46 protein-coding genes, 1 pseudogene and 1 riboswitch (1 of these 48 cut by a window edge) are annotated in these 54,993 nt (G+C 50.3%); of the genes and pseudogenes, 22 read left to right on the top strand and 25 right to left on the bottom strand.

Annotated features, from left to right (window positions below; translation table 11 throughout):
• From K6123_RS17975 to K6123_RS17890, 18 genes and pseudogenes are all read right to left on the bottom strand, one after another.
• A pseudogene (locus tag K6123_RS17975) lies at positions 1-184 on the bottom strand (UDP-glucose 6-dehydrogenase); the annotation flags it as partial.
• A 204-nt stretch (positions 185-388) separates the two neighbouring features.
• Positions 389-1,813, bottom strand: a complete 1,425-nt coding sequence (locus K6123_RS17970) for a phosphomannomutase (RefSeq protein WP_221800290.1) — start codon at positions 1,811-1,813, stop codon at positions 389-391.
• A gap of 178 nt (positions 1,814-1,991) precedes the next feature.
• On the bottom strand, positions 1,992-3,431 hold the full coding sequence (locus K6123_RS17965) for a mannose-1-phosphate guanylyltransferase/mannose-6-phosphate isomerase (protein WP_221800288.1): 1,440 nt from the start codon (positions 3,429-3,431) through the stop codon (positions 1,992-1,994).
• Positions 3,428-3,907 carry a GDP-mannose mannosyl hydrolase gene (locus K6123_RS17960; protein ID WP_221800286.1) on the bottom strand — a complete coding sequence of 160 codons (480 nt, stop codon included), beginning with the start codon at positions 3,905-3,907 and terminating at the stop codon, positions 3,428-3,430. The genes K6123_RS17965 and K6123_RS17960 overlap by 4 nt, the downstream gene beginning before the upstream one ends.
• Position 3,908: 1 nt before the next feature.
• On the bottom strand, positions 3,909-4,871 hold the full coding sequence (gene fcl, locus K6123_RS17955; RefSeq protein ID WP_221800284.1) for a GDP-L-fucose synthase: 963 nt from the start codon (positions 4,869-4,871) through the stop codon (positions 3,909-3,911).
• 11 nt (positions 4,872-4,882) lie between these two features.
• Positions 4,883-6,010 carry a GDP-mannose 4,6-dehydratase gene (gmd, locus tag K6123_RS17950; RefSeq protein WP_221800282.1) on the bottom strand — a complete coding sequence of 376 codons (1,128 nt, stop codon included), beginning with the start codon at positions 6,008-6,010 and terminating at the stop codon, positions 4,883-4,885.
• 17 nt (positions 6,011-6,027) lie between these two features.
• The gene (locus tag K6123_RS17945) at positions 6,028-6,780 is read right to left on the bottom strand and encodes a WecB/TagA/CpsF family glycosyltransferase (protein ID WP_221800280.1); all 753 of its coding nucleotides are present in this window, start codon (positions 6,778-6,780) and stop codon (positions 6,028-6,030) included.
• Positions 6,770-7,942, bottom strand: a complete 1,173-nt coding sequence (locus tag K6123_RS17940) for a glycosyltransferase family 4 protein (protein ID WP_221800278.1) — start codon at positions 7,940-7,942, stop codon at positions 6,770-6,772. Before K6123_RS17940 ends, K6123_RS17945 begins: the two co-directional genes overlap by 11 nt.
• Positions 7,920-9,059 (bottom strand): hypothetical protein, encoded by a 1,140-nt coding sequence (locus K6123_RS17935; protein WP_221800276.1) that lies wholly within the window; start codon positions 9,057-9,059, stop codon positions 7,920-7,922. The genes K6123_RS17940 and K6123_RS17935 overlap by 23 nt, the downstream gene beginning before the upstream one ends.
• Positions 9,056-10,240: a hypothetical protein gene (locus K6123_RS17930; RefSeq protein ID WP_221800274.1), complete on the bottom strand. Its 1,185-nt coding sequence runs from the start codon at positions 10,238-10,240 to the stop codon at positions 9,056-9,058. Before K6123_RS17930 ends, K6123_RS17935 begins: the two co-directional genes overlap by 4 nt.
• 7 nt (positions 10,241-10,247) lie before the next feature.
• On the bottom strand, positions 10,248-11,555 hold the full coding sequence (locus tag K6123_RS17925) for a DUF2264 domain-containing protein (RefSeq protein ID WP_221800272.1): 1,308 nt from the start codon (positions 11,553-11,555) through the stop codon (positions 10,248-10,250).
• Positions 11,545-12,225: a sulfotransferase family protein gene (locus tag K6123_RS17920; RefSeq protein ID WP_221800270.1), complete on the bottom strand. Its 681-nt coding sequence runs from the start codon at positions 12,223-12,225 to the stop codon at positions 11,545-11,547. Before K6123_RS17920 ends, K6123_RS17925 begins: the two co-directional genes overlap by 11 nt.
• Complete coding sequence (locus tag K6123_RS17915) at positions 12,209-13,051, bottom strand: glycosyltransferase (protein ID WP_221800268.1); 843 nt, start codon at positions 13,049-13,051, stop codon at positions 12,209-12,211. The genes K6123_RS17920 and K6123_RS17915 overlap by 17 nt, the downstream gene beginning before the upstream one ends.
• Positions 13,048-14,466, bottom strand: coding sequence for a sulfate adenylyltransferase subunit CysN (cysN, locus tag K6123_RS17910; protein ID WP_221800265.1), 1,419 nt, complete (start codon positions 14,464-14,466; stop codon positions 13,048-13,050). Before cysN ends, K6123_RS17915 begins: the two co-directional genes overlap by 4 nt.
• Positions 14,467-14,776: 310 nt before the next feature.
• Positions 14,777-15,691, bottom strand: a complete 915-nt coding sequence (gene cysD / locus K6123_RS17905; protein ID WP_246624876.1) for a sulfate adenylyltransferase subunit CysD — start codon at positions 15,689-15,691, stop codon at positions 14,777-14,779.
• 637 nt (positions 15,692-16,328) lie between these two features.
• Positions 16,329-17,138 carry a 3'(2'),5'-bisphosphate nucleotidase CysQ gene (cysQ, locus tag K6123_RS17900; RefSeq protein ID WP_221800264.1) on the bottom strand — a complete coding sequence of 270 codons (810 nt, stop codon included), beginning with the start codon at positions 17,136-17,138 and terminating at the stop codon, positions 16,329-16,331.
• On the bottom strand, positions 17,122-17,754 hold the full coding sequence (cysC, locus tag K6123_RS17895) for an adenylyl-sulfate kinase (protein ID WP_221800261.1): 633 nt from the start codon (positions 17,752-17,754) through the stop codon (positions 17,122-17,124). Before cysC ends, cysQ begins: the two co-directional genes overlap by 17 nt.
• Positions 17,755-17,768: 14 nt before the next feature.
• Positions 17,769-19,532 (bottom strand): SLC13 family permease, encoded by a 1,764-nt coding sequence (locus tag K6123_RS17890; protein WP_246624875.1) that lies wholly within the window; start codon positions 19,530-19,532, stop codon positions 17,769-17,771.
• Positions 19,533-20,219: 687 nt separating this feature from the next.
• On the opposite strand from K6123_RS17890, the gene K6123_RS17885 reads away from it, so the two are divergent.
• The 3 genes from K6123_RS17885 (at position 20,220) to K6123_RS17875 (ending at position 23,015) form a co-directional block, all read left to right on the top strand.
• A complete protein-coding gene (locus tag K6123_RS17885) occupies positions 20,220-20,861 on the top strand; it encodes a hypothetical protein (RefSeq protein ID WP_221800257.1) in 642 nt (213 codons plus the stop codon).
• A gap of 150 nt (positions 20,862-21,011) precedes the next feature.
• Positions 21,012-22,343: an O-antigen ligase family protein gene (locus tag K6123_RS17880; protein WP_221800255.1), complete on the top strand. Its 1,332-nt coding sequence runs from the start codon at positions 21,012-21,014 to the stop codon at positions 22,341-22,343.
• A gap of 9 nt (positions 22,344-22,352) precedes the next feature.
• Entirely contained in the window at positions 22,353-23,015 is a 663-nt protein-coding gene (locus K6123_RS17875; protein ID WP_221800253.1) for a metallophosphoesterase, read from the top strand.
• Between the two features lie 181 nt (positions 23,016-23,196).
• On the opposite strand, the gene K6123_RS17870 is transcribed toward K6123_RS17875, so the two are convergent.
• The 5 genes from K6123_RS17870 to K6123_RS17850 form a co-directional block, all read right to left on the bottom strand.
• Positions 23,197-23,667: a transposase gene (locus K6123_RS17870; protein WP_221800251.1), complete on the bottom strand. Its 471-nt coding sequence runs from the start codon at positions 23,665-23,667 to the stop codon at positions 23,197-23,199.
• A gap of 414 nt (positions 23,668-24,081) precedes the next feature.
• Positions 24,082-26,070, bottom strand: a complete 1,989-nt coding sequence (locus K6123_RS17865) for a bifunctional diguanylate cyclase/phosphodiesterase (protein WP_221800249.1) — start codon at positions 26,068-26,070, stop codon at positions 24,082-24,084.
• 24 nt (positions 26,071-26,094) lie between these two features.
• Complete coding sequence (locus tag K6123_RS17860; protein WP_221800247.1) at positions 26,095-26,793, bottom strand: transglutaminase-like cysteine peptidase; 699 nt, start codon at positions 26,791-26,793, stop codon at positions 26,095-26,097.
• A gap of 276 nt (positions 26,794-27,069) precedes the next feature.
• On the bottom strand, positions 27,070-28,467 hold the full coding sequence (locus K6123_RS17855) for an AmpG family muropeptide MFS transporter (RefSeq protein ID WP_343224014.1): 1,398 nt from the start codon (positions 28,465-28,467) through the stop codon (positions 27,070-27,072).
• Complete coding sequence (locus tag K6123_RS17850; protein ID WP_221800245.1) at positions 28,467-28,952, bottom strand: YajQ family cyclic di-GMP-binding protein; 486 nt, start codon at positions 28,950-28,952, stop codon at positions 28,467-28,469. The genes K6123_RS17855 and K6123_RS17850 overlap by 1 nt, the downstream gene beginning before the upstream one ends.
• Positions 28,953-29,157: 205 nt before the next feature.
• Here K6123_RS17850 and K6123_RS17845 point away from each other — a divergent pair, with 205 nt between their 5' ends.
• The 12 genes from K6123_RS17845 (at position 29,158) to yacG (ending at position 43,790) form a co-directional block, all read left to right on the top strand.
• Positions 29,158-30,162, top strand: a complete 1,005-nt coding sequence (locus K6123_RS17845) for a hypothetical protein (protein ID WP_221800243.1) — start codon at positions 29,158-29,160, stop codon at positions 30,160-30,162.
• Between the two features lie 192 nt (positions 30,163-30,354).
• Positions 30,355-31,293, top strand: a complete 939-nt coding sequence (locus tag K6123_RS17840) for a ketopantoate reductase family protein (RefSeq protein ID WP_221800240.1) — start codon at positions 30,355-30,357, stop codon at positions 31,291-31,293.
• 6 nt (positions 31,294-31,299) lie between these two features.
• Positions 31,300-33,264, top strand: a complete 1,965-nt coding sequence (locus K6123_RS17835; protein WP_221800238.1) for an ATP-binding protein — start codon at positions 31,300-31,302, stop codon at positions 33,262-33,264.
• 92 nt (positions 33,265-33,356) lie between these two features.
• A riboswitch (cobalamin riboswitch) is annotated at positions 33,357-33,586 on the top strand.
• Positions 33,587-33,766: 180 nt separating this feature from the next.
• Positions 33,767-35,890: a TonB-dependent receptor gene (locus tag K6123_RS17830; RefSeq protein ID WP_221800236.1), complete on the top strand. Its 2,124-nt coding sequence runs from the start codon at positions 33,767-33,769 to the stop codon at positions 35,888-35,890.
• Between the two features lie 26 nt (positions 35,891-35,916).
• Positions 35,917-37,197 (top strand): hypothetical protein, encoded by a 1,281-nt coding sequence (locus K6123_RS17825; RefSeq protein ID WP_221800234.1) that lies wholly within the window; start codon positions 35,917-35,919, stop codon positions 37,195-37,197.
• A gap of 735 nt (positions 37,198-37,932) precedes the next feature.
• Positions 37,933-38,400, top strand: coding sequence for a pilin (locus tag K6123_RS17820; RefSeq protein WP_221800232.1), 468 nt, complete (start codon positions 37,933-37,935; stop codon positions 38,398-38,400).
• Between the two features lie 98 nt (positions 38,401-38,498).
• Complete coding sequence (locus K6123_RS17815; RefSeq protein WP_221800230.1) at positions 38,499-38,954, top strand: pilin; 456 nt, start codon at positions 38,499-38,501, stop codon at positions 38,952-38,954.
• 84 nt (positions 38,955-39,038) lie between these two features.
• The gene (gene pilB / locus K6123_RS17810) at positions 39,039-40,730 is read left to right on the top strand and encodes a type IV-A pilus assembly ATPase PilB (protein ID WP_221800229.1); all 1,692 of its coding nucleotides are present in this window, start codon (positions 39,039-39,041) and stop codon (positions 40,728-40,730) included.
• Between the two features lie 34 nt (positions 40,731-40,764).
• Positions 40,765-41,991, top strand: a complete 1,227-nt coding sequence (locus tag K6123_RS17805) for a type II secretion system F family protein (protein ID WP_221800226.1) — start codon at positions 40,765-40,767, stop codon at positions 41,989-41,991.
• A 14-nt stretch (positions 41,992-42,005) separates the two neighbouring features.
• The gene (locus K6123_RS17800; RefSeq protein ID WP_281423953.1) at positions 42,006-42,893 is read left to right on the top strand and encodes a prepilin peptidase; all 888 of its coding nucleotides are present in this window, start codon (positions 42,006-42,008) and stop codon (positions 42,891-42,893) included.
• A 5-nt stretch (positions 42,894-42,898) separates the two neighbouring features.
• Positions 42,899-43,504, top strand: coding sequence for a dephospho-CoA kinase (gene coaE / locus K6123_RS17795; protein WP_221800224.1), 606 nt, complete (start codon positions 42,899-42,901; stop codon positions 43,502-43,504).
• Positions 43,505-43,553: 49 nt separating this feature from the next.
• A complete protein-coding gene (yacG, locus tag K6123_RS17790) occupies positions 43,554-43,790 on the top strand; it encodes a DNA gyrase inhibitor YacG (protein ID WP_221800223.1) in 237 nt (78 codons plus the stop codon).
• 69 nt (positions 43,791-43,859) lie between these two features.
• Here the strand turns inward: yacG and K6123_RS17785 are convergent, their stop codons facing one another.
• On the bottom strand, positions 43,860-44,312 hold the full coding sequence (locus tag K6123_RS17785) for a copper chaperone PCu(A)C (RefSeq protein ID WP_221800221.1): 453 nt from the start codon (positions 44,310-44,312) through the stop codon (positions 43,860-43,862).
• Positions 44,313-44,626: 314 nt separating this feature from the next.
• On the opposite strand from K6123_RS17785, the gene prmA reads away from it, so the two are divergent.
• The 7 genes from prmA (at position 44,627) to K6123_RS17750 (ending at position 54,096) form a co-directional block, all read left to right on the top strand.
• On the top strand, positions 44,627-45,520 hold the full coding sequence (gene prmA / locus K6123_RS17780; protein ID WP_221800219.1) for a 50S ribosomal protein L11 methyltransferase: 894 nt from the start codon (positions 44,627-44,629) through the stop codon (positions 45,518-45,520).
• 50 nt (positions 45,521-45,570) lie between these two features.
• Positions 45,571-47,082 (top strand): DUF3426 domain-containing protein, encoded by a 1,512-nt coding sequence (locus K6123_RS17775; RefSeq protein WP_221800318.1) that lies wholly within the window; start codon positions 45,571-45,573, stop codon positions 47,080-47,082.
• Positions 47,083-47,274: 192 nt separating this feature from the next.
• A complete protein-coding gene (gene dusB / locus K6123_RS17770; RefSeq protein WP_425517715.1) occupies positions 47,275-48,213 on the top strand; it encodes a tRNA dihydrouridine synthase DusB in 939 nt (312 codons plus the stop codon).
• Positions 48,210-48,524 (top strand): DNA-binding transcriptional regulator Fis, encoded by a 315-nt coding sequence (gene fis / locus K6123_RS17765; protein ID WP_221800216.1) that lies wholly within the window; start codon positions 48,210-48,212, stop codon positions 48,522-48,524. The genes dusB and fis overlap by 4 nt, the downstream gene beginning before the upstream one ends.
• Positions 48,525-48,595: 71 nt before the next feature.
• Positions 48,596-50,227 (top strand): bifunctional phosphoribosylaminoimidazolecarboxamide formyltransferase/IMP cyclohydrolase, encoded by a 1,632-nt coding sequence (purH, locus tag K6123_RS17760; RefSeq protein ID WP_221800215.1) that lies wholly within the window; start codon positions 48,596-48,598, stop codon positions 50,225-50,227.
• An 87-nt stretch (positions 50,228-50,314) separates the two neighbouring features.
• Positions 50,315-51,604, top strand: a complete 1,290-nt coding sequence (gene purD / locus K6123_RS17755) for a phosphoribosylamine--glycine ligase (protein ID WP_221800213.1) — start codon at positions 50,315-50,317, stop codon at positions 51,602-51,604.
• Positions 51,605-51,753: 149 nt separating this feature from the next.
• Entirely contained in the window at positions 51,754-54,096 is a 2,343-nt protein-coding gene (locus tag K6123_RS17750; RefSeq protein WP_221800211.1) for a hybrid sensor histidine kinase/response regulator, read from the top strand.
• 56 nt (positions 54,097-54,152) lie between these two features.
• Here the strand turns inward: K6123_RS17750 and K6123_RS17745 are convergent, their stop codons facing one another.
• Positions 54,153-54,993: the 3' portion of an AAA family ATPase gene (locus K6123_RS17745; protein WP_221800209.1), read on the bottom strand. Its footprint extends 629 nt past the window's final position; only the last 841 of its 1,470 coding nucleotides appear in the window; the start codon falls outside the window, past its right edge; it ends in the stop codon at positions 54,153-54,155.

The following is a 54,993-nucleotide window of genomic DNA, read 5'->3' as shown; positions in this document are numbered from 1 at the left end:
TGAAGTTGAGCGTCTTGTTGTTGAGAAAATCCTCGATCTCAACATCAACAATCGGAGACTGCCGATTATTCAGCATCTCAACCTTTTCCGGGACAATATCCAGCGCAACCACTTCATTGTGCTGGGACAACAACATGGCGTTTGACAGGCCCACGTAGCCAGTCCCTGCTATGGCAATTTTCATGCTTATTCCTCTGTCACCTGTGAAGCTGGCAACAATCTATGTAATGATCCAACTCAGTATGTTTCAGAGTGTATCAAGACTTTCTGACAAGTCGAAGACGTGCGAGCAATGCTCCGTTTGGCACCAAGAGGAAGAGCGAAAGCAGCAAAAGGGAAGTAAAACAACTCCCCCGAGATAAAGCAGCGTACAACTACCGCCTGACACCTAAACTCGATAATCAGCCAAGTGCCTCAAACTATTTTGAACCAGGCTAATCGCTTTTTCCGCAGTTACGGATTCAGCGTAACAGCGAAACTCTGGCGCATTACCAGAAGGGCGCAAATGCACTACATCGCCGTTTTCCAACGTCAGCCGCAGCCCATCTGTTTGATTAGTTACCGCAATCGCTGATTCCAGTTTCAGTGCTGTCGCAACCGCTGCCAGGTCGTTTTTCCAACCAGCAAGCAAAGCCTGGCTACGATCAGTTGGGAACTCTTGCAAGCGATCACTGGCAGTAAAACGCTGGGGTAATCCCGCAACCAGATCGGACAAACCAATATTATTCTTTACAGCTTCAGCAAGAACAGCCAGAGCAGGTAAAACCGCATCCCTGGTTGGCAAAGCTTTCAGAAGGCTTCCATTCAGTGATATATCCGATTGCAGCAGGAAACCACCGTTAGCTTCAAACCCGGCAACAGCGCCAAAACGCCCCTGTAATTGCTGCATCCCTTCAATCACGTAAGGAGAACCAATACGAGTGCGCATTACCTCGGTAAAGGCCCCACTCTTTTCGATCGCTGTATTACAGCTCACTGGCACAGCCAAAGCCTGTATGCCCAGAGCCTTGGCGCACAAAAGACCAAGCACATCACCACGTAACCAATTGCCTTTTTCATCAGCAATCAGCGGACGATCGCCATCACCGTCGGTAGAGATAATGGCGTCAAAACCGAATTCCGCTGCCCAGGTTTTGGCAAGTTGCTGATCTTCTGGAGAAACCGCTTCGGTGTCGATAGGCACAAAGGTTTCAGTCCTACCCAAGGAAACAACTTCAGCACCCAGTGCTGTTAATATTTCCAGATTGATTTCGCGTCCGGCTGCAGAGTGTTCGTACACCCCTACTTTCTTGCCAGACAACAAATCGTCCGGAAACAGGCTGGTTGCACGCTGAATATACAAGTCACGAGCCGCGGCTGACTCTTCAAGAGCAACCGGCCCAACAACAGGTACTTCGACATCAGACGCCAGAATTGCGAGCTCATCAGCCTTTTCAATTTCGCCATCTGGACGATAAAACTTGATGCCATTGCGATCGAAAGGAATGTGACTACCTGTGATCATGATCGATGGAACTCCATCCTGCATGGCTTTCAGAGCCAAGGCGGGAGTAGGAATCACGCCGTAATAGTCGACCTCCAGACCAGCTGAATGCAACGCCGCAGCACAGGCACTCGCCATAGCCGGACTACTTGGACGGCGGTCAATCGCAATTGCCACCCGGTTGAATTCGAAAGAGTCCTTCATCACAGCAACAAACGCCAGTGTAAAGGCGGTACAGGATGCGGGCGTAAACTGCTCTACCAGTCCACGAGCACCACTGGTGCCAAATTTGATACCACTGGATGCCAGAATTTCACTACTGGTAGCCATTATCTATCCTCTCTGATGCGAGCCAGACATCACTGGCTGCGAAATTTATTAGCAACAGGCCGGAAACCAAACGACCTGATCAGCAAGATGCCAGGTGGAACCCACCTCTGGCTTGCCCCGTTAGCCAACTCCTACTACCCGTTATTCAACGGGTAGTAGGAGATATGAATAATCGAGATTATGCCCTGCCATATAAATCTTTAAATCGAACAATATCGTCTTCACCAAGATATGAGCCCGACTGAACCTCAATCATTTCAAGTTCAATCACACCTGGGTTCTCCAGAGCATGTACCTGACCAATAGGGATATAGGTAGATTCATTCTCGGTAACCAGGTAAGTCTCTTCCCCATTGGTAACCCGAGCTGTTCCAGACACAACAATCCAGTGCTCAGCGCGGTGATGATGCATCTGAACTGAAAGCTTGGCACCAGGTTTGACGGTAATGCGCTTCACCTGATAACGACCGCCATTATCAATAGAATCGTATTTACCCCATGGACGATAAACCTCACGATGGTTTTCGTGCTCGGTGCGACCATCAGCCTTGATACGGTTAACAATATTCTTGACGTCCTGAACCTTGTCTTTTAAAGCAACCAGTAAGGCATCGGGAGTATCAACCACGATGACATCATCAAGGCCCAATGTTGTTACCAGACGACTATCGCTATAGACAAAACTGTTACGGGTATCTTCCAGAATGGTGTCGCCAGCTCCGAGCGTCGCATTGCCGTTTTCACACTTGTCGGCAATTTCCCACAAGGCAGACCAGCTTCCGACATCGCTCCAACCGGCATCCAGAGGCGCAACAACAACCTGAGATTCTGAAGAAGCTTGAACAGAAAGTGGCTCCATTATTGCGTAGTCAATTGACTCATCTGGACAGGCAGCAAAGGCATCAGCATCCACACGGACAAAGTCCATATCCGCAGTTGTATTTGCTACAGCCTTCTCGCAGGCTTCGTAGATATCTGGCCGGAAAGACTTCAAAGCCTCCAAATAACGATCAGCCCGGACCATAAACATCCCGCTGTTCCAGAGGTAATTACCAGCTTCAAGGTATTGCTGCGCAGTTGCCGTATCCGGCTTTTCAACAAACTCTTCAACGGCCTGACAGCCTTCGCCAACAGCAGCACCGGAGCGGATATATCCATAACCCGTTGCGGGTTCTGTTGGTACAATACCCAGCGTACCAACCTTACCGGCTTCAACTGAAGGCATGAGTGTTTCAATAACCTGCTGAAATTCCTTGGTATTTTTAATCACATGGTCCGCCGCAAGAATCAGCATGACCGGGCTAGTTTCACCTTCAACAACCGACTTCATAATCTGCATTGCAGCCAAAGCAATAGCGGGTGCAGTATTGCGGCCAACCGGCTCAAGAATGATTGATGCAGACTGACCAGCTACCCGTAACTGCTCAGCAACCAGGAAGCGATGGTCTTCATTACAGATAACAACAGTATCCTCCACAGACATTCCGTCCAGGCGGGCAGCAGTTTGCTGCAGCATGGTCAGCTGACCACTTAATTTGAGGAACTGCTTTGGGAAAGCCTTGCGGGACAAAGGCCAAAGACGAGTACCGGATCCACCGGCCATAATTACAGGGATCATATTCTGAATCCTTTATCCTGCTGAAAATACCATTTACTATGAAGATGAACAGAGTCGCTGCCCAAAAGCTCATCCTCATACAGCCACTGGTATTCGTTATGCTGTTCTTTTGGCAGAATCAATGGCTCGGAAACCATTAATTCAAACCCGTTAACCACATAATGAGTGTCTGGTTGCTCACCGAATACCGAGTCATTATAAAAATGTTCAAAGAGCCCGATATACCTGGCTCTCGAAGCAGAAAACACCGTACCCAGTTCATTTTTGGTCAGCCGCTCAAATGCAGCAGCCAAGGATTCATTTTTCCGTATGCGCCCTCCAGGAACAAACCAGAATCCTTCCGCCGGTCGATTCAACCGCTTCCCCAGCAATATCTGATTGTGCATATTACGCACAACCAGATCGATAGAAACCAGCGGTGTAGTATCAACAATTCCCCTGAAAGTGGCGTTATCAAGCCAGGGAGATGCCGACATATTACCCCCTGAAATTATCCTGATTTGCCAGAAACCACTCGTAGGTTGAAGCCAGCCCCTGTTTCAGACTAATAGAATAATTCCATCCCAGGTTTTTCAGGGTAGTTACATCCATTAGCTTGCGCGGAGCGCCATCGGGTTTGGAAGCATCAAAAGTAACAACCCCCTTGTAACCCACAACTTCCGCCATTGTCAGCGCCAGCTCAGCAATGGTGCAATCGACTCCAGTGCCAACATTAATATGTGACAACATGGACTCAGTACAGGAATCGTAAATATCCTGCGCCACATTCATAACGAATATCGACGCTGCAGCCATATCATCCACATGCAGGAATTCACGCATCGGCTTGCCAGAGCCCCACACAGCGACTTCTGGCGTCTCAGCCAGCTTGGCCTCATGAAAACGACGCATCAGGGCAGGAATAACATGAGAGTTCTGCGGGTGGAAATTATCGTTTTCACCATAAAGATTGGTTGGCATCACGCTGCGATAATTACGACCGTACTGGCGGTTATAACTTTCGCACAACTTGATACCAGCGATTTTGGCGATTGCATACGGCTCGTTGGTTGGTTCCAACGTGCCAGTTAACAAAGCAGACTCCTTCATCGGCTGGTCGGCCAACTTGGGATAAATGCAGGAAGAGCCGAGGAACAACAATTCATTTACTCCCGCCAAATGGGCAGAGTGAATAATGTTGCATTCAATCATCAGATTTTCGTAAATAAACTCTGCCGGATAGGTATTGTTAGCAACAATACCACCCACCTTGGCAGCAGCCAGATAAACCTGGTCAATTTTTTGTTCTTTGAAGAAATCCTGAACAGCAGCCTGATCCTGCAGGTTTAATTCGGTGCGGTCTCGGGTAATAATTTCCACAGGCTCGGCGGCAGCTTCCAGCTGCCGCACAATAGCCGAACCGACCATACCTTTATGTCCTGCTACAAAAATACGTTTCATAGCAGCCCTCGTTAACCTTCCAAAGAGACGTTGACGTTGTAACCATGCTGTTTCAGCAAGGCATGCTGCTTGGCCTTTTGCAGATCATTCTGAACCATCTCGGCACACATTTCTTCAACCGTAATTTCTGGAACCCAGCCCAGTTTCTCCTTCGCGTTAGCTGGATCACCCAACAGGGTTTCAACCTCGGCAGGACGGAAGTATTTAGGATCAACCTTGACAATCACATCACCGATCTTGACTCCAGGACAGGCCGACTCATCAGAGATAGCAACCACAGAAGCTTTCTCATCCACGCCTTCGCCTTCAAACTGCAACGTGATTCCCAACTCCTTGGCAGACAGGGAAACGAATTCACGTACTGAGATTTGCTTACCGGTTGCAATAACAAAGTCTTCCGGCTTGTCTTGCTGCAGCATCATCCACTGCATACGGACGTAATCCTTGGCATGGCCCCAGTCACGCAGCGAGTCCATATTCCCAAGATACAGGCACTTCTCCAACCCTTGAGAGATATTCGCCAATGCCCGCGTAATTTTGCGGGTAACAAAGGTTTCGCCACGACGTGGAGATTCATGGTTGAAAAGAATGCCATTACAGGCATACATACCATAGGATTCACGGTAGTTAACGGTAATCCAGTAGGCGTACATTTTCGCTACTGCGTATGGTGAACGAGGATAGAAAGGAGTGGTTTCTTTCTGTGGAATTTCCTGTACCAGACCAAACAGCTCTGACGTGGAGGCCTGATAGAAACGGGTTTTCTTTTCCAGCCCCAGGAAGCGAATGGCTTCCAGCAAACGCAAGGTGCCTATCGCGTCCACGTCAGCAGTATACTCCGGAGCCTCAAACGAAACCGCAACATGAGACTGCGCTCCCAGATTGTAGACTTCATCAGGCTGCACTTCACGTAGGATACGGGTCAGGTTCGAGGTATCAGTCAGATCGCCGTAATGCATAAAGAAGTTAACATTTTCTTCATGGCGATCCTGATAAATGTGATCGACACGTTCCGTGTTGAACAGAGATGCACGACGCTTGATACCATGTACTTCATAACCCTTGTCCAGCAGAAACTCTGCCAGGTATGAGCCGTCCTGGCCGGTAACACCGGTAATCAATGCAACTTTCTTCGACATATTCTCTATTTCCCTAGTCAATCATTAAACTTCACTCCCAGCACAACTTGCCGGAAGAAGTGATACAAAAACCGTGGATTCTGCTTTAAATAGCGCTTCCACAAACGTTTCGGTTCAGAAAGAAGCCTGAATAGCCATTCCAAGCCTATCTCTTGCATCCACCTAGGAGCATGCTTTTTAGAACCAGCTATGAAGTCATACGCAGCACCTACTCCCAACATAACACAGTTAAGCCTGCTCTTGTGACCAGCCATCCAGCGCTCTTGTTTTGGACATCCTATACCAACAAATAAGACATCTACATCTGCAGCATTGATATCAGCACATACTCTTGCATCCTCATCCGCTGTCAATGGGCGAAAAGGAGGAGAATAGGCATATACGAGCATTAAATCAGGATACTCGGATGCTAATCTGGAGGTTACTACGTCTAGTAGTTCCTGTGAGCTTCCCCCATAAAAGCCAATCTTCATTTTTTTTTCACCAGACAACTTACAAATAGCCGACATTATATCCTGTCCGCGAACCTGCTTTGCAGACTTTTCGCCTAAAATTTTCTGAGCCCAATAGATAGGACGTCCATCTGGAATCACTAAGTCTGCATTATTGACAATCGATTCAAACTCGGAGCTATCGAACACCTCCATACACATATGAACATTTGAAACACAAATGTAGCCTGGTTTCTTTTTTTTCCCGATTCCAATCCCCTCCAATACAGCTTCAACAGAAGTTACATCGGTCCTCATTTTTAAAACATCAACTTTCATAATGCTCTCTCGACCTAGTAATAGCAACTTTATAAATACTCTCTAAACTTTCTAAGTTTTGACTAGTAGTATATTGGCACCTGTACTCTTCCAAGGCGGATTTAGAAAGCTCATCTCTAAGCTCAATATTACTTAAAACCTCAGATACTTCCGAAATAAAACTATCCCTATCTTCTGGCTTATAATGTAATCCAGTAACTCCATTCTTAATTACCCCCGACATATTTCCTCGTTGGGGCACCACAACAGGTAATCCACAAGAAAGAGCTTCAACGATTACCATAGGAAAACCCTCATACCAAGTAGACGCCATCACCAAACATGACGCGGATTTCATATAATCAGTAACCTCATCTCTTGACCGTTCTCCCAAATATTCGATGTTTTTTTCTTTACCAGAAACTAACATTTCCAAAGGTCCACACCCGATTATCTTCAAGTTTAGTCTGGGATTCTCTCTAAATGCACTAACAATAAATGGAATTCCTTTCTCTTCACTCAATCTTCCAACATACAAAGCATAGGATTGCCTTTCTGGGAAGTCGCCCCCCGGACCAATAGAAAAGTTCGGTTTTATATAAATCTTTTCTTCTGGCCATCCAGCCTGAACGTATTTTATTTTATTAAATTCTGTAAGCGCAATGAATACATCTACTCTCTTCTCCCAAGTTCCCAGAGTTCTATGAAAGGAAATCATCAAAGCGAGAAAAAAAGTGCCAATAGCTGAGCCCTGATATACCCTACGTTTAACTGCCCACCAAGGACCATCATAAATACTCGACTCATTTACCATTCCATCAAGTGAAAGCAATGCCGTGGGACAAATTGCTCTAAAATTATGCAACGTATGAACAACTGGTACAGAGAAAGAACTACAGGCATAAAAAACCGCAGGTGATATCAAAGGGAAATAGTTATGCACATGTACGACATCGGGCTGAAAAAATTTAATCACTCTTCTGATACGAAAGAATTCAGATGGTGAGAAAACACATGAAAAAGCAGTCAATATCCTAGAAAAAAGACCCTTTACTCTCTCATTATCGACAACATAAGTTTCAACATCGTGCCCAGCAGATCGAAGCAATTCAACTTCATTTTCAAAAACAGAATCCTCCCCGCCTCTAATTTTATATTTATTATGAACAACTAAAATTCTCATCTGATTTCCTTGTTGCCAAAATCAAAAGGGACCAACACAAAAACAATGGAATTGCCATATAGGGTAATTCAATTGCATTATGAGACATCATATGTAGAAATATAACAAAAAACACACCAACCGAAACACCATCAAGGCGACGAAATGCAATCCAGAGAGGCTTAAAAAGCAAATAGAACATCAAAAAAACCCCAACACCACCAATATGATAAAAAACATTCAAAAAAGAATTATGGGTTGGTGTAGTATAAGATCTGTAAACATCATCATATTTTTGATTTGAAATCTGCCCAATAATATCCCAGTAATGGGTTAAATCTGGATTAATATATTCAATACCAAAACCTTCCCCAAAAAAACCATATCCATTAGAAAAAACCAATTCAAACACATCAGACCAATAATTATAACGCCAAGATGCATTAGCATCAGTCAACGCATCACTCCCCAAGAGAGTAGGTATAACCAAAACCGCTCCAGCTAATAAAAAGGGAGTAACAATGACAAAAAGAGATGGTTTTTTAAAAAGATAAAACGATCCGACAAATGCAAGAGATGCGACTAAATGACCCGCGTGCCCACTAATCGCTCCCGCTACTAGTACAGAGAAGAGAGGAAAAACACCAACACCGCCAGAATAATAATAGCAAGCAGATACAAGAACTGCTATTAGCACGACTCCATCTCTATTACCTTGAACTAAGAATAATGAGAAAGCGCTAGCCAATAAAGAAACCCAAACCCACCGTTTAAATCCTTCTGTCCCCCATGCACTTAGCGCTTTAGAAATCGCATAACAAAACACAGGAAGCATAAATACATAGATAACAAATATAAACTGCCGAACAGCAAAATAGATGGGGTGAGAAAAAAAAATCGAATAAACAAAATAAATCAAAGATAAAAAAAGCAAAAAAACAATCGATTTCAAATAAACGAACCCAATATAAATATCTTTAAACTTAAAAAACACGATCAGCATAGAGAAAACAATATACAACTCCGAAAAAGTAAATATTGAAAAAGAGATTCTATAAAAACCCGTACCAAAAATAACGGCGAGGATAGAATACAAAACCCCAAAAAAGGCTATTACGACACCAATTGAGTGAATCATACCTTGGCCCTTCCTGCCAAAATAACTCCTCTATAATAAGCAAAGCATCTACCAATCCATAAAAAAGTAGTTACGACCGCAACCCCACCCCAACCTATATTATAAAAGTGAGCCAAAATAAAAGTCACCCCCATATAGGAAAGACTAACCAAAGACACCAAATAAACATATCCGACTTGATAAACAGCCTGGTAAATCTGAGCGACAAAACCATACAAAGCACGCCCAAGAGCCAAAACACCGATAAACACCAAAATATCAAAATCGGGAAGTGTAGTATCGGAATAAAAAACACAAATAACAACTAACACCAAATAGTAAGCAACCAACAAGAAAACAGCCAAAAGCATCAGCATTAAAACATCCTTTTCAAAAAAACATAAGCTACCAGTCTTTTTAATCAAAGACACTCTTTTCCCTCCAAAATAATTAGAAATTATAATAATAGGAGAGTATATCAATGAAGACCAAAAAAAGTATTCAGAAAAATCCACACCTTCTGCATTCATAAATATCAGCTTATCAAAATTCGAAAAAAATGTCGCAGATAAAACACCGACATAAGCTCCGCTCCAATTAGTCAAACTGACTTCGTTTAGATCACCAATTCTAAAATCAATATTTAGAGAGGAGACCCAGATCATCAAAATCGTCAGCACACCAAACAAGGCGAACACACTATTCAGCCAAGAATCGCCATCGACCGAATATAATACAAAAAATAAAAGAATTAACATCTTCCAATAGTTAGCAACGAAAACAGCAAAATACATCTTTCCGATACATCTAAAAATTGAAAAGCCTAGCATCATCAGCCCAGCCAACACTGATACACTAAAAACCAAATAAAATTCGATGTTAGAGCGAACCCAAAATTGATCCCATAAAACGATAGAGCCACCACCAACCAAAAGAGATAAGGGTAGAATTTTAAAAAGGTTAGAACTGACTAAAAGCTTGCCTTCTGTTTGAACTGATGAAAATCGAGTAATGACCCAATCCATACCAAGTGGAACGACTGCATATGCAAGAGAGAACAAAACGATTACCTTTGCATATAAAATATACCCTTCACCACTAAGACTATACTTCGCCAATATATTAGAAAAAAATAAAGCGGCAGCACCAAATATTGAAACCAACATGGCACTATTGCGTTTAAAAGCACCAATCAATTTCAAACAGAAATCATTCACAATTAATTCTCAACTTATTACCAGGCCTATTTGCTCTTTGAGTAAAAACTTCCAAAAACCTATCAAAAAAGCTGTATTTTAAAACCTCTACAGACGATCTTTTTTCACTAAGAAAAACCCTGGAGTTACAATCATCCCTAACAAGAAAAGCATTATCTGAAATATTGGCACTAATAGGGATATCTTCAACATCATATCCACCCGAGTCGACAACAACATCTAGAACTAAAGATCGTAAAGACCAAAGAGGACTTCCTGGCCCACTGTAATTATCATAGTACTCAGGAGATTCTGACATAAAGCCCTGAAGGAGGACAGAATTTGAATATACTTCATACTTCCAAAATCTATCCCATAACTGCTTATTCATCTTACTAGCAAAATCTCTATTTTCCAACCCCAAATCACAGGCTATATAATACGGTATTGAAATGGCATATTTATAGCATGCACTCCGCCCCCAAAATGGGAATTCTTTTTGACTAAGGAGGAGTTTATACCCTGAATAGAACTTTTGAAAATTTTCTTTCAAGAAACCACCATACTCATCCGGATTTATTTTATACAACCAGAACAGTGTATAATAGAACCCCCAAACAGTATAAAAATCGACCTCCCCTTTATGGCCATCACGAAACCATCCATATTGGTTAACCCAAGATTTAATTTTCAAAAAATCCTTAGCTAAAACACCATTAAATTCATCACCTAAAACACCCAATGCCTTGAGAACCTCTAGTTTCGTCATCCTAAATAAAAGCCAGTTATTTTCATAATATTCACAAGAGGCATTATTCACGAGCCAGTTCAAAATATCAGGTAAAACTTCACCACTAATGTAATCTTCAAGTTCACCCCTCAATATCCAAAGAGTTAGAGCCAAATCTGCCGAGTCGACTAAATATTGAGAATAATCTTCACCCCTACCCCATTTCAAGACAAGATTTTCACGAGAAAAGAAATCCTTTAATATTGCCTTTGCTCGTTTATTTACAGTACTATCCATAGTATTTGAAACTGCTACAACAGCCCAGAATGGGAGCATTCTTAAAATAGACTCCACTGCGTCGATTTTCTTATTTTTATGACTATACATACCTGGAAGAGCAATCCCTGCCACACAATCCCTATAAAATTCAAAATATATATTTTCAGTATATAAAAACAGGTCCTCACTGATTTTTTCCGACAACTCCTTCGGTTTTAGATAAGAAATATCATCACTAACCCCAGAGCATTTCACAGCGTAGACATATCGAAAAATCTGATTTGAAAAAGCTTTAACCAGCCTATTTTTCATAGCCAAAGACCTCAAAATCAATGGAGTAAATATCACCCAAAAGACTCTTTGAGGTATCATCCAATTTAAATTTTTCTTTGACAGCAACTGACGAGGTATTCCTTCTTTCTTTCTCAAATTTTACTACTTCACCTGCTGCATCTGAGATGCTTTTAGAAAGACAGTCCATATCAAGCTTTCCCAAGTCATAAAACTCATCAACAAGTAACTTTCTGTCAAACACAAAATACGCTTGGCTTTTGAAAACATAATCTAATTCATCAACATTTCGGCCTCTCAGCCAATGCATAATAAACTGATTTATATCACCGTAGCTCCGAACTAAATTAACGTACGCAGGATCTGCTCCAACGTCCCCTCCTCCTTGATACAAAAAGCTAAAAGCTGATACAAACCTTTCGTATGGATTCCTGGACAAGCAGAAAAAGAACTTTCCAGCACAATACTCACGATCATACTTCATAATATTGACAATCGAGTTATGTCCCAAATGTTCGACACCATATAGTGATTTATTAACAAAAACACCAGCATTTTTAGGAATATGCACAAAAATTATTTTACTTTCCCTATACTTTTTTTTATAAAAACCCTTGCCAAAACTTCTTTCTATAAACCATAAAACACGAGAAGGAATGGTATCCTTAAAAAACCTAACCCAATATGCCATTTTTAAGCCTCCTAATAACACAGATAAAATAGATAGCTAAATTACCTAAATTCACCATCCCCGAAGGCTTAAGATTTTCAATTGGAGCCCCATAACGCATAGAAGTAAGAAGACGGCGGCGGTTTTGTTCATTGACACCTAACTTGGATAAGTGCTTTTCAAAAAAAATATCTTGAGCCCTCAATACTTTTTCTGTGTTCCTAGATATTCTTATACTCCCATGTTCTGTATCTACAGTTTGTAGTGACTCTCTAATTTTCAGGCCATGCCCTCCCTGTTTTAAAAGCCTGATCCAAAGTTCATAATCTTGCCAAGCTGGCATACGTTCATCAAATCCACCAGCAGACCTCAATAATTCAGTAGTCGTAAATATTTGGTTTCCAACCACATTTTTATAGAACATATCCTCATATACAATTAGTTTCTCCTTCCTTACTTTATCCCTCCTTACATCCGAACTATCACATACAAACAGACAGTCACTACGTCGTAGAAAAGATTTGTAAAGCAGGGATACTCTTTCAGGGCTAAAATAGTCGTCATCATCCAACCCGGTAATATATTGACCATTTGCTGCACCTATACCTAAATTACGAGAAAAGCATGCTCCTTTAGATTGAGGATTCCTCAGATAAATATAATTTTCAATTTCAGGTGAAATATATTCTGAATAGACCTCCTCAGTATCATCACTAGATCCATCATCTATAATTATTAGTTCAATATTCCCATAACTTTGATTCAAAACAGAATTAACAGCTCTATCAAGCAAGCGTCTTCTGTTTTTAGTAGTGATATAAACCGTAACAAGTGGAGAAGAACTCATATACCACCCCAAGAAAAATATTTCCGAACTAACACTTCTACTTCACGATTAAACGCCGCAACTCGCTCATCGTAGCTCATATCAGCAATCGCTTTTTGCGCACCAGCCTCAGCCAGACCACGTACCATACCAGCACCAACGGTGACGTTGCTGATACGGTCAATTACGACGAAGCTGCCGGTACCATGAACCTGTTCGTAGGAGTCGAGTGCCAGGGAGCCATTAAAATCGAGAGTGACCATACCGACTTCGTTCAGTTGCAGCTGATCAGCCGGGATATGTTGCATGGTATTTACGTCAACACGATGCTGGATTGAAATAACCTTGCCGAAAACGCTTTTGGTACCGGCCTTGAAGAGATATTCCTTGCCAACGGTCATGGGGTCTTCGTGCATCCAGACCAGTTCGGCAGTATATCTGTCGCCAAACAGTGGTTGCTTACCGGTGTAAATCAGGTCACCACGGGAGATGTCGATTTCGTCTTCCAGAGTGATGGTGATGGCTTCACCTGCAACCGCCATATCCAAATCGCCGTCTGCCGTAACAATGCGGGTTACCTTGCTGGATTTACCCGATGGCAAGGTAGTAATGGTGTCACCAGGTTGCAATTCGCCCGCTGCTACGGTGCCGCAAAAACCACGGAAATCCAGGTTGGGGCGGTTTACGTATTGAACGGGCATGCGGAAGCCATCAAAGGCTTCAGCCGCTTCATTAGTGGCAGGGATGGTTTCCAGCAGTTCGACCATGGTTGGGCCTGTGTACCAGTCGGTGCTGTTGCTGCGGTCAACAACGTTATCACCACGCAAGGCAGACAGTGGAATTGGGTAAACATTGTTGAAGCCCAATGTTGCTGCAAAGGCCTGGTAGTCGGCGCTGATCTGGTTAAACACTTCTTCGCTGAAATCAACCAGGTCCATTTTGTTGATGGCAACAATAACGTTTTTGATGCCCAACAGAGATACGATATAGCTGTGACGACGAGTCTGGGTCTGGATGCCTTTACGGGCGTCAATCAGGATAACCGCCACATCACAACTGGAAGCACCGGTTGCCATGTTACGGGTGTATTGTTCGTGCCCAGGACAGTCAGCAATGATGAATTTGCGCTTGTCGGTGCTGAAGTAGCGGTAAGCCACGTCGATGGTGATGCCTTGCTCACGCTCAGACTGCAAGCCGTCTACCAGCAGCGCCAGGTCGAATTCCTGGTCTGTGGTGTTGAATTTTTGGGAGTCTTTTTTGATAGCTGCCAGCTGATCTTCAAAAATCAGTTTGGAGTCGTGCAGCATACGGCCAATCAGGGTGGATTTGCCGTCGTCTACGTTGCCACAGGTGAGGAAGCGCAGAATGTCCTTTTCTTCGTGTTGTTTCAGGTAACCAAGAATATCTTCCGCGATCATATCGGATGCGTGTGCCATGCTTTTACCTTTCCTTACCGTCCGGCTGGTGCCAGATATCTTTTACATTAAAATTATTTCGATTTGGTCACAGAATGACCAAATCGTTGATGTTTTTAACACAATGGCCATATTGGCGATTGTGGGTTTTTCTTCTGGTCAGAGCGTCTTGCCGCTTTGTTTTCCGTCCAGGCATGCCTGGCTGCGAAAAAGCACCGTCCTGGTAAATATTGTTGTCCAGGCATGCCTGGACCCTACCCATATCGCTCTTGCATGCTTGGACTCTACGAGTACTATTTTTACGCAAGGATTGCGGCATGGCTGGGCCAGACTAGAAATAACCTTCCATCTTTTTCTTTTCCATTGAGCCAGCGGAGTCGTGGTCAATTGCCCGGCCCTGACGCTCAGAGGTGGTGGTCAGCAGCATTTCCTGAATGATTTCTGGCAAGGTTGCCGCTTCCGATTCCACCGCACCGGTCAGTGGGTAGCAGCCCAGCGTACGGAAACGCACCATCTTGTGCTGAATCTCGTTAGGGTCTTCGATCGGCATACGGTCGTCATCGACCATGATCAGCATGCCATCACGCTCAACGACAGGGCGTTCAGCGGCGAAGTACAGAGGTACGATTTCGATGCTTTCGAGGTAGATGTATTGCCAGATATCCAGCTCGGTCCAGTTGGACAGCGGGAATACCCGAATACTTTCGCCTTTGTTGATACGGCCGTTGTAGGTATTCCAGAGTTCTGGGCGTTGGTTTTTTGGATCCCAGCGATGGTTTTTGTCGCGGAAGGAATACACGCGTTCTTTGGCGCGGGATTTTTCTTCGTCCCGGCGAGCACCACCAAAAGCAGCATCAAACTGGTATTTGTTAAGTGCTTGTTTGAGTGACTGGGTTTTCATCACGTCGGTATGAACGGAAGAACCATGGGTAAACGGGCCAATACCCTGTTTAACGCCTTCTTCGTTGATATGAACGATCAGGTCCATGCCCAGCTCTTTGGCTTTACGGTCACGGAATTCGATCATTTCACGGAATTTCCAGGTAGTGTCCACGTGCATCAGCGGGAACGGTGGCGTACCGGGATAAAATGCCTTGGCTGCCAAGTGCAGCATAACGGCGGAATCTTTGCCGATTGAGTAAAGCATGACAGGGTTTTCAAACTCTGCCGCAACCTCACGAATGATGTGAATACTTTCGGCTTCCAGTTGCTTGAGGTGGGTGAGTCGTTTTTTGCTGATATTCATCTTGATTCCTTTGCCACCGGAAGGCGGTCGATGTTGGTTACCGTCGTTGGGAACGTCGGCATCAATCCTTCATGTTCTATCCAGAGATGTTGCTCCGGACACTCCGTCGCTTGGTATTTTGTTGTCCAGACATGCCTGGACCCTACGCATTGCCGGGTGTTCTCGGGGACATAACAAAACATTGCCTGTATTCCCACTGGGCTTTTCGTATCACCCATTTATTGTCCTGGCATGCCTGGACCCTACGCATAACCGGGTGTTCACAGGGTCATAACAAAACACTGTCTGTATTCCCGCTGGGCTTTTCGTATCACCCATTTATTGTCCTGGCATGCGGACCCTACGCATTGCCGGGTGTTCTCGGGACATAACAAAACATTGCCTGTATTCCCGCTGGGCTTTTCGTATCACCCATTTATTGTCCTGGCATGCGGACCCTACGCATTACCGGGTGTTCGCAGTGTCATGACAAAACATTGTCTGTATCCCCGATGGGCTTTTCGTATCGCCCATTTATTGTCCGGGCATGGGACCCTACGCTTTTGTTGGATGAATTATTTCCGTAGGGTCATGACATGTCATGACAAAAGCGTTACCTGCTGGTATCGCTCCTGTCTTTTCTCGCCAAACGCTTCAATTACTGAGCCAGGGTTACGAAGGATTCACTCCAGCGTTCACCCGCAGCTTTGCAGACAATAAAATACGGGTTCAGCAGGTCTTCTTTTTTACCGTATTGCAAGCTCTCCAAAGCAGGCGTCAGTACCTGACCACCAGCATGTTCAACAACGGCCTGCGCTGCTGCGGTATCCCATTCACAGGTTGGCGCCAGACGCGGGTATAGATGTGCCTGACCGTCTGCAACCATGCACAATTTCAGAGAACTGCCCATGGAAACCAGGTTGACGTTGCCCAGCTTTTCACCAAAAGCTGCCAGCGCATCAGCACCATGGCTGCGAGAACCGACAACATTCCAGATTTCACCTTCAGACGGTTCGTCAGCAACCTGAAGCTTCACGGCGTCACCGGCACCGTCTTTACGGTAGGCACCCAGTTCGTCAGCAGCGTAATAGAGTCGATCCAGCGGCGGACAATACACTACGCCCAGTTTGGCTCTGCCATCTTCAACCAGGGCGATGTTGACCGTGAATTCACCATTTCGTTTGATAAATTCCTTGGTTCCATCGAGTGGATCAACAATCCAGAAAGCGCCCCAGGAAGAGCGCTTGTCCCAGCTGATTTCTTCTTTAGAGGACTCTTCCGACAGAATCGGCAAGTCGCTGATTGCTGCCAGCCCCTCACAAATGATTTTGTGCGCCGCCAGATCAGCTTCAGTCAGTGGGCTGGCGTCGCTTTTTTCGTATTTTTCGAAATCTGTGTCGTAGATTTCCATGATCGCCGCGCCAGCCGCACGGGCGATTTCAATAACCTGATCAACCAATGCTTGCATTTTGGGCTCCGTTTTGCGGCTTCAAATAACCTTGTTTATCCAGATAGTCGATGACCTGCTGCGCAGCTTCCTGAACAGATATGTTGTAGTTCTGGATACGGATCTCCGGGGATTCCGGCGCTTCATAAGGGGAATCGATGCCGGTGAAGTCCTTGATCAATCCAGCCCGCGCCTTTTCGTACAGACCTTTCGGGTCGCGGCTTTCACAAACCTCAATCGGTGTATCGATATGGACTTCAATAAACTCACCTTCGCCCAGCATCTTGCGAACCATTTCGCGGTTACTGCGGAATGGTGAAATAAAGGCGGTCAGAACAATCAGCCCGGCATCAACCATCAGGTTGGCAACTTCACCAACACGACGGATGTTTTCAACCCGGTCTTCTTCGCTGAAACCCAGATCACCACACAAGCGATGGCGAACATTATCGCCATCCATCAGGTAGGTGTGTTGCAAGCGCTCGGCCAGAATGGTTTCCACGGCACCGGCGATGGTTGATTTGCCTGAGCCACTGAGGCCGGTAAACCACAACAAACAGGGCCGCTGCTTCTTCATAAATGAACGAATAGACTTATCCACTTCGTGGTTATGCCAAACGATATTGTCGTTTTTCATTTTAACTCCTCTTTTCACAAGCCCGGGTTAAAAGGCCAAACCAGCGGGATAATAATCCAGCTAATAATTGCAACCATTAAACTCAGGGGTGCCCCGAACTTCACATAATCCATAAACCGATATCCACCGGGGCCCATTACCATCAGGTTGGTCTGGTAGCCGGTAGGGGTAAGAAAACTGGCGGATGCTGCGATCATGACAACAATGGCAAATGGCTCATAGCTGACACCGAGCGACTCTGCCGTGCTAAGGCAGATTGGCAGCATCACGATGGCTGCAGCGTTGTTGGTCATCATTTCCGTTAATGCGACCGTTGCCAGATAGAGCGCTATCAAGGCCATATAAGGAGAGTCCACCAACGTCAGCACGCCATTAGCAATTTGTTCAGCCAGACCGACTTTGGCGACAGCAAGACCCAATGCATAGGCACAGGCGATCACCAGCAATACCGGGTAATCAATGGATTTACCGGCTTCTTCGTAGCTGATGCAGCGCGTCATCATCATCGCCACAGCGGCAATCACGGAGCTTTCCAGAATGGATAACAAACCGGTACCCGATACCACCAGCATGGCGATAAAGGTAAACAGGGCAAGCCAGGCGCGGCTTTCATCGGTGTCGGCCGGCGTACCCAGCTTACTGACCAATAGAAAATCGCTACTACTGCGGTAGCGCATCAAGAAGCCTTTCTGGGCTTCGATTAATAACGTGTCACCTTCACAAAGGGTCAAGTCACCGACCTTGCCGCTCAGGCGCTCACCATGGCGGGAAACACTCAATACCACCGCACTGTAGCGGTGACGAAAGCGGGATTCACGAATGGTTTTACCAACCATGGGGTTGGACGGTGAAAGTACCGCTTCAAACAAACGCCGATCTGAACGGGCGGCATCCAGCTTGAATCGTTGATCATCTGCCAAGACCAAGCCATGAATATTGCGCAGCTCCAGCACAGACTCAGGGCTACCTGCAAACACCAGCCGGTCGCCAGCTTCCATCACAGTGCGAGGGCGTACTGCAGAGATAATCTGGCCTTCCCGTTCAATCTCGACCAGAAACAGCCCAGGCAAGTTACGCATACCAGCGTCCTGAATCGACTTTCGAACCAGCTCACTGCCCGGCTGGATGACCATCTCGACCAGATATTCACGTACCTGATCAAACTGCTCCGCCGAGCCGTCACGATCTGGCAACAAGCAATGACTGAACAACAACATGTACAGCAAGCCAACGACCGCCAACGGCACACCAACCCATGCAAGCTCGAACAGACCAAAGCCTTCCAAGCCACTTTGTTGCAACATGCCATCAACCACCAGGTTGGTGCTGGTGCCAATCAGGGTACAGGTTCCGCCCAGTATTGAAGCGTAACTGACCGGTAACAGGATACTGGAAAGACGAAGATTGAAGCGTTTGGCCTGGCTTTGCAGCAAGGTCACAAACATGGCAACGACCGGGGTGTTATTGACGACTGCACTCAGCAGAGTGGTAACGGGAAGAACCCGTAGTTGTGCAGAACGGCGGCTTTTTGGGGAGCCAATCAGATAACGTCGCAGCACCTGAGTCGCGCCGGAGTCCCGAAGACCACCAACCACTACAAACAAGGCAGCTATGGTGAAGATGCCAGGGTTCGCAAAGCCTTTCAGCAACTCGGCCGGAGTCAGAACTTCCGACACCAACAGCGCAACCAAAGCACCGATAAACAGCTTTTCAGCGGAATACAGATTCAGAGCTAGCCCGACCAGTACCGCTATTAAAATCAGAGCAACCAGAGCCATTGAAAATGTCATTTCACCAAGCCCTGCCGCCTTTACATAAATCCATAAACCGCGTTTCCATTGCGCTAACTACTTCCACTGGTGATACCAAACACACGTTGTCAGGCACCTGCGGCCCATTTTCCACCCCAGCCAGCAACCGGATTTTGCCTGATCCCGGATAAAATCGCCATGCTGGTAAATCTTTGTAACCTCAAGTTCATTATTGCGGAACACATAGTTTCCCAGGCTACAGTAGCCAAGACTGCCAGAGCAGCCAAAGCCTAGAAAGCCCCGAGAGCGTTTTTTCGCAACAAATTTCCCAATGCGATCAGACAGCACGCAGTCAGGGTTGTCACTTAAAGCAGAGACTAAATCTATGATGCAAAAATTGACCATTGTGTTGGACAGGTACGTCACCCTCAGAAGCTTCATGGCTCATACCAGTATTTCCTTCTCCAAAGCGATCGACTTTTATCGAGGTAATCCTCAGTGATATGCTTATTGCTTATAAGGAATGGTACAGCTTTAACAAAGCGACTTCTTCGATTGCCCTACAATACGACAATGCTTTGCATTTCATCTGTATAACATCTTAAATGCCCAATATTGTCATACCAAATTCATCATTTTTTTTGTAACGCCGGTTTCAACCACTTGCTGCTGCGGTTAAACTTTGCATGACTTTTCTTTTCAGGGATTACGATCATGCGCAAATTGATTCTGGGCGCCATCATTGCTGTTAGCAGCATGAGCGCCTCCGCTGCCATTAATGACTACCTGAGCCAGGGCATGTCTTTGGCAGATGCCTACGCGCAGGCTTCCGCTGATTGTGGTGGTGCTTGTGACGCAGAAATCGCTGGTGACCTGTCTGCTCTGGGTTACAACGCGTCTGACATCATCGCTGCCGCTATCGCCTCTGGCGTTGACGCAGTGACTGTTGTTGAAGCCGCCGCCCAGGCAGCTCTGGAAGCTGGCCAGTCTGTTGAAGCAGTTATGGCTGCGGCACTGACTATTGAAGGCGTGTCAGCTCAAGACGCCGTTAACGCAGTAACCCAGGCGACTGTAGCAACTGGTGCAGGCTCTGTTGCTGACGTTATGTCTGCAGCCTCCAGCGCTGGTGTTGATCCAGTCGTTGTTGTTGCTGGCGTGGTATCCAGTGGTCAGTCATCTGATACTGTTGCCGCTGCTGCGTCTTCCGCAGGCTTTGCGCCAAGCGTCGTTAGCGAAGGTAGCAGCCTGGCAGCCAGCACTACTGGCGCTACCGGCGCTGGTGCTGGCACTACCAATCTGGGGGTTGTCATCACTAACAACACCAATACTACTCCTCCAGTGATCAGCGGTGTTTGATCTCTCTGGTAAGTAGTTTGTTAAAAAGCCCGGCTTGCCGGGCTTTTTTATGTCTGTAATTTTTGTGTATTCATAGAATGATCAGACATGGCATCCCAACAGGCTGAATGTTTTAATTCTGGCGTCTGATCACAAGGAATCCGAGCCCCAATGTCTCTCTGGACGATCTACCTGACGTTGTTGTTTGTTATGCCTCTGCCCTTCGGCGGTTATACCGATTGGGCTTGGCCACTGTACACCACCGCCAGCCTGCTGTTGTTGATCACCACCCTGCAACAGCATTTGAAACAACAACGTCCGCTACCAGAGCCATTACAAAAAAGTCGCTGGATGCTGTGGTTATTGGCTGCGGTCCAGCTTTGGGTACTGATTCAGATATTTGTTGTCTCCAAAACTCCCTACGACACCTTCACGTATTGGTTAAAAGGCATTGGCTACACCAGCTTTATGGCCCTGAGCCTGATTCTGATCGATAGCAAACAGCGTATTCGCCAAATCATATGGACCGTCGTATTGGCGGCCGCCTTTCAGGCTTTTTATGGTGCCATCATGGTGATGACCAAGCTGGAGTACGGATTCTTCCTGGAAAAGTGGACATATAAAAGATATGTGACCGGTACCTTTGTGAGCAAAAACCATGTTTCAGGTTATCTGGAGATGGCACTCGCATTGGGCATTGGCTTTTTATTGGCACAATCTACTCACTACCACGGCAGTTTCCGTCAACGCCTGCGTCAGCTGATTACCATGTTGCTTAGCAGCAAGGTTGTGCTGCGGCTGACGCTGGCAATTTTGGTGATTGCATTGGTGATGACTCGTTCTCGCATGGGTAACAGCGCCTTTTTTGCCAGCATGATGATTACCGGCGCACTGGCCTTGTTACTGATGCGGCAGAAAAGCAAGTCCACCACCATTCTGCTCGCCAGCCTGCTGATCATCGACATCACCATTGTGGGTACTTTTTTTGGCGTCGACAAAGTCGCTGAGCGCTTGCAAAACACCTCCACCGAAACAGAAAGCCGCGATGAAGTTTCCCGTGATACCTTTAATATGTGGCTTGAGCAGCCGTTAGCAGGAATTGGTGCAGGCACCTTCCAGTACCGCTTCCCGGAACACAAGTCACTGGACATTACTGCCGAGCAACTCTACAACCACACTCACAATGATTATTTGCAGTTTTTATCGGAGTTCGGAGCCCCGGCCTTTGTATTGATGCTCTGTGTCGTACTGGCAAGCTTGTGGAATGCGATTCAGGCCATGCGCCTGCGTCGCAGTGATCTGATGAAAGGCCTTGGCTTTGCCGCCACTATGGGGATTATTTCCATTGGTATTCACTCGGTTGTCGACTTTAACCTGCAGGTACCAGCCAACGCTTATCTGTTTATGCTTTTGCTGGCACTGGCTAATATTGCCCGCTGGGCACCCCATGAATCTGAACACGAACATCAGCGCAGTCGTCGCCGTCATACCAGAACTGAGTAGTAAATCAGCATGAAGATCAAAACCAGACTCCTTCGTTTGTCTGCCAATCAGCTTGGCCGGGATTTTGTCGTTGGCGATATCCACGGTCACGTAGAAAAATTACATCAGCAGCTCAATGCACTTGGCTTTGATTTTGATAAAGACCGTTTGATTTGTGTTGGCGACCTGATTGATCGTGGCCCGCAGTCACCACAGGCCCTGGCATTGCTCAACGAGCCCTGGTTCTATTCGGTAATTGGCAACCATGAGCACTTGATGGTCAGTGCCATGAAGTACAAAAACAGCGAGCATCGCATGACCTGGCTGGGCCACGGTGGCGAATGGATCGCCAGCAGTAATCCTGGTCAGTGGGCTGGCTGGTTCGAACAAATCGAAAACCTGCCATTGGCGATTGAAGTTACGTCCCCGACTGGTGTTCATTATGGCGTGATTCACGCGGATTTCCCGTACCAGAGCTGGAAGGAAGTTGAAGAGCTGGAAGACGACGAAGCGCTGAGAACGATCTGGTCTCGCGCCAGCTTTCAGAAACGCAGTGAGCAAGTGGTACAGGATATCGACTGGATCATCCATGGCCATAACGTCCATGAAGGCGAGCTGGTGTTGGGTAACCGGATTTATATTGATCAAGGGGCCTATTTAGGTAATCCCTTTATTATCAAAGAGCTGGTGTAGGCTAGGGCCTTGTTGTCCAGGCATGCCTGGACCCTACGAAAATCGTTTAAATATACCCATGCGTAGGGTCACGGCATGCCGTGACAGAAACCGCCCAAGAAAGAGCCTCTGCTTTTGTCCAGGCATGCCTAGACCCTACGAATATTGTTTAAATACATCCATGCCGTGACAACAAGGGCTTTCAATCAGGGGAAGCGTGGTAACAATCCAACTCCCATTTCAACCTATTATTGGCTACGTACTCACGAATCCTAGCGAGATCCGCTTCATTACGAACCACATGATCATGGAAGCTGGTCTGCCAAACCGGTGCTGATGATGTGCTTTGACGATGATACTCACGGCTGACCGCAGATTTAAAACCACCCACCAGTCTGGATAAACCACGACCGGTGTAAGCTTCTCCAATCAGAATCAATCCATGAAAATGGTTTGGCATAACGACGTAATCATAAAGCGCCACACCAGGGTTATGCTGGGGAATTTCCAGCCAGTATTTTTCTGTCAAAAGGCCGAGCGGCGACGGATAAAATTTCCCATTGTGGATTCGACCAAGCGAGCATTCTCGTTGATGGCTGCAAACGGTAACGAAGTACATACCTACGGAGTTGTAATTGAAATCAGACAGCCTGCGCGGCTTTCGAGGTTGCATAGATCATCCTTGATCCGTTGAGTTGATTGTCCAGGCATGCCTGGACCCTACGAAAATTGTTTAAATATTCCCATGCATGGGGTCACGGCATGCCGTGACAGAAACCGTCCCATCCAGAGACTCTGATCTTGTCCAAGCATGCCTGAACCCTACGAAAATCGTTTAAATACATCCATGCGTAGGGTCACGACATGTCGTGACAGCCCCCCAATCCAGACCATTTGCTTTTGTTCACGCATGCTTGGACCCTACGAAAATCATTTAAATACATCTATGCGTAGGGTCACGACATGTCGTGACAGCCCCCCAATCCAGAGCATTTGCTTTTGTCAGGGCATGCCAAGACCCTACGAAAACCGTTTAAATACATCCATGCGTAGAGTCACGACATGTCGTGACAAAACTGCAACCAGATTATTCCGCGTATCCCTTCACCCACTCCAGCAGGTTGCGAATGCTGCCAAACGGTTTGCAATAGAAATACCCACTGATGCCATCAACGCTGTCGCGGTACAGCTCGTCCACGTCTTCGCCCTGCTCCAGCCCCTCGCCGTAAACAGCAAGATCAAGGCTGTGGCCAATATGAATCATCGACTGGGCATAGAAACGCTGATCCTGGGCGTCAAACAGACCGCGATTCAGGCTGCCGTCAATGCGCAGGTAATCCAGTTTCAGTCGTTTCATATAAGAGAAGGCGACTGTTCCGGTTCCCACTTGGTCTACACCAACCTGAACCCGCAAACGATGCAGGCGTTCGGTGAGGGTTTGCAGATTTTTTTCGACTTCCAGAATACTGAACTCCGGCAGTTCGAATGCCAGCCGTTCACACAGCTCCGAATGCTCGGCCAACAACGCCAATAATTCATCCTGGAATCCTGCATCCAGCACAGATGCCGCAGACAGGTTGACACACACCCGTACGCCCTTCTCCAGCTCCACCGCTTCCAACTGCTTCAAGAGTTTGCGGACCACACAAAGATCGAACGCTGGCGATAACGAATGCTGTTCCACCATCGGCCAGAAACGAGCCGCTGATACGAAGGCTTCCTTGTGCCAGATGCGGCTATAGACCTCCAGCTGCAGCAGTCGGAACTCACCGCCAGTGGCGTACACCACTGGCATGTACATCAGTTCCAGGCCATCTTGCTGCAATACTTCATGCAGCAACTCCAGCCACTGGCCACCGCTCAATTCGGATGTGTTGTTGAGGTCTTCCAGATACAACAAGGCCCGCGCCCTGGGATTACGCTGAGCCTGACGCAATGCCTCATCCGCACGTTTCATGGCACTGCCGACGGTATCCTGATGGCCGTGCAGGAACACACCACCAATGTGGAAATCCAGCCCGGTACGCTGATTCAGCGAACCGGCACCAAACTGGGAAAATACGTGCTGCAGGGTTTCGTCAGCATGAGCCCGGTTGGCCACCGGAATGTACATGGTGAAATCAGCCCCCGCATGGCGACCAGCAAAACTCTTGGGATAGAACTCCTGCAGAGTGATCAGGCTTTCAGCGGTGACCAGAATCGCATCATCACCCGCTGCACGACCTTCGCGCAGGTTGTAGTCAGCGAAGTTTTCGATCTGCAGCAATAACAGCAAACCGCTGTGTTCTTCGTTGGCCCGCAACAGGTGATCCAGCCGCTGATCAAAGCCGCGCCGGTTCAATAAACCGGTTAAAGGATCCTGAAAAGACTCCTTGCGCAGCCTTTCGGTGGTGGCGGACTGCTCGGTGAACATGGCGTACAGCTTGTTCACCATTTTGTTCATCGCCAGCACCATGTTCCTGAGTTCCAGCACATTGGGGATATTTTCCAGTACCACCCAGTTGCGATTACTGATCGCCAGCGCTTGCTGCTCAACCTGCAGTACCGGTTTGAACAGCCAACGCAGCAACAGCTGCAACAACAGCAAACTGACAATCAACACCGCCATAAACCAGATTGCCTGATCCTGGGTCATGCGCCACAGGTCACGGTAGGCAAAGTCGGTGTGACTGATCACCCGTACCGTACCAAGCCGGGTCCAGCCGGTGGTAACGTCGGTTTCAGCTGGCAACAGCTCAAAGGTCACCAGGTTGCGGAACCAGTCTGGTGCCGGTTGGCGCGTTAATGCCTGCTGGGCGCGACGATAAAGTTCATTACCATTAACGTCGGTGAAGGTGATGTCGGAAAAGAAACCGCGGTCAAACAGGGCATCGATCTGGCGAGACAACTCAATCTCATCGCCATCCGGTACCTGTGACATTGCCAGCGCCAGCGAAGTCGCCGCATCGTAGGCGCGGGCGTTCAGTTGTTGCTGGAAAGTGTCACGACCATTGAAGATCGACAGTGTCAGGCTGCCCATCAGTAACACAATCACCAGCACCGTGGTCAGCATCGAAAACTGTTGTCTGAGTGTCATTGCGGTGATCCTTAACGTTATTCCTCAAATATCCAGCCCGATACGGGCCATACGCACCCGCAAGTCCGTCCAGCGGTCAAGCTGGTTGGCAGAGCCGATATTGACCGCCTGCCCTTTAGCCTTGTCCAGCCACATACCCATCGCATTAAAGCTATAAACCGGCTTCAGATCCCGACGTTCATTGGCAGGCCGAATCGATGTGTTGATGTTATCCAGCACCAGCGGAATCGCCCCCGGGGTCGGATAATAGGTTAACACCATGTGGGCCTGGTTATAGTCGAGTGCCTTGACGTAATTGAAACGCAGCTTGCTGGGAGAAACTCCCAAACGCAAAAGCGAGTAGAACTTGGCGATCACATAGTCCTCGCAGTCACCGCCGTTGGTCCCCAGCGATTCATAGGGCGTTGCCCAATAGTCAATCACCCGCCAATGTTGCAGATCGGTCACAAAACGAATTTCGTCATTGAAGAAGTCATTTACTTCTTCCAGCTTGTCCAACTCGTCTTTTTCCGACTCCAGATCTTTCATCAGATCGTGCCAGCGCTCCATTCGAAACATAGCCTTGCGGCCATATTCGTCGCGAGCCTTGTTGATCAGCTGCTGCGGCACTGGTTCGTTCATATCAGCCACCAGTATGGGCATCATCGACAGCATCAAACCGACGGCAAGCAGCCACCGCATCACCCGATAGCGGAACGGCTCCAGCAACAGCAGTTTTTTCAAGGATGCACCGGGTGCTGACATAGCAACAAATTATCCCTTTGGTATCCGCCCAGGCGGTGTTCAGGATGGGTGCAATTAACTATAGACGGGAATGACAGCTCTGCTGGTGATAAGGCAAAAAGCGGATTGGAAAGTAGAGGAGATTATTGTGGGACATTTAAAGGATGGGATGGCTTGTCCAGCATGCCTGGACCCTACGAAGACAGGGTGTAACAGGCGCAGGCGGATCATGCCTCTCCTGCGTAGGGTCACGACATGTCGTGACAAAAACCGCTGCTACAGATTGCCTTTGGCGTGTTGGCGCATCAACACCATCACCAACAAAATCGCGGGCAAGCCCAACACAGCGGCAATGGTGAAGAACTCGCTGTAGCCCCAGCCGTCTACCACCCAGCCAGAGAAACCACTGATAAACTTGCCGGGCAAGGTCATTAACGAACTGAACAGGGCGTACTGGGTCGCGGTATAACTCTTGTTGGCCAGGCTCGACAGATACGCCACAAAGGCGGTACTGGCGATGCCGCCGCTGAGGTTATCCGCACTGATCACCAATACCAGCCAGCTTAACGGCGGTCTGCTGCCATCCCAGGTCAAGGCCAGTAAAGCGAATAGTAAGTTAGTACCCGCTACCAGAATAGCGCCCAGCAACAATGGCCGATACATTCCCCACTTCACCACCAGCACACCACAAATGGCGGAACCGGCGAGCGTCATGATCAAGCCAAAAATCTTGGCGATACGGGCGATATCAGACTTGCTGTAACCAAGGTCGAGGTAAAACGGATTAGCCATCACCCCCATGGTGATGTCGCTAAGCCGGAACACGGCAATAAATGCCAGAATCACCAGCGCCAGCGTGCCATTGCGCTGGAAGAATTCCAGTAAGGGACAAATAACCGCCCCCAGTAACCACCTCTGCCAACCGGGCCGCTGTTGCAGATTCATCGGCCGCCCCATCAGGCGGTCGATCAATTCCGCGTCCATCTTGCCACGTTGTTCGGCATCCAGATGTTTGGGCTCGTCGCCCCAGAAAGTTGCGATCACACCCACAGCCATCAGCGCTGCCATCAACGTGTAGGCGAACGACCAGCTGTACCAGTCCGCCAGATACAGGGCTCCGGCGCTGGAAAACAGCACCGCCACCCGATAGCCAAAGATATAACTGGCTGACATGGCGCCCTGATATTCGTCTTCGACGATTTCAATACGATAGGCGTCGAGGGCGACGTCCTGGGTCGAGGAGGCAAAAGCAACAACCAGAGCCGCAATGGCGATGCTCCAGAGGTCCTGATGCGGATCGAGATGGCCCATCCATAGCAGACCGGCGGCAATACCCAGCTGGCCAATCAGAATCCAGCTACGCCGCTGGCCCAATTTTTCGGTGAGCCCGGGAATATTGAGGCGGTCAATCACCGGCGCCCAGAATACCTTGATCGAATAGGTGATACCGACCCAGGCAAAAAATCCGATGGTGGTGCGTTCAACCTCGGCGTCGCGCAACCAGGCGGTCAGTGTGGTAAATACCAGCAGATACGGCAGCCCGGCACCAAAGCCCAGCAAGGCAATCACCATCACCGGTTTACGGGTGTAGATTTGCCAGGCCTCGCGGCACCACTGCCAGAAAGACACGGAGGTAGTGGAAGCCGGTTCCGCCACCTCTGAACGTTGAGTCATCAGTCTTTGAAGTTTTTGAATGCCAGCGGCATGGTGATGGAATCATCGTTACGGAACAGCGCCATCACAGCCTGCAGGTCGTCACGCGCCTTGCCCTGTACCCGCACCATTTCACCCTGAATCGATGCCTGCACCTTGAGCTTGCTGTCTTTGACCATTTTGACCATTTTCTTCGACAGCTCCTTGTCGATGCCCTGGCGCATGGTGGCCAGCACCTTGACCTGCTTGCCTGCACCCTTGAGGTCGCCGTATTCCAGACAGCTGATTTTTAGGCCACGTTTAATCATGGCACCTTCCAGCATCGGCTTCATTTGCTCGATCTGGAATTCTTCGTTGGCTGTCAGAGTCACCACGAAGTCTTTTAATTCAAAGCTGGCGTCAACACCACGGAAGTCAAAACGGGTGCTGAGTTCGCGATTGGCTGTGTCGACGGCGTTCTGGGCTTCGTGCTTGTCGACTTCAGACACCACATCAAAAGAAGGCATCAGGGTTCTCCAACAATCTTGTCATTCTTCAGTTTGCATTACGACGGCAGCAACAGCGTAACTGCCCGCAAGCCGCTTTGGCTGCGGATTTGCTATCGTCATTACCATTAATTTGGCAGCGGGACTGTATACCTTTACCAGCTGCGAAAATCAAAGGCATTGGTCATGGACTGGCAATTATGATTTGCCGGTCTAGAGTTTTGGTATGAACAGTAAACTTCCTCTTCACGGCCCCGGCGTCTACCTGTTTACCTTCAGGGGAGCACGCAAACAACCACTTTTCCGTTCGGTATTCGAGCTGGAGGCGGGTGTACGCTTGCTGGCAGAACTGCCAGGCAGTCGGCTGATCGCCTGGTTACTGGAACCAACACAAATCCGCTGCATCTTGCGCTGCCAAGAAGACTGGCCGATGGTCATCGAGGCCTTGCAACAGGCCTTCAGCCAGCAGCATCGCCAGCGCTGGGGAACTGAACATCCGGTGTTATCGGAGCAAGTTGATGTCCTGGCTATAGATGAACCGGCCTTTTTGATGAATGCCGTGTTGCAGCTGCACCGTACCCCGGTTTACGAAGGTCTGGTACCAACCGCTGAGCTTTACCGCTGGAGCAGCGACAGTTATTACCGCATGCCGCAACCGCCCGCCTGGCTGGATTATGAGGCCGTGTGGAATCGGCTGGCACATAGCCGCCATCGCCGCGACCAGCATTACATCAATGTGATGGAACAACTGCCGCCGCCCGAGCTGGATCTGGTCAATGGCAATCAGAACAGCCATCTGGCGCTGGCCCGCAAACGCTGGATGGCCAGCCACCAGCCGTTACAGGTCGTTGCCAGCGAAAACCGTCATGATGGCGATCTCGAGCAAGACTGGCTCAATATTAAAAGCCTGATTAGCCGTCGTTTTGGCTGCCACGAAGACGAGTTCAGCGATCCACAAAATCGCCGCCTTTATTACCGCCTGATGCCGCTGGCAGTCTGGCTGATGGACAAATCCGGTTATTCGCTGGAGCAGCTGGGACAGTACCTGCGTATTGAGCAAACCGATTTGCAGCACTGGATCAAACGCGTGAAAGCCGACCACCCGGCCCAGCTTCTGGGCAAATTGCAGCTGGCGGTACAACAATTGAACACCCCTCAGGCCGAAGTTCACCCAGAACCCGAGCCACAGCGACTGACGCTGGTACAAGCCGCCAACGCCAGAAGCGAATAGATATTGTCCAGGCATGCCTGGACCCTACAACCCTGACACCACCCACAAAATGCGTAGGGTCACGACATGTCGTGACGAAATCCGCTCACTTTTGTCCAGGCATGTCTGGACCCTACACCGATTTGCTCATCCTTCGCATATCGGGCACCACAAACCCCTGCACAATTCAGCCCAGAAGCCTATAATCCGGCCATGACGCTTTCCATCGGAATTCTTGGTCTGGGTGCTATTGGTACCATCATGGCCGCTCACTGGCGGGAACACTCTCTGTTTGCCGTTGGTCGCCCCCATATTCCCCCAACCCGCCATTTGCAGACGGGAGAATCTGTGCTGGCTCGTTGGCCGGATTTCCCGCCCAGTCAGGACTTCACCCTGCCCGTCTGGACCGGTGAATCTCTCGACTGGCTGGTGGTAACCACCAAGGCCCGCGATACCCTTAACGCCATCCAGCAGATTCAAGACCATTTGCCCCTGGTTAAAAGACTGTTGTTGATCCAGAACGGTATGGGCCAGCAGCAACAGCTACAGCAATGGCTGACAGCCGAGGGACTGGCCTGTGAATTATGGCAAGCCATCGCCACTGATGGCGGTTATCTCTCCAGTCAAGGTGACAACAGCAGAAGCTATGTTTACGCCGGCGCAGGCGAAGTCATGATTGGCCGCTGGCAGGCCGACCCCGACAATCATGTGCCCGTCGGGCAGTTACCGCCCCATTTAACGGTCGTCTCCGATATTCATCGCCGCCAGTATATGAAGCTGGCCGTGAACTGCGTTATCAACCCGCTGACGGCGCTGTATTCCTGTCTTAATGGCGAACTGGTCACTCACCCGGCTTATCTGCAGCAACTGTTGCGACTGAGCGAGGAAGTCCTGCAGCTGGGCCAACAACTCAACTGGGATTTGCCCACTGAGCTGCCAGAGCTGATTCAACAGGTTGCGACGGCCACTGGCGCCAATCGATCATCGACCTTACAGGATGTACTGGCCGGTCGGCCGACCGAGCTCGACTATATTCTGGGCTACGCGCTGAATTGCGCCCGCCAGGCAGCAATAGATCTTCCGGCACTCAGTTCCGTTGCTCGTCAGCTGGAACTGGCAGCAAGCTCCCCGCTTCCACAGGCTGACGGATAAGCCAATATGGCCAGAAGCACGCACGTCACTTTCTTACCGCGCCGCAAAATAATGACCGCCACTCTGGTGGCGCTGGTGTCGTTATTGGCCATTGCTGCACTGGCCTTTGTCTACACCGCTGACCGGATTTCCAGCCAGTATCTGGAACCGGAACTCAATCACCTGCTGGTACGCAATCTGGAGCAGGAGCTGATGCGCTCGCCACTGGAGAACCAGCGCATTCAGCGGTTGCTCGACCAGTTTTCCGAACACCCCCAAATTTATTCGGTGCGTTTGACTGAGCCGGGTCAGAATCTGTTGATAGAGTCGATCACCACTCGCAAATCCCCCGTCCATGAACTCTGGCATTCGGATGTGCATGCCAATCGATACCGTTTCAGCAATGGTCAGCACGAATATGAAATTCTGGTGAATAACCAGACCTCTCTGCCCGGCTATTACCTCACAGAAACCATCAGTACCTTACTGGTCACCGGCTCCATCAGCCTGGTGGTGCTGTTTTTCCTCTATTTGCTGGTACGGCGCTGGCAGCAAGTGCCCTATCTGGACCTGCAAAGCCAGCTCGACAGCCTGCAAAAACAGGATCACGCAGGCCACGAGCAATTTGTGGTTAACGACCCGGATGTTCAGCCACTGGCAGACAGCCTCAATCAGTTTTACTGGATTCAGCATCGCCGTACCGACGAACTGGCCCGCGCTCACCACCAGGCCGAAAGTGCCCGCCACCGGGCTACCTTGCTGGCACAGGAAAGTGCCCGCGCCAACAACGAACTGGAAAAAGAAATTCAGGTACGCAGCACCATGGAACGCCAGTTGGGCCATACCAAGGCGCTGCTGGATGCGATTCTGAACGCCATTCCCTTTGCGCTGTTTGCCATTGATCAGGAAGGCCGACTGTTGCAGTGCAACCGCCAGGCGCTGGCCTGGCTACATGGCGATGTTGGCGGCGTTACCGGAATTCGCCTCGATGTGCTGATTCCTGAACTGCAAGGCCTGATCAGCCCGTTATTGTCGCAGTTACGTGAAGCGCCACCGTCTTCGTCGCTGAAGCCGCTGCTGCAGAAAGACGCCACGCTCGACAGCATTGAACCCGGGCTTAAATCCGAAGTAACCGCTTACGCACTGGATAACGACCAGGATGCCGTCGCGGTTGTACGTATTGAAGACATTCGTCGGCGTCTGAAAATGGAAGAGATGATGATGCAGTCGGAAAAAATGCTCACCGTTGGTGGCCTGGCTGCCGGAATGGCCCATGAAATCAACAACCCGCTCGGGGCGATTTTGCAGAACCTGCAGAATATCCGCCGCCGTCTTGGCACTGACCTGGCCTTAAACCGCAAGGTGGCGGGTTCGCTTGAACTGGACCTCAACGCTCTGCAGTCTTATTTGCAGCAGCGGGATATTGAACACCTGATGGATCATATTCAAAACGCGGGTGAACGCGCGGCAGGCATTATTGCCACCATGCTCAATTTTGCCCGGCGCAACGATTCCCAACGCGAGCTGCACTCGGTCAAACAGCTGATCACCAACGCGGTGACCATTGCCCGTAACGATCTGGCGATTCGACAAATTGAACTGCGTCATGAGGACAATCCAAACCTGCCAGCGGTGAAGGTGATTCCCGGCGAGATAGAGCAAGTGCTGGTCAACCTGATCAAAAATGCCCAGCAAGCTCTGCAAACCTACCGCGGAGCAGATGCCAACTGGCATCCAGTGATCCAGCTGAAAGCCTGGCAGGAAGGTGGCTGGCTCTGCCTGTCGGTGGAAGATAATGGCCCCGGTGTGCCACTGAAAGTCATTCCCCATGTGTTTGAGCCCTTCTATACCACCAAGGAAGTTGGCCAGGGTACCGGGCTTGGTCTCTCGGTTTCCTACTTTATTGTCACCAACCACCACCATGGCCAGCTGCGCTATCAGTCCATCAAACCCCACGGCGCCAGCTTTATTCTGCGCTTGCCACTGATTTGAAAGTCAGTTGACCAAACTGTTCAGGAATGAACAGACAGTGAGTTTCTTGACAAAACGCCCCGTCTCTTGACCGACACAGCCAGCTTGGATAACCTGCGCCGCTTGATCCAGGTGCCTGTTCTGAACAGGTTAAACGGGAAGACCGGTGATGCTTGTCTTGTATGAACAGCATATCCCGGCGCTGCCCCCGCAACGGTGATCGACCCAAACCACAACCAGACCATCTTCTGGTCAGCCACTGCTATCAAGCGGGAAGGCGTTGTGTGACGAGCCACAGGCTCAGGTCGTAAGCCCGGATACCGGCCTGGTGCAGATTACCGACGTTGCGGAGGGCAACCGGGAGGTAGTGACAGCAGCGGGCTGTCCTCATCGATCCTTTCTCCGCTGCGCCACACGGTTATTCTCGCAGAGAACAACCTGCCTTTCTGTTGGTTTCCATCGTCGCTGAGTCAGCAGCTGCCAGACTGCTGAAAAAACCAGCCCTCTACGTGTGCGAAACCCGATGCCTGAATCCGTTTCCCTGCTACCAGCAGCCGCTCAGTTACCAGCCAAGCAACAACCCGCTTTCAGCTGCTATTCAGTCGCAGCGGTGTTGACCTTGCTGTCTTGCCTGCTGCCAAACACAGTGCAGGCCGTCGCTGCAGTTACAGAGCAGACTGATGATGAGATTGTGGTTGTGGGTCAGCAAGAGCCCGACGCCAGTGACTTGCGCAGTTACAGCGCCAAACTGCATCAGTCGGGCTATCGCAATCTGGGTGAATTTCTCGAATCGGTTAACGGTGTGCAGGTGCAAGCGCTTGGTGGTATGGGTGACCCGGTGCTGGTTTCAATGCAGGGCGCGGCAACCAATCAGACCCGTATTCTGGTCGATGGCGTATTACAGAACTCCGGTCAGTTCGGCCATTACGATCTGGCATCCCTGCCGCTTGCCAATATCGAGCGGATCGATGTACTGAACGGCTCAACCGACACCAGCGACGGCGTGCTGATCATGGACGAAGCGATTGGTGGCACAATCAACATCATCACCCGCAAGGCGGATGGCAGCACTCCACAAAGTCTGAGCATGGCGGCCGGCAGCTACGGTACTTTTATGGCCAATCTGGCCTCCGGCTGGCAACTGGCGAACAACCGCCGCCTGACCCTGCAACTGGATCATCAGCAAAGCGACAATAACTACGAATACCAGGTACCGAATCCGTCCAATACCTTGGCTGTTGATGTTTCCCAGCAGCTGAATAATGCCGCCTGGCGCAAGGACCGTATCAGTCTGGCGTTCAACCTGGATCGCCTGTCCGCCAATAGCTGGTGGCAAGACAAATCCAAGCAACTGCCGCAGTACGAAATCAATTCGCCCAACAACCGCGCCCAACTCACCAGTAAGGAAACCGGCCTGCAGCTGCAAGGCCACTGGGGCCACTTGTGGCGCCAGCAGTGGCAACTGACACACACGCTGGAGCGGCAGCATTATGAAGATGCCATCGGCGTTTTTTCCTATATCAACAACGATGATCAGTACCGTTATCAAACCACCGAAGGCAGCCTTTCGAGTCAGGCAGGCCCTGCCGTCACCGGACTGGATAATTGGCTCTTCACCGCCACCGCCAAAGCGACCAGACAGACTTACGCCAGCCGTTATCGCAGCAGTCTCGTCAGTACCACCAACTGCGATTCACTTTCAGCCCAATGTGACCAGTCATCCTGGCTACAGCATTGGCAAGCCGGTTTGAACAGCCGTTGGGATAACGACAGCAACAGCCGTTCCGCCAGTGTCAGCTACATGTTTCATCAACTGGATTCCGGTTTGAGCACGGCTGGCAGCAGCAGTGACGACGGCAGCCATCAACGACGCTGGCCATCCTTGATTGCCCAACTCAACCAGCAGTGGCTGTCCGACTACGGCATTGGCAACCTGCAACTGAGCTGGAAACGGGTTTTGCGTATTCCCTCTATCTATGAGCGCTACGGGGATCAGGGGCTGACGCGGGGTAATCCGGAGCTGGAGCCCGAACAGGGCAAGACCCTCGCGCTGACAACCAACTGGCTGGGCAATACCAGCGCCGACAGCTGGCTACAGTCGCCATCCGTCTCAATCACCGTATTTCGACGTCAACTCAACAACGCCATTATCGCTATTTACGACCCGGGAACCGGCTCGGGCCGTTATGAAAACGCCAACGATGCAGTCATGAAAGGTCTGGAATGGAAGCTGGCAACGGATATCGAAACACAAGGTACCTGGCAACTCAGTCTGGCGGGCAGCCATTACGACAGCGTCTCCAGCAGCACCATAAAGTCCTATAACCACAAACAACTGCCGGGCGTTTATCACTTCCGCCTGATCAGCGGCCTGCAATGGCAAAGCATCAGCCAACAACATCGCCTGACATTAAATGGCGAGCTGGCCGATGACCTCTATCTCGACCGCTCCAACCTGCTTGCCGGTGATCAACGCCATATCTGGCATAGCAGTTATCAATATCAGTGGCCTGACTCTCTCAGTCTGCTGAGCGAGCAAAAAACCGGACTGACGATCCGTAATTTATTCAACCAACAGTTTAATGACTTCAGCAACCGGCCCGTGCGGGCGCGGGAGTGGATGATCACCCTGGAAGGGCGTTTTTAGTCTTTCCGCCATAATAAGGAACCATCATGAATTCAATGATCCCTAACAAAGCGGCCCTGCTCGCACTGGCAAGCAGCGGTTTGCTGTTGACAGGCTGTGGCTCAGACAGTAGTTCTTCATCAGACTTTCCGGTTTCGGCCGATCTGGACAGTGAAAACTATGTCGTTTTCAGCACCAGCTCCAACTACGACAGTTCACAGGTCACCATTGGTAACCTGGCCGATGATCGTAACGCCAACCTGTCCATCCTGACGGATACCGAGACCAATTATTCAATCGACAGCTACAACAACCAGCTGTACTACTTCAACCGCACCACAGGTACAACCAGCCAGTTCAGCACCCAGCTTGGCAGCAACGACAAATGGTCAATCCACAAGGGCTGGACCTATTCCGTTAACGATACCAACGCGGATACCACTGCCAACCCTTACACCCTGGTGCATCAGGACGACGATCTGGCCTGGGTTATCCGCTACGGTGCTACCAGTGTTTGGCAAGTAGATACTTCAGCTACCAAATCCAGCGATTTCAAAGTGGCGGAAGTAGACCTGTCTGCCTACACAGTAACCGGCGACCTTGCTGCCAGCGCTCCCAACATGGCCGATGCAGTAATATCCAACGGCTACCTGTTCGTACTGATGCAACGCCTGAATGCCTACTGGGCGCCGCAAACAGCCTACGTTGCCGTGATTGATCTGGAGACACTGACCGAAGTGGATACCGACCCACAGACCGACGGCCTGCAAGGTATCGAGCTGAACGTCACCAACCCGGGAACCATTGTTGAAAACAACGGCGTCCTGTATATCTCCGGCCACGGTCCTTATTCAAGCAACAGCGGCGTAGGCATTGACGAAATTGATGCTTCTACGTTCGCAGTGACCAGCCTGGTCGACAACACCACACTGGAAACCCTGAACGACACCAGCGGCGATACCGCCATCTACTACCACATCAGTGATGTGACCGTCGCCAGCGACAACCTGCTTTATTTCACTGCCAATATGGAGCAGGGCTACACCACCATCAACACCTGGTTGTATCAGATGGACCCAACTTCTGATGATGCCCCTGAGCAAGTGGATATTCAGGCTGCTCTGAATTCCGATACCAGCCTGGCGGATAATGACGCGCTGACGCTGACTGACATCACCATCGATACCGACAGCCGCCTGTGGGTCGGCGTGGCTAACAGCGACAATCCTGGCCTGCTGGTACTGGATACCGACACCAACAGCCAGAACGGTGAATACGTCAACCTGGAACTGATTCCTCAAAAAATCAGCTTCCTGTCGGCGGAATAATCGGCACGCTTGTCCGGGTATGACTGGACCCTACGAAGATGGTTTAAATACTCCAATTCGTAGGGTCACGGCATGCCGTGACAAAACAGGCCGCATAAACCTCACACTCTTGGCCAAACATGTCTGGTCTAAACAACATCGGCAACAACGCTCGCCGGGATGACACTTACCAAACCTTTGCGCGCTCACGACATGTCGTGACAAAAAACGTCGCTTTAAAATCCTCAAAACGTCTAGAAATCCAGAAACAAGATTGCCGGACAATCCAACATCAATCTGATTTGAGAAGCAGTTCTCATGAAGCTAATAGCGCAATTGTATTTTTGATCCAGATCAGGATTTCAAAAGTCGATATTTAAACCAATAAAGCAATCTGAATACCCCTGCTGCCCTGAAAAGCGTCACCAACCAAACCCGAGTGACAATATTTGTCACTTTAGCCCCACCCTCGCCTAACCCGACTGTGCAACTCAGGTTTGTTTTGACACAAACCATGTCGTATTCGTGAGATACTTCACAACAATCAGGGGCTTTATGGTATTTTCAAAGTTGGCACAGCAATCGCATATAAATTTCTGAAGCAGGACGTCGGATTGGAAATACCCCTCAACCATTTCCCCCGTGCGGTTGCTTTAACTGTTTTGTCACGCCAACAAAACAGAACGCTTCGCCTGACGTTTTATTATTAATGGTGTCAATGATTGATACCGAACTTTGAGAGAGTGGAGATTCACTATGAAATCTGTACAAAAAGGTTTTACCCTGATCGAATTGATGATCGTTATTGCGATCATCGGTATTCTGGCTGCCGTTGCTATTCCTCAGTACCAAGACTATATCCTGCGTACCGAAGCTACCAACTCCCTGTCTGCAGCTCGTCCTCTGCAGCTGGCTGTTAGCGAATATGCCGCTCGTTATTCTTCTTTGCCTGCAGCAAGCGGCGATTTGACTGACTACTCTGGCGCTGACGAGACTGGCTACGCAGCTGGCAATGTAGCCGACATCACTATCACCAACTACGCCTCCGATGCCTTGGATGCCACTGTAACTTTCGACACCGCTGCAAATGGTGTTCCTGCTGCAATCGCAGGAAAAACCTACTTCCTGTCTGCTGCACTGTCTAGCAGTGGTGTAGTAACTTGGAGCACTTCTGCTGACGGTGCTGACCCTATTGACGACAAATACGTTCCAAAACTGAAGTAAGTCGATCAATTTAAAAGCCCGCTACGGCGGGCTTTTTTATTAGCTAACATAGAAATGTAAACACCTGTCAATTAAATCAAGCTGTATTGAGGTGATCCATGAACTTCAGCCGCCAACATGGTTTTACCCTGATTGAGTTAATGATCGTAATTGCGATTATTGGTATTTTGGCCTCAGTCGCAATCCCACAATACAACGAATACATACTAAGAACAGAAACTACCAAATCCCTGTCCGTTAGCCGCCCTCTGCAACTGTATATCAATGAATATACCGCACGATATGCAAAGCTGCCTGCTGATATCGATGCCCTTGCTGACTACTCTGGTATTTCCAAAGACCCAGAAGACTATGCCGGTGATAACGTAAAATCTATTACCATTAATGCAGATGGCGAACTGGAAATTCTATTCGCCTCTACCAGCGACGGGGTACCAAGTCCCATTGCCGGAAAAACCTATTACCTGCAACCGACACGCTCTAGCAACGGAATCGTTAAATGGACATCCGCTGCAGGAACGCTGGATCTACGCTATCTACCAAGAATGAACTAGCAGATTGAGGCTTGGATACTGGTTTGCGTTCGTCCTGTCTGTTATGTTGAGTTCCAGTTTCATTTGCTGTAGAGAAGCCCGAACATGGCCGTTCTTACCGGTATCCCCAAGCGCTTGGTTGATAAATCCCTGTTGAGTGCGGAGCAAGTCCAGATTTTACTCACTCAGGCAACAGAGCATAAACAGGGTTTTATTGCGACGGCCGCCAATTCCGGCCTGATTCGTGGCGATGCCCTGGCTAAAATTGCCAGCGAAGAATTTGGTTTGCCCTTGCTGGATCTGGATGCGTTTGATTTCGACAATATCCCCAAAGAACTGGTCAGTGCCGAGCTGATCGAAAAACACCAGATTATTCCGCTGGTTGCACGCGGCAGCCGCTTATTTGTCGCTCAAAGTGATCCCACCCGTATTCAGTCGATTGACGAATTCAAGTTCAGTACCGGTATGAACATTGAGTCAGTCATAGTTGACCATACAAAATTGGCGGGTGCCGTTACCAAATTATTGGCCGCCAACGACACCAGTATGGATGATCTGGACTCCGAACTGGACGACGTAGATCTTGAAGATCCCAATGCCGAGGATAAGGAGCAGTCGAATCAAAATACTGGTGACGATGCCCCTATCGTACGTTTCGTCAATAAAATGCTATTGGACGCCATCAAAATGGGATCTTCGGATATTCACTTCGAGCCCTATGAAAAACGTTACCGGGTTCGTTACCGCACCGACGGTATATTGCACGAGGTTGCCAAGCCCCCCGTATCCTTGACTGGCAAGATCGCAGCCCGTCTTAAAGTAATGTCACAAATGGACATTTCCGAGAGGCGCATTCCTCAGGATGGCCGTATCAAGATGCGGATATCCAAAACCAAGGCTATCGACTTCCGGGTAAACACCTTGCCAACCCTGTTTGGCGAAAAGATTGTATTGCGGATTCTGGACCCGTCGTCTGCCCAGTTGGGCATTGATATGCTGGGTTACGAGCCGGCTCAAAAAGAGTTGTATATGCACGCTCTTTCCAAGCCGCAAGGCATGATTCTGGTTACTGGCCCAACCGGCTCAGGTAAAACAGTTTCCCTCTATACGGGCCTGAATATTCTTAACGAAGAAGGCACCAATATCTCGACGGCCGAAGACCCGGCAGAGATCAACCTCGAAGGAATTAACCAGGTTAACGTTAACCCCAAAGTCGGCCTGGACTTTGCTGCAGCGCTACGCTCCTTCCTGCGTCAGGACCCGGACGTGATCATGGTGGGGGAAATTCGGGATCTTGAGACCGCCTCTATTGCGATCAAGGCCGCCCAAACCGGCCACCTGGTGTTATCAACCCTGCACACCAACAGTGCTCCGGAAACCATTACCCGTCTGGCCAACATGGGGGTGCCATCATTTAACATTGCAACCTCGGTTTCCTTGATTATTGCCCAGCGTCTGGCCCGTCGTTTGTGTAAAAATTGCAAAAAGCCTGCTGACATTCCCAGAGAAGCCTTGCTGGAAACCGGTTTCACCGAGGAAATGCTGGAAACCGCTGAAATCTATCAGCCGGTAGGCTGTGAGATGTGCAGCCATGGCTATAAAGGCCGTGTTGGTATTTACGAAGTAGTTAAAATAACCGATGCACTCTCTCGTATTATCATGGAAGGCGGTAATTCAATTGAAATCGCTGACGTTGCACGTAAAGAAGGCTTTAATAATTTACGGACGTCAGCCCTGATGAAGGTCGCCCAGGGGATGACCAGTCTGGAAGAGGCCAACCGTGTTACCACAGACTAACCCAGCGACAGAATGGTAGAGGCAGTTAGCAGCTATGGCCCAAAAAGCAAAAAGCATTGAATTCGCCTGGGAAGGCGTCAACCGGCGCGGTCAGAAGATAAGTGGTACGCTGTCTGGCCAGAATATGGCTATGGTCAAGGCTCAGCTACGTAAACAGGGCATTCAGCCAGAAAAGGTTAAACGCAAGGCCCAGCCCATGTTTGGTCTGGGGGGGAGCAGCAAAAAGAAAATAAAAACAGCAGACATCACCTTTTTTACCCGCCAAATGGCAACCATGATCAAAGCCGGTGTGCCGCTGGTGCAGTCATTTGAGATCGTTGCGGATGGCGTAGACAACCTTGCGATGAAAAAACTGATACTCGAGCTTCGTGACAATGTCGCCGCCGGTAACGACTTCGCTTCCTCCCTTAAACAGCACCCTGAGCATTTCGACGAGCTGACCTGTAACTTGGTGGAGTCTGGCGAGCAATCCGGTGCTTTGGAAACCATGCTCGACAAGGTTGCTATCTACAAGGAAAAATCCGAGGCTTTGAAATCCAAACTCAAAAAAGCCATGGGTTATCCGATCACAGTATTGATTGTTGCCGCGATTGTAACTGCCATTCTGTTGATCAAGGTGGTGCCGACTTTTCAGGGCATGTTCGAAAGTTTTGGCTCTGAACTGCCAGCGCCAACCCAGTTTGTAATTTTTCTTTCCGATGGATTACAAAAATACTGGTTTATGGCCGTAGCTGTTATCGCCGGACTGGTGTTTGCCTATAAAACAGCGATTAAAAACTCACCCAAATTTCGCGATCAAATGGACCTGATTTTCCTGAAATTCCCGGTATTCGGACCAATTCTTCATAAAGCAGCCGTGGCCCGCTTTGCCCGGGTCTTATCAACCACCTTCGCCGCCGGTGTACCTCTGGTTGAAGCCTTGCAATCGGTTGCAGGTGCTGTTGGTAACAAGCTTTATCGGGATGCGGTATTGTCTGTTCGCCAGGAAGTTTCCAATGGTCAGCAAATGCACTTTGCCATGCGAGCAACCAATGTATTCCCTAATATGGTGATCCAGATGACTTCCATTGGCGAGGAGTCTGGCGCTCTCGATGCCATGTTGGATAAAGCCGCCAGTTATTATGAAACCGAAGTGGACGAATCTGTCGACGGTTTAACGGCCATGATGGAACCAATGATTATGGCTTTTCTGGGGGTTGTAGTGGGTGGATTGGTAATTTCCATGTATCTGCCGATCTTCCAGATCGGTAATGCACTGTAACTTGCGGATAAGCGATGAATTCTATTTTGCAATTGCTCAACTGGCTCGGCTCCAGTTGGGCATCCCAACTGATTTCTGTTGCTGTTTTGTCGCTGCTGGTTGGCAGCTTCCTCAATGTAGTTATTTTACGTTTGCCGGTGATGATGTTTCGGCAGTGGAAACGTGATTGCCTGGAACTGGATCAACTGCCGGCTCATCCGGCACTGGATGATCTGTCGAAGCCTTTTAATCTGATCAAGCCGGATTCCCACTGCCCCAAATGTCAGGCTCCGGTGCGAGCCTGGCAGAATATTCCTGTCGTCAGCTTCTTGCTGTTAAAAGGTAAATGTTCTGGTTGTGGAACCCGAATTGGCTGGCGTTACCCTATTGTTGAAATCGTCACTGCCGTTCTGAGCAGCGTGCTGATCTGGCAATTCCCGTGGGGGCTGCCGTTGCTGGCAATGTTGATGTTCACCTGGCTATTGATTGCCATGTCCGTAATTGATATCGACCATCAGATTTTGCCAGACACCATGACGCTTGGGCTGCTTTGGCTGGGGCTGATTTGTAATGCATTTGGCATGTTTACCGATCTGAACTCTGCTGTTTGGGGGGCAGTGCTTGGCTATCTGAGCCTCTGGAGTGTGTTCTGGATTTTCAAACTGGTAACCGGCAAGGAAGGCATGGGCTTTGGTGACTTCAAACTATTGGCCGCCCTAGGAGCCTGGTTGGGATTCCAGCAGCTGCTGCTGATTATTCTGCTGTCTTCCGCTGTTGGTGCCGTCGTTGGTATCGCAGGCATTATGATTCTGGGCCGCGATAAAAACCTGCCGATTCCATTTGGCCCTTATTTAGCTGCTGCTGGCTGGATCGCAGCCCTGTGGGGACAGGATATCATCGGCCTGTACCTCGGAAACTTCTGATATTTATGGTCTGGATTCTGGGGCTCACTGGTGGCATTGGTTCTGGTAAAACCGCCGCCTCTGATTATTTGCAACAGCAAGGCATCGAAGTCGTTGATTCCGATGTAATTGCCCGCGAAGTCGTGCAGGCTGGGCAGCCTGCCTTAAAGCAAATTCAGCAGCAGTTTGGTGATGAGGTGTTGCTGGCCAATGGCGAACTGGATCGCGCCTGGCTGCGCCAGCGCGTGTTTGCCAATCCTGAAGAACGGCGCCTGCTGGAAGCCATCACCCACCCCGCGATTCGCCAGCTGACTATCGAGCGCCTGAATAGCGCCCGCTCACCTTATGTCATTCTCGCCTCACCACTGTTATTCGAAAGCGGCCAATATCAGCTGGTCAATCGCAGCCTGGTCGTTGATGTTCCGGAAGAGGTGCAATTATTACGCGCCAGCCAGCGCGACGGTAACAGCGAAGAGCAGATTCGCCGTATTATGCAATCGCAGCTGAATCGCACAGACCGCCTGGGCAAAGCTGATGATGTGGTTAATAACAGTCGCTCTCTGGCAGACCTCTATCAGCAGTTAAGACAGCTACACCAGACGTACCTGCAGCTAGCCAGCGCGCAGGACTGAACTGAATCCGTTATCATTGGCCGCTTATCCAGTTACGCACCGCAAGCCTATGACTTCCAAACCGCAAAATACCCGGCAAACAAGCGCCGCCAACGACTCGGTCACCCGGGTACAATGCCCGACCTGTAAGAACGAAGTAGAGTGGAAACCGGAAAACCGTTTTCGCCCCTTCTGCAGTGAGCGCTGCAAATTGATCGATCTCGGTGAGTGGGCCAGCGAAGGCCACCGCATTGCCGGTGACCAGCTGGAAAATGACGTAATGTCAGGTGATCTGGATAATTATTAACGCCCCGTGTTTCCACCTGTCCAGGATCTATAGCCAGGTTACCTCTATAGCCAGTTTACCGAGACGGCATTACATGCGCATATCAACCAGAGTTGCTGACACTTGTTGGCAACCTGCCGCGGCAAAGCACAACTCCAGCGGTAGTTGACCGCCAACCGTCGCTGGTAGCGGTTGTGCCAGACCAAAAATCATCAGATGCAAGCCACCGGGTTGCAAGGTCGTTGTAGTCCCGGCGTTCACTCCAATGCTGTCAACCTGACGCATCTTCATGGTGCCGTTCTCATGCATATGAGTATGCAACTCAATTTTCTGCGCCCATGGCGCACTGGCTGAAACCAGCTTGTCGGAACCCTGACCGCTGTTGCTGATAGACATAAAAGCCGCCGTTATTTGCTTACCCGGAATCGGCGCACGCACGTAGGCATCCTTGACAGTCAAAGCAGACTCGGCATGGCTAACCGCAGCCATCATCGACAAACACAGCATGCTGGCAGCTGCCAGTGACTTTCCAATCGTGCTCATATTTTTTCCATTCATGATCATATCCAATATTCTTGTTTTGGCGTTTATCAGCGCCCGCTATTGTCGCATCCTTGCTATGAAAAAACGCCGTAACAGGGTTAACACAGACTGTGGTGCTTTGTCGCAGTTACCGGCACTGGTAAGAGCCTCCGATGCAGTTCTAACTTCATCCTCAAAATACCAGCATAACCGGCCTTGCAGCCTTCCTTATAGGCCTCGACGACTGGACGCCTGTGCGGAATTTAGGCACACTCGCGCCCTTTGAAAGACTTGGCAATAACACAGTTCAGTGCGGGTTTTGGGAGGCTCTGACAATGACAGAATGGGTTCAATTACGTATCAAGGCCACCATGGAGCAGGTTGAAGCCGCTGAAAACGCGCTGCTGGCACTGGGCTCTGTCTCTGTCACTCTGCAAGATGATGCCGACCAGCCAATTCTGGAACCTGAGCTGGGCACCACCCCAATCTGGGACCACACCATGATTATCGGCCTGTTCGATGCTGGCGTGGATACCCGTGAGCTGGATGAACAATTTCCTCTCATGTTCGCCGCAGAGGGTGGTACCGGCCAGCTTGATTGCAAGTGGGAACAGGTAGAAGACAAGGACTGGGTCCGCGCCTGGATGGACACCTACAAGCCGATGCAGTTTGGCCCACGCCTGTGGATTTGCCCAAGCTGGTGTGAGCCGCCAGAACCCACCGCAGTTAATCTGATGCTCGATCCAGGTCTTGCTTTTGGTACCGGTACTCACCCAACCACGGCACTGTGCCTGCAATACCTGGATCAACAGGTCGAAGGTAATGAGCTGATTGTCGACTACGGCTGTGGCAGTGGCATTCTCGGAATCGCCGCCCTGCTGCTTGGTGCTGATCGTATGATTGGTGTTGATATCGACCCGCAAGCTTTGGCTGCAACCAAAGACAATGCTGGCCGCAACCAGATCGACAGCAGCCGCTACGATGTATTCATGCCCAAAGACACACCAGCGGTTGAAGCCGATATCACAGTGGCCAACATTCTCGCCGGACCATTACAGGAACTGGCTCCGGAAATGGCTCGATTGACTCGTTCCGGTGGCAAATTGGCATTATCTGGCCTGTTACACCACCAGGCAGAGGAAGTAATTGCACGCTATAGTGAATGGTTTGTGATGGATTTGCCGAAGCAAATCGAAGATTGGGTTATTATCTCTGGCATTCGCAAGTAAAGCATACTGTTGTCAGTCGATTTAACCATCGGGAGCTCAGAGGAATTCGCATGGCATACCATGTGACACGATGCCCACATTGTCAGACCAGCTTCAGAGTACGCGACGAACACCTCAGCGCAGCAGGTGGCAAGGTTCGTTGTGGCTCATGTCTGCAAGTGTTCAACTGCAAGGAGCATTTATTGCCAGCCGCAGCACCTGCGGCGGCTCCGCTTGCAGCGAATACGGCTGCCCCGAGGAAAGTCTCCAGCCAGCCTGTAGAAGCTCCCCCTGCAGAAGCTCCCATCGCCGAAGACAACACCCAATTTGACCTGTCACAGCAGCGCGAAGTAGACGCCAACGAACTGTTCGACAGCCTGTTTGGCGATGCTGCCGATGAGCCGGAAACGACGAGCCAACCAGAACCCGTTGCTCGCCCTACAGCTACAAAACCCGCTCCGGCAGTTGTAAAACCAGCTCCGACAACCGTAAAAGCGGCACCAGTGACAGCCGCTGTACCAGCTGCCGCAAACCAGGATGAAGACGATGACTTCCTGATCCACGATGATATGGATCTGGATGATGAAACCATCGAAGACAATCCTTATGACGACTATAACCTGCGCGCTCCGGACCGCCTTGCTCGTCCGACGCCTGGCTCCAGTATCGAAATTGACGAAAGTCTGCTGAATATATCCGAGATTGATGACGACGCGCTTTCGTATGAAGATTTCGAAGAAGAAGAAGGCGTTGTTGCCGACCAGGAAGACGACGAAGCCTGGGCTCGAGCCTTGCTTGATGACGGTACCCCGGATGACATTCGATCCGAACTGGGTCTGTATCTGGATGACGAACCAGACGTGTTTGCACCTGTATCCAAACCGTCGACTGCCACCGCCTCAATTACAGCGCTCTCCGTAGCGACAACGGCTGATACAGACAAGCCAACCACCAGCACCGCAACAGCAACCAGCAGCAAGAAAACTGGCATCAGCTTTGAGTTGGCTGACGAGCAACCTGAAGATGCATCCCCATTCAGCCGCCAAAAAGAATTGGCTGGCGACATTCAGGCAGCCCCACTGACATTCAAACAGAAACAGCAAAACGCCAGCCGCAAACTCTGGGCCTTTGGCAGTGTGCTGTTGTTGGTGCTAACCGCCTCGCAAATACTGTATTTCAATTTCAACAGCTGGGCGCGTGAGCCCCAGTGGCGGCCGGTCTATCAAAGCATCTGCTCAATGGTCAGCTGTCAGTTGCCAAGCGTGCAAAACATCCAGCAGATGTCGACCCGCAATCTGGTCGTCCGCTCTCATCCACAACTGGCCAATGCCTTGATTGTTGATGTGCTGTTGCTCAATAACGCCGACTACCAACAACCCTTCCCCGGTCTCGAACTGTCGTTTCAGGACGTCAATGAAAACCGGGTTGCCAGCCGCGTATTCCAGCCAGCCGAGTACCTTTCCGGCGAAGCGGCAGGGCAGCGCAACATGCCCAGCAAGACGCCGATCCACATTGCACTGGAAATCATAGATCCCGGCCAGAATGCGGTCAGCTATGCGATTAATCTGGTAAAAAACCAGTAGCGGAAAAAAGTCATTTCAGCAACCCAAAAGCTGTAAAAAAAATGCCACATAAGCGAATGATTGGCCTTTATTCAACCAGGTCATCCGAGTATTATACCGCCACTTTTTCGCACACTTTTTGATCACCAAATTCCAGCACTCATGCCAACGATTGGTCACTACACTTTAACCAGTCCAGTAGTTCTCGCACCCATGGCAGGAGTTACTGATCTGCCGTTCCGACGCCTGTGCCGCCAACTGGGTGCCGGGCTGGTTGTAGGTGAAATGATTGCCTCCAACCCGGATCTGCGTGACACCCGCAAATCGCGCCAGCGGCTGGATCACAGTGGTGAACCCGAACCCGTTGCCGTACAGATTGCCGGTGGTGATCCTCAAAGCATGGCCGACTGCGCCCGTTTTGCGGTCGCCAATGGTGCTCACATTGTTGATATCAACATGGGCTGCCCGGCCAAGAAAGTGTGCAACAAGGCCGCAGGCTCAGCCTTGATGAAAGACGAACCGCTGGTGAGAGACATCATCGCTGCCGTCGTTGAAAGCGTTGATGTGCCAGTCACGCTGAAAATGCGTACCGGCTGGGACATCGACCACCGCAATGCGCCAGTCATCGCCGCCATGGCCGAGCAACTGGGTATTCAGTCGCTGGCAGTCCACGGCCGCACTCGCACCTGTGGTTATGGCAACACGGTTGAGTACGACACCATCCGCACAGTCAAACAGGCTGCCGGAATTCCGGTGTTCGCCAATGGTGATATCGATTCTCCGCGCAAGGCGGTAGAAGTCATGCAATATACCGGCGCCGACGGCGTACTGATTGGCCGTGCTGCGCAGGGAAATCCCTGGATTTTCCGCCAGATCAACGAGTTCCTGGCCACCGGTCAGGAACCGGCAGCGATACCGCTTAATGACGTCAGAGAGACCTTGTTGTCTCACCTGACTGCTCTTTACGACTTTTACGGCGACTATCTGGGCGTAAGAATTGCCCGCAAGCACGTGGGCTGGTACCTCTCGGGTCAGCCTGGCGGCAAGGACTTTCGTCGCAGCTTTAACCAACTAGAGTCCACCGGTGAACAGGGAGAAGCAGTTCGCCAGTTTTTTATGAAAAACGGAAACGCAAACACGATCGCAGCATGAATACCGAAGCATATTTGAAGAAGGTTGATACAGTGACCGAACCAGCAGAACAGCAGATTCACTTGGTAACACCAGCAGAGTCCAACCAGACCTTGCGTGACAGCGTTGAAAAAGCGTTGCAAAACTATTTCGACCAACTGGATGGCCAGGAAGTAGCCGGAATCTACGACATGGTATTGTCTGAGGTAGAAGTTCCCTTGCTGGAAACCGTGATGAAATACACTCGCGACAACCAGACCAAAGCTTCCATCGTACTGGGCCTCAACCGTGGCACCCTGCGCAAGAAGCTGAAGCAGTACGGTATGCTGTAACCCGATACCCTCATATCTCAAATTTCACGGCGGCTTTCAGGCCGCCTTTGTTTTTCTGACACAGGATTATTATGAGTATCAGCCCCTCCTCCGCCCCGGATCAATCCATCAAGGCCCCGGTACGCCGCGCCCTGATCAGTGTTTCCGACAAAACCGGTATTGTTGAATTTGCCCAGCAGCTGACTCAGCTGGGCGTTGAGATTCTCTCCACCGGCGGCACTTACAAGCTGTTGTGTGACAACCAGATCCCGGCGGTCGAAGTGTCTGAGTACACAGAATTCCCGGAAATGATGGACGGCCGGGTCAAGACCCTGCATCCAAAAGTTCACGGTGGCATTCTCGGCCGTCGCGGTCAGGACGACGAAGTCATGGCTGAGCACGGTATCAAGCCAATCGACATGGTGGTGGTTAACCTCTACCCGTTCGCTGAAACCGTTGCCCGTCCTGACTGTGACCTGCCACTGGCGATTGAAAACATCGACATCGGCGGCCCAACCATGGTCCGCTCTGCCGCCAAAAACCACGCTCACGTCGCGATTGTGGTTAACGCTTCCGACTACGGTTCCCTGATTGCAGAACTGCAAGCCGACAACGGCCTGAGCTACAAGACCCGTTTTGGTCTGATGCTAAAAGCTTTTGAGCACACCGCAGCCTACGACGGCATGATTGCCAACTACCTGGGGACGGTTGACCAGCAGGCAGAAGAGCTGAGCACCGAAGGCCGCAAGGACTTCCCGCAGACCTTCAACAGCCAGTTCATCAAGGCGCAAGACATGCGCTACGGTGAGAACCCGCACCAGAAAGCGGCTTTCTATGTTGAAGCCAATCCGCAGGAAGCTTCTATCGCTACTGCCAAACAGCTGCAGGGCAAGGAACTCTCCTACAACAACGTCGCCGACACAGACGCCGCACTGGAATGCGTGAAATCCTTCACCAAGCCAGCCTGTGTGATCGTCAAGCACGCCAACCCATGTGGTGTGGCTGTCGTTCCGGAAGACGATGGAGGCATTCGCAAAGCCTATGATCTGGCCTTCGCGACCGACACGGAATCCGCTTTTGGCGGCATCATTGCCTTCAACCGTGAACTGGATGCCGAGACCGCCAAGGCCATCGTTGATCGCCAGTTCGTTGAAGTGATCATTGCACCCAAAGTCAGCGCCGAAGCCGCTGCGGTGGTAGCTGCCAAGCAAAACGTTCGCCTGCTGGAATGCGGCCAGTGGTCAGCTGACCGCGCCGCCGGTTTCGACTACAAGCGTGTTAACGGCGGCCTGCTGGTACAGGATCGTGACAATGGCATGATCAGCGTTGACGACCTCAAGGTCGTGACCAAACGTGCCCCGACCGAAGCCGAGCTGAACGACCTGGTATTCGCCTGGAAAGTCGCCAAGTTCGTTAAATCCAACGCCATTGTCTACGCTAAAAACCGTCAGACCGTGGGTGTTGGCGCAGGCCAGATGAGCCGCGTGAACTCAGCTCGTATTGCTGCCATCAAGGCCGAACACGCGGGCCTGGCGGTTGAAGGTGCCGTAATGGCATCTGACGCCTTCTTCCCGTTCCGCGATGGTATTGATAACGCTGCTGCCGCTGGCATCAAGGCGATTATCCAGCCGGGTGGTTCGATCCGTGATGAAGAAGTCATTGCTGCTGCTGATGCCGCTGGCATTGCCATGGTATTCACCGGTATGCGTCACTTCCGCCATTAATATCTGGCCAGACGTCTGCAGCCAGACGTCTGAAGCTACTTTGCCTCGGACGTCCGACTTCAGATGTCCAAGGCCTGGAGAATTCATATGAAAGTTTTAATCATCGGCTCTGGCGGTCGCGAACACGCACTGGCCTGGAAAGCCTTGCAGTCACCACTGGTCGAGCAGGTTTTCGTGGCTCCCGGTAATGCCGGTACTGCCCGCGAAACCGGTATCGAAAACGTTGCCCTGGATGTAATGGATTTCGACGGTCTGCAGAAATTTGCCGAAGACAACAGCATCGGCCTGACCATTGTTGGCCCGGAAGCGCCATTGGTCGGTGGTGTGGTTAATCAGTTCCAGCAAGCCGGGCTGAAAATTTTTGGTCCATCGGCAGGCGCTGCCCAGCTGGAAGGTTCGAAGGCCTTTACCAAGGATTTCCTTGCTCGCCACCAGATTCCTACCGCGGAATACCAGAACTTCACTGAAATTGAGCCAGCATTGGCCTATCTGCGTGAAAAAGGTGCTCCGATTGTGGTCAAGGCCGACGGTCTGGCGGCTGGTAAAGGCGTCATTGTTGCCGAAACCCTTGAGCAGGCTGAAGAAGCCGTCAAGGACATGCTGTCTGGCAACGCCTTTGGTGATGCCGGTTGCCGCGTGGTGATTGAAGAATTCCTCGCCGGTGAAGAAGCTTCATTTATTGTCATGGTTGACGGCAAGAATGTGCTGACCATGGCCACCAGCCAGGATCACAAACGGGTTGGCGATGGCGATACCGGTCCGAACACCGGCGGTATGGGAGCCTACTCTCCGGCTCCAGTGGTCACCCAGGAAATTCATGACCGCGTGATGGCCGAAGTCATCTATCCGACCGTTAACGGTATGGCTGCCGAAGGTAATGATTACACCGGCTTCCTGTACGCTGGTTTGATGATCGACGCCACCGGTGCACCCAAGGTAATTGAATACAACTGTCGTTTCGGTGATCCGGAAACCCAGCCAATCATGCTACGTATGAAATCGGACCTGGTCGCTCACTGTCTGGCTGCGCTGGAAGGCAAGCTAGACACAGAAGTGGCTGACTGGGATGCTCGTGCATCACTGGGCGTGGTACTGGCAGCTGACGGTTACCCGGCAGATTATCGCAAGGGTGACGTTATTTCCCTGCCTGCCAACGACGGTACTGATTGCAAGGTTTTCCATGCTGGTACCAAAACCGCCGACAATGGTGATGTGCTGACTGCAGGCGGTCGTGTACTGTGTGCCACAGCCTTGGGCAACAGCGTCAGCGAAGCCCAGCAAGCCGCCTATGAACTGGCTGCCAAAGTCAGCTGGGAAGGTATGTTCTACCGCAAGGATATCGGCTATCGTGCGATTGCACGGGAAAACGAAGCCTGATCCTGCCTGAAGCCTTGCCGTGAGGTGCGAACTTACCTGACGGCCAGGTAGCTGGCGGCATGCCGCCAGCTAAATTATTCTCCACCGCAGCCGATACAGCCCGAGTCGTTAGGAACAGCCCCTGGTAAGCAGTCTGGAGCCAAGCTTGAATGGATAAAACACGAAAGCGGATTTCAATAACCACCCTTTTTCTGCTGCTGATGCTGGGATTCGGCAGTTTGCCTGCCCACGCCGTCGGCCCGGTACTGATCCCGGAAGGTGAGTTCTGCCACAACATCAGTAACTATGTTGCCCTGTTGAAAGATGCTACCGGTACCATCACTGCCCAACAGCTGACCGACCCCACCACCCAGCTACTGTTCGAACCCAATCATAGCGATATCATTCAGCTACAGGACAACCGCGCCAGCTATTGGCTGCGACTGTCTTTGCATAACCCGTATCAACAAACCAGCCCGGTTGTACTCTTGCTCAACAATGCCCGTCTGCTGGATATCACCAGCTTTGCTGCGGCGGCCGACAGCAACCTGATTGATGCTTCTGTTACCCCCCTGTCACCCGCCGCCGGTTATCAGCAACACCATTCCATCCTGGTCAATATTCCACCGCTGAGCACCCGCACCTACCTGCTGGAGATCAAACAGGACGGCTACATCAACTCGACCCTGGAAATCGCCAGCATTGGCTATTACCACTCCAGTGAAACCACTGGCACTCTGCTGTTCAGCCTGGCGATTGGCTGGTTATTGGCAACCTCCGCCTATTTTTTACGGCTCAGCTGGTTCCGCCGCTCAAGGTTAGCGATATATGCCGCCGGACACTGCGGCTTTTCAGCCATCTTTCTGGCGATATCCTACGGTATTACCAATGAAGTGCTGGGACTGTCTGCGGATGCTGGCAAATACCTGGCCTTGCTGGCACTGGGACTCACACTGGCATCACGCCAGCTGGCGCTGCGACTGCTCGACTGGACCGGCGTCAGCGCCAACCGCATCCGCGCTATCTTCTTTTACAATGCCCTGTTTGCACTGCTGGCAACCCTGTTGATGGTCGTCTTGCCGCAGTATCAAACCCAGGCCAACCAGCTGGCGCTGGTACTGATTACCGAGCTGGTCACCGCGCTGGTGCTGGTATTGGGCTCCAGCCTGCGGGAAGAGCCGCGCCGAATCCTGTTTAGCGGCAGCCTGGTGTCTCTGGCTGCGCTGATGATGATGCTAATGCTGATGCTGAGCATGCTCACCTTTACCTTCTGGCTACCATACCTGTCGCTGGGCGTTCCAGTGGTACTGGCAGCCAGCCTGGTGTTTGCCACCTTCAAGCTGGGTCAGGGCACCTATGCACCACTGGAAATGAAGGAACGTGGAGTGTCGGTTTCTCCGGCTATGCTGTCACAAATCGGCCACGAGTTACGGACGCCGATCAATGGCGTTTTGGGCATGAACGAGCTGCTGTCAGATACGCCGATGAGCGACAGCCAGCGTGACTTTACCGATACCATTTCCCAGGCTGGCCGGGAAATATTGCACGTTGCCAACGAGATTTCCGTACTCGCCAAAATCCAGGACGATCACCTGCAACTGGACACCCGTTCGTTTGATCTGGCCAACCTGATAAACCAGACTCTGGCGCACTTCCAGCAAGAGGCTAACCGCAAGCAGGTGGAACTGGTGGCTGATTTCTCTGACGAACTGCCAGGTCGGGTGATTGGCGATCGCAACCGCCTGCAGACCCTGCTTCACAGCCTCTACAGCCGTTTGATTTCCTACAACGAACAGGGTGAGCTGCGCACCCATCTGACGCCGTTGCTGGATGCCAAAGGCAAGCTCACCAGTATTTCGATCCAGATCCAGTTGCAAGGCACCTTCAGCAACCGCGATGACATTCGTATTCTGGTCGACCAGTTAAACACCAGCAGCAGTGAACAAAATCGTTATTGGGCCATCATGGTTGCCCAACACCTGATGCGGAATATGAAAGCCAGCATTGAGCTGGAACGCCTGAGTCATCAGGATGCATCAATGACCCTGTATATCCCGCTGCAGGCAGAGGAAGAAAGCAGCAGCCAACCAACCCAGGACGACAGCCTGATTGGTTACAGCGTGCTGGTGGTGGATGACAACGCCTCACTGCGCAAGGTGATCGAAAAGCAGACCCGTCGCTGGGGAGTAAGGGCCGACAGTACCCACAGTGGCAAGGAAGCGCTGGCCATGATGCGTAATCAGGCCAGTATTGGTCAGCCCTACGATGCCGTAATCATTGATCAGGACATGCCGGTGATGAATGGTATGGAGTTGATGCAGCGCCTGACAGACGATGAATCGATTCAGCCGAAACCCAACGCCCTGATGTTGACGGGTTTGAGCATCAACACCGTCCGCGAGCAAGCCAATGCGGTCGGCATTTATAATCTGCTCGGGAAACCTGCCAGCGGCGAACGCCTGAAACAGGCGTTACTGCAGCTGAAATACCGACCCGGCCGACCGTTAGACTAACAATGGCCCGCTCTGCGGCGCATGTATGAACCCATCGCCGCAGAACAAAGCCCTTTCTAGTCAGCCAATACCGCCCTGCCACTGGCCCAATGCCGCAAGCCTGCCAGTTGTTCTGCCATAGTGACCGACAGCGGCACTGTCATACGGATGGCATTGGCCAGCTGCTCATGACTCAATTCTGTCTGCTGCTGTTCCCGCGCATACCAGGCCGATACAACCGCCTGTTCGATTTCGGCTCCGGAAAATCCTTCTGCCAGCGCCGCCAGCATTTGCAAATCAAAGCTGTCAGCATCGTGACCACGTTTGGCCAGGTGGATTCTGAAAATATCGGCCCGCACTTCAGGGTTTGGCAAATCGACAAAAAAGATTTCATCCAGGCGGCCCTTACGCATCAGCTCAGGCGGCAACACATGAATGTTGTTGGCGGTGGCGACCAAAAACACCCGGGACTTGTGCTCAGCCATCCAGGTTAGCAAGGTACCTAACACCCGTTGGCTGACGCCACTGTCCTGACTGTCACCGGCAACGGCCTTTTCAATTTCGTCGACCCACACCACACACGGCGACATCAACTCCGCAAGCTGTAAGGCTTCCCGCAGGTTACGTTCGGTTTCGCCGAAGAACTTGTTGTACAAGGCTCCCATATCCAGCCGCAGTAATGGCACCCCCCAGCTACCGGCTACAGCCTTGGCAGCGAGACTCTTGCCACCGCCCTGAATACCAAACAACAGCATGCCTTTCGGCCGCATATCGGCCTCCGCTTCCAGAAAACCTTGCTGGCGTTGCTGTAGCCACTGCTTCAAACGGGTCAGACCGGCCACATCGCCAAAACGGGCAGTGTCGTATTCAAACGACATCACTCCGCCCATGTCCATTAGCTCCAGCTTGGCCTTGCTG

The sequence above is a fragment of the Oceanobacter mangrovi genome, assembly GCF_019740315.1.
Taxonomy (GTDB): Bacteria; Pseudomonadota; Gammaproteobacteria; order Pseudomonadales; family Oceanobacteraceae; genus Oceanobacter; species Oceanobacter mangrovi.
The sequence above is the reverse complement of the archived record's forward strand: the minus strand, read 5'-3'. Positions and strand labels throughout refer to the sequence as shown.

Coding starts and splice junctions, on each gene's coding strand:
- K6123_RS17970 (WP_221800290.1), bottom strand. CDS start 1,813: ATGGCTACCAGTAGTGAAATTCTGGCATCCAGTGGTATCAAATTTGGC.
- K6123_RS17965 (WP_221800288.1), bottom strand. CDS start 3,431: ATGATCCCTGTAATTATGGCCGGTGGATCCGGTACTCGTCTTTGGCCT.
- K6123_RS17960 (WP_221800286.1), bottom strand. CDS start 3,907: ATGTCGGCATCTCCCTGGCTTGATAACGCCACTTTCAGGGGAATTGTT.
- fcl (WP_221800284.1), bottom strand. CDS start 4,871: ATGAAACGTATTTTTGTAGCAGGACATAAAGGTATGGTCGGTTCGGCT.
- gmd (WP_221800282.1), bottom strand. CDS start 6,010: ATGTCGAAGAAAGTTGCATTGATTACCGGTGTTACCGGCCAGGACGGC.
- K6123_RS17945 (WP_221800280.1), bottom strand. CDS start 6,780: ATGAAAGTTGATGTTTTAAAAATGAGGACCGATGTAACTTCTGTTGAA.
- K6123_RS17940 (WP_221800278.1), bottom strand. CDS start 7,942: ATGAGAATTTTAGTTGTTCATAATAAATATAAAATTAGAGGCGGGGAG.
- K6123_RS17935 (WP_221800276.1), bottom strand. CDS start 9,059: ATGATTCACTCAATTGGTGTCGTAATAGCCTTTTTTGGGGTTTTGTAT.
- K6123_RS17925 (WP_221800272.1), bottom strand. CDS start 11,555: ATGAAAAATAGGCTGGTTAAAGCTTTTTCAAATCAGATTTTTCGATAT.
- K6123_RS17920 (WP_221800270.1), bottom strand. CDS start 12,225: ATGGCATATTGGGTTAGGTTTTTTAAGGATACCATTCCTTCTCGTGTT.
- K6123_RS17915 (WP_221800268.1), bottom strand. CDS start 13,051: ATGAGTTCTTCTCCACTTGTTACGGTTTATATCACTACTAAAAACAGA.
- cysN (WP_221800265.1), bottom strand. CDS start 14,466: ATGGCACACGCATCCGATATGATCGCGGAAGATATTCTTGGTTACCTG.
- cysD (WP_246624876.1), bottom strand. CDS start 15,691: ATGAATATCAGCAAAAAACGACTCACCCACCTCAAGCAACTGGAAGCC.
- cysQ (WP_221800264.1), bottom strand. CDS start 17,138: ATGCAAGCATTGGTTGATCAGGTTATTGAAATCGCCCGTGCGGCTGGC.
- cysC (WP_221800261.1), bottom strand. CDS start 17,754: ATGAAAAACGACAATATCGTTTGGCATAACCACGAAGTGGATAAGTCT.
- K6123_RS17890 (WP_246624875.1), bottom strand. CDS start 19,532: ATGGCTCTGGTTGCTCTGATTTTAATAGCGGTACTGGTCGGGCTAGCT.
- K6123_RS17885 (WP_221800257.1), top strand. CDS start 20,220: ATGCGCAAATTGATTCTGGGCGCCATCATTGCTGTTAGCAGCATGAGC.
- K6123_RS17880 (WP_221800255.1), top strand. CDS start 21,012: ATGTCTCTCTGGACGATCTACCTGACGTTGTTGTTTGTTATGCCTCTG.
- K6123_RS17875 (WP_221800253.1), top strand. CDS start 22,353: ATGAAGATCAAAACCAGACTCCTTCGTTTGTCTGCCAATCAGCTTGGC.
- K6123_RS17870 (WP_221800251.1), bottom strand. CDS start 23,667: ATGCAACCTCGAAAGCCGCGCAGGCTGTCTGATTTCAATTACAACTCC.
- K6123_RS17865 (WP_221800249.1), bottom strand. CDS start 26,070: ATGACACTCAGACAACAGTTTTCGATGCTGACCACGGTGCTGGTGATT.
- K6123_RS17855 (WP_343224014.1), bottom strand. CDS start 28,467: ATGACTCAACGTTCAGAGGTGGCGGAACCGGCTTCCACTACCTCCGTG.
- K6123_RS17850 (WP_221800245.1), bottom strand. CDS start 28,952: ATGCCTTCTTTTGATGTGGTGTCTGAAGTCGACAAGCACGAAGCCCAG.
- K6123_RS17845 (WP_221800243.1), top strand. CDS start 29,158: ATGAACAGTAAACTTCCTCTTCACGGCCCCGGCGTCTACCTGTTTACC.
- K6123_RS17840 (WP_221800240.1), top strand. CDS start 30,355: ATGACGCTTTCCATCGGAATTCTTGGTCTGGGTGCTATTGGTACCATC.
- K6123_RS17835 (WP_221800238.1), top strand. CDS start 31,300: ATGGCCAGAAGCACGCACGTCACTTTCTTACCGCGCCGCAAAATAATG.
- K6123_RS17830 (WP_221800236.1), top strand. CDS start 33,767: ATGCCTGAATCCGTTTCCCTGCTACCAGCAGCCGCTCAGTTACCAGCC.
- K6123_RS17825 (WP_221800234.1), top strand. CDS start 35,917: ATGAATTCAATGATCCCTAACAAAGCGGCCCTGCTCGCACTGGCAAGC.
- K6123_RS17820 (WP_221800232.1), top strand. CDS start 37,933: ATGAAATCTGTACAAAAAGGTTTTACCCTGATCGAATTGATGATCGTT.
- K6123_RS17815 (WP_221800230.1), top strand. CDS start 38,499: ATGAACTTCAGCCGCCAACATGGTTTTACCCTGATTGAGTTAATGATC.
- pilB (WP_221800229.1), top strand. CDS start 39,039: ATGGCCGTTCTTACCGGTATCCCCAAGCGCTTGGTTGATAAATCCCTG.
- K6123_RS17805 (WP_221800226.1), top strand. CDS start 40,765: ATGGCCCAAAAAGCAAAAAGCATTGAATTCGCCTGGGAAGGCGTCAAC.
- K6123_RS17800 (WP_281423953.1), top strand. CDS start 42,006: ATGAATTCTATTTTGCAATTGCTCAACTGGCTCGGCTCCAGTTGGGCA.
- coaE (WP_221800224.1), top strand. CDS start 42,899: ATGGTCTGGATTCTGGGGCTCACTGGTGGCATTGGTTCTGGTAAAACC.
- yacG (WP_221800223.1), top strand. CDS start 43,554: ATGACTTCCAAACCGCAAAATACCCGGCAAACAAGCGCCGCCAACGAC.
- K6123_RS17785 (WP_221800221.1), bottom strand. CDS start 44,312: ATGAGCACGATTGGAAAGTCACTGGCAGCTGCCAGCATGCTGTGTTTG.
- prmA (WP_221800219.1), top strand. CDS start 44,627: ATGACAGAATGGGTTCAATTACGTATCAAGGCCACCATGGAGCAGGTT.
- K6123_RS17775 (WP_221800318.1), top strand. CDS start 45,571: ATGGCATACCATGTGACACGATGCCCACATTGTCAGACCAGCTTCAGA.
- dusB (WP_425517715.1), top strand. CDS start 47,275: ATGGCAGGAGTTACTGATCTGCCGTTCCGACGCCTGTGCCGCCAACTG.
- fis (WP_221800216.1), top strand. CDS start 48,210: ATGAATACCGAAGCATATTTGAAGAAGGTTGATACAGTGACCGAACCA.
- purH (WP_221800215.1), top strand. CDS start 48,596: ATGAGTATCAGCCCCTCCTCCGCCCCGGATCAATCCATCAAGGCCCCG.
- purD (WP_221800213.1), top strand. CDS start 50,315: ATGAAAGTTTTAATCATCGGCTCTGGCGGTCGCGAACACGCACTGGCC.
- K6123_RS17750 (WP_221800211.1), top strand. CDS start 51,754: ATGGATAAAACACGAAAGCGGATTTCAATAACCACCCTTTTTCTGCTG.